The following is a 56,168-nucleotide window of genomic DNA, read 5'->3' on the forward strand; positions in this document are numbered from 1 at the left end:
GCCCGCAGGCACCGCCCCTCCTCGCCGTCGGGCGATCACTCGATCAGGAGACGCTCCGCGTCGCCTCGACCTGGACCGGGAGGCCGGCCGCGCGGTACGCGCGGACGCCGCCGATGAGGTCCGTGGCGCGGTGGAAGCCGAGGTCCCGCAGGTCCCTCGCGGCGAGCGAGGAGTAGAACCCCTCGGTGCAGACCACGACCACCAGATCGTCGTGCTCCGGGCCGTCGTCCATCCGCTCCGCGCTGCCCGGGTCCAGCCGCCATTCGAGCACGAGGCGCTCGATGACGGTGGCCCCGGGGAGATGCCCCTCGGCCTCGCGGAACGCGGCGGGGCGGATGTCCAGCACGTGCGCGCCCTGCTCCATCAGCGCAAGCAGCCGGTGCGGTGCGATGCGATCCACCCCGCGCCGTGAGGCCTCGAGGATCTCGTCGATGCTGTGGGCGCTCGCGGCGGCCGCGCGCCGCCTCCCGCCGCCGGGAACCTGCTCGGTCACCGGGAGTCGCCGGTGGAGGTCGAGTAGCGCGCGGGGGCGGACTCGCGGCGACCGCCGCCGGAGCGGCCCTGGCCACCCCGTCGGCCGCCGCCCGAGGGCTGGCCCTGGGCGCGGCCGCGACCGCCGCCCTGACCGCGGCCGCCGCCCTGACCGCGACCGCGGCCGCCGCCCTGGCCACGGCCCTGACCCTGCTGCTGCGGGGCCGGGGCGACCTCGCGCGGCTCGTGCATCTCGGTGCGCTCGCCCGGGGCGAGCTCCTGCAGCACGGCGCTCGTGGGGATCACACGTGCGTGGTACTCGGGGGTGATCCCCGCCTTGCGCATCAGGTCGCTGACGTCGCGCTTCTGCTCCGGCGTCTGCACGGTGATCACCGTCCCGGACTCGCCCGCACGGGCGGTGCGGCCCGAGCGGTGCAGGTAGGCCTTGTGCTCGACGGGCGGATCGGCGTGGACGACGAGCGCCACCTCGTCGACATGGATGCCGCGGGCGGCGATGTCGGTGCAGACCATCGTGGTCGCGCTCCCGGAGCCGAAGGCCTCGAGGTTCCGGGTGCGGGCGTTCTGCGAGAGGTTGCCGTGGAGGTCCACCGCGTCCACGCCGCGCGCGCTGAGCTTGCGGGCGAGGTTCTTCGCGCCGTACTTGGTGCGCGTGAACATGATCGTGCGTCCCGGAGCGGCCGCGAGATCGCGCAGCACGTCGAAGCGTGCGGCGGCGTCCACCTCGAGCACGTGGTGCTCCATGGTGCCCACGGGGCTCGTGGCCGGGTCCGCGGAGTGGGTGACGGGCTCGTGGAGGAACTGCTTGACGAGCTTGTTGACCCCGGAGTCGAGGGTGGCGGAGAAGAGCATCCGCTGGCCGCGCTTCGGGGTGGTCTCGAGGATGCGCTTGACCATCGGGAGGAAGCCCATGTCGGCCATGTGGTCCGCCTCGTCGATGACGGTGATCTCGACGGCGCCGAGGTCCGCGTGCCCCTGACCCATGAGGTCGAGCAGGCGGCCGGGGCAGGCGATCAGCACGTCGATGCCGCCGGCGAGGGCCTTGACCTGGGGGTTCTGGCCGACCCCGCCGAAGACGACGGCGCTGCGCAGGCCGGCGGCGGCCTCCAGCGGCTGCAGGGACTCCGCGATCTGCGCGGCGAGCTCGCGGGTCGGGGCGAGGATCAGGGAGCGCGGGCGGCGCGCGGCGCGCTTGCGGGGCTCGGCGATCAGCCGCGCCACCAGCGGCAGCAGGAAGGCGTAGGTCTTGCCCGAGCCCGTGCGGCCCCGGCCCAGGACATCGCGTCCGGACAGGGAGTCCGGCAGCGTCGCGGCCTGGATGGGGGTGGGCTGGGTGATGCCCCGGGGCGCGAGGGCGCCGACCAGGACAGGGGGCACGCCGAGGCGTGCGAAATCGGGGGAGGTCACGGGAATCCGTTCTGAAGATGCAGATCCCGCCCGTTGCGCGAGTGCCGGGCTGCCGTGGCAGCGGCGTCAGTGCTGCGCGGTCACCCCCGACGGGAGGACCTGTGCCGCGGCGGGATGACGGCACGCTGGACCCACGGTAGACCCGCCCGTGTCCAGGGGGAACGATCTTCCGTGCGGATGTGAGATACCCCTGTCCCACCTCCGGTCCGGGATACTGCCGGGAGGGCCGCAGCGGAGCACGGCATCACGAGGGATCGCGGAGGAGCACGAGATGGCACGCAGGGTGAGCATCAAGGACGTCGCACAGCACGCCGGGGTGTCGTGGAAGACCGTCTCGAACGTGGTCAACGAGCGCCCCGTGGTGCGCCCGGAGACGCGTGCGCGGGTGCTCGCGGCGATCGAGGAGCTCGGCTACGTGCCCAATCACGTGGGTCGGGAGCTGCGCGGCGGCCCCACCCGCTCGATCGCCCTCGTCGTCCCCGAGCTGCAGAACCCCTACTTCGCCCGGCTCGCCGAGCGGATGCAGGCCGCCGCCCGCGAGCGCGACTACACCGTGAGCGTCGAGGTCTCGCTGCACAGCATCGAGGTCGAGCGCGCCCACGTGCGCGGACGCACCGCCCGACCGGTCGACGCGGTGATCCTCTCGCCCTCCGCGCTGGACCCCGCGGACCTCTTCGAGCGCACCGCCGGACCGCCGGTGGTGCTGCTCGGGGAGCGGCTCCCCGGGGCCGCGAACGTCACGCACGTGGCGATCGACAACGTGGCCTCCGCGGCCGATGCCGTCAGCCATCTGGTCGCCGGTGGGCATCGCCGCCTGCTGTTCCTGGGCGCCGATCGCTCGGTACGCTCGACGGGCACCGATCGCCTGGCGGGCTTCCGCGCCGCGAGCCGCTACGCCGATCTCCCGCAGGATCCGGACCTGCTGCGCGAGGGGCTGGAGTGGACCCGGGAGGGCGGGTACCGGGAGACGCTCTCCGTGCTGGAGGCCGGGATCGAGGTCGACGGCGTGGTGGCCGCCAACGACCTCATGGCCCTCGGCGCGCTCCGCGCGCTGCGCGAGCGCGGGCTCGCGGTGCCCGAGGATGTCGCGGTGATCGGCTGGGACGACGTCCCCGAGGCCGCCTGGTCGACGCCGACCCTGACCAGCATCGCCCCGGACCTCGAGGCGCTCGTCGCCGCGGCGCTGGACGCCGCGCTCGCCGCGAGCGGTGAGGCCGAGGGGGAGGAGAGCGCGGTCCCCGCGGGGGCGGAGGAGACCGTCATCGCGCACCGCCTGGTGGAGCGCGGCTCCACCCGGCCCGTCCCCGGCGCGGACGAGGGAGCCTGAGGACCGCGGCGGACACCTGGGATTCTCACGTTGCAATTCTGGGTCGGGTGCGCTTGACTGGTTCATGACCGATCGCGCCCCTCAGCGACGAGCACCACGATCCCAGGAGTCCTCCGTGCCCTCTTCCGCCCCTGCTCTCCCGGAGCACCTGCGCTCCCTGTTCGCCCGCGCCGAGGAGCTCGCCGCGCTGCTGGACGCCGCGCCGTCCGCCGCGCAGGACGCGCCCCGTCCCGAGCATCCCCGCCCCCAGCTGCAGCGCGATGCCTGGCTGACCCTCAACGGGACCTGGGAGTTCGAGATCGACCAGGGCGACTCGGGCCGCGAGCGCGGCCTGCTCGAGCGTGAGCTCGCCACCACCATCACGGTGCCCTTCGCCCCGGAGACCGAGGCCTCGGGGATCGGCAACCGCGACTTCCTCGAGGCGGTCTGGTACCGCCGCCGCGTGAGCATCCCGGCGAGCTGGGAGGGACTGCGCCCGATCCTGCGCTTCGAGGCCGTCGACCACGACGCGACCGTCTGGGCGGACGGCGTCGAGGTCGCCCGTCACCGCGGCGGCTTCACCCCCTTCGCGGCGGACCTCTCCACCGTGCCCGGCGTCGTCGCCGGGTCCGAGGTGGAGATCGTGGTGCGCGCCCGTGACCCGCACGGCGCGCCGCAGGCCCGGGGCAAGCAGTCCCAGGTCTTCCGCCCCACCCACGCCGACTACCACCGCACCACCGGCATCTGGCAGAGCGTCTGGCTCGAGGGCGTCCCTGCCGACGAGATCCGCTCGCTGCGGGTGATCCCGTCCCTGGCCGGCGCCTCCTTCGCCGTGGACGTCCCGCTCGCGCGCAGCACCGCCGGCACCCGCCTCCAGGCCGTGCTCTCCGAGCCCGGCGGCGAGGAGGTGGCCCGCGCCGAGGTCCGCGCCGACCTCGACCTCGCCCCGCACCTCGCGCTCCAGGTCCCCGCGGACAAGGTCCGCGTGTGGGGCGCCGGCGCCCCCGAGCTGTACGCGCTGACGGTGCGCCTGCTGGACGCCGACGGCGCCGAGCTGGACGCGGTCCGCTCCTACACCGGCCTGCGCTCGACCTCGCTGAACGGACACGAGTACCGTCTCAACGGCGAGAAGGTCTTCCAGCGCCTGGTCCTCGACCAGGGCTACTGGGAGCAGTCCTTCATGACCGCCCCCGAGGACGCCGCGTTCACGACCGACATCCGCCTCGCGCTCGAGGCCGGCTTCAACGGCGCCCGGCTGCACCAGAAGGTCTTCGACCAGCGCATGCTGTTCTGGGCGGACCTTCACGGGTACCTCACCTGGGGCGAGTTCGGCGACTGGGGCGCGAACGGCTTCGGCCCCGAGGGGGACAACCAGCAGCCCACCGCGAGCTTCATCGGGCAGTGGATCGAGGCCGTCGGCCGCGACATCAACCACCCCAGCATCATCGGCTGGTGCCCGCTGAACGAGACCCACCAGGTGCTCCACGACCGGATCACGCAGCTGGACGACGTCACCCAGGCGATGTACGACGCGACCAAGCTCGCCGATCCCACCCGCCCCGTGCTCGACGCCTCGGGCTACTCGCATCGGGTGCGCGGGGCCGACGTCTACGACTCCCACTCCTACGAGCAGGATCCCGAGCGCTTCCGCGTCGAGCAGGCTCCTCTCGCCGAGGGCCGGCCCCACACCAACCGCCGCGAGCTCGGGATCGACGAGATGGCCTTCGCCGACGGCGCCTTCTCCCATGACTACGCCGGCCAGCCCTACTTCGTCTCCGAGTACGGCGGCATCTGGTGGAACGAGGAGGAGGCCCGGGCCGCGGAGGAGGCCTCCCGCGCCGGCAACAACGCCGCCGAGTCCTGGGGCTACGGCCAGCGGATCCGCAGCGAGGAGGAGCTCTACAAGCGCTTCGAGGGCCTGACCCGGGTGCTGCTCGAGGACCCGCTGATGTTCGGCTACTGCTACACGCAGATGACCGACGTCTTCCAGGAGAAGAACGGCATCGTCGACTTCGCCCGCGGCCGCAAGCTGGACCTGTCCCGCCTGCGCGCCGTCCAGCAGCGGCCCGCCGCCTTCGAGCAGGACTGACCCGGACCGGGCCCGGCGGCGCGGGGATATTCGCGTGACCTCCCCGCCCCGCCGGGCCCAGGATGGGGCCATGATCGATCAGACCCGCCTCTGGGACGAGCAGGCCGCCGCCGAGTACGACACCCCCGGCGAGGGCATGTTCGCCCCGGAGGTGCTGGGCCCCACCGTCGAGGTGCTCGCCGAGCTCGCCGCCGGGGGCCGGGCGCTCGAGCTCGCCGTCGGCACCGGGAGGGTGGCGATCGAGCTGACCGAGGCGGGCGTGGACGTCACGGGCATCGAGCTCTCGGGCGCGATGATCGCGCGCCTGCGCCAGAAGATCGGGCCGGAGGACCTGCCGGTGATCGAGGGCGACATGACCACCGCGAGCGCCGGGGAGGGGTTCTCCCTCGCCTACCTGGTGTTCAACACCATCTCGAACCTGCTCTCCCAGGAGCAGCAGGTCGAGTGCTTCCGCAATGCCGCCCGCCACCTCGCCCCCGGCGGGTGCTTCGTCATCGAGCTGTGGGTGCCCCAGCTGCGGGCGCTGGCCCCCGGGCACGGCGGAACCGTCGAGGTCTCCGAGCCCGGCTACCTGCTCGTCGACACGATCGACACCCTCGCCCAGCACCTCGTCTCGCACCACGTGCGCTTCGACCCGGCGGTGGACGGCGCGCGCGGCGCGCGCATCGGCCGCACCCCGCACCGCTACATCTGGCCCTCCGAGCTGGACCTCATGGCGCAGCTGGCGGGATTCACCCTCGAGAGCCGCTGGGCGGACTGGGACCGCTCGGAGTTCACCGCGGAGTCCCGCAGCCACGTGAGCGTGTACCGGCTGGCTCCGTAGACTTCTCCGGTGACCACGACCCATGCCCCGATCACCCGCTCCGCCCTCACCCTCGAGGACGTCCCGGCCCTCACCGCGCTGCTGAACCGGATCGACGTCGCCGACCAGCTCGGCGAGCCCGTGCAGGAGCCGAGCGTCCGCGAGTGGCTCACCAGTCCCGAGCTCGACCTGCCGCGGGACACCCGAGCCCTGCGCGCAGGGGAGGAGCTGATCGGCGTCGCGATCGTCGATGTCCACGCCGCCGTGGACCGGGACGGGCGTGTGCGCTGCCAGCTGATGGGCGGCGTGGACCCGGAGCACCGCCGGCAGGGCCGGGGCACCGAGCTGCTGGACTGGTCCGAGGCCCGCGCTCTCGAGCTCGCCCGTGCGCGCCACGGGAGTGCGGAGAACGCGGTCCTGCGCATCGGCGGGGGCCGCGACCCGCAGGAGGGATCCGGTCCCGGCGGCGCGGAGGTCCGTCCGCTGCTCGAGCGTCGCGGCTATCGTCGCGCCCGCAGCTGGTTGGTCATGTCCTGCGCCCTGCCCGCGTCCGCGCCGGCGGCGGTCGACGGCGCGGAGATCATCGCGCCGACGGACGCGCTGCGCGAGGCGACGCACGCGGCGCATCTGGCCGCCTTCGCCGACCACTGGGGATCGGCACCGATCTCCGCCGAGCGCTGGAACCGCTTCTGGTCCGCGCACACCGCGCGCCGCGAGCTGTCCTCGATCGCGCGCGACGATCGCGGCACCGTGCTCGCCTACGTCCTCACCGACGAGGACGTCCCGGGCGTGCTCCACATCGCCCTGGTGGGCACCCGCCCCGAGGCGCGCGGCCGGGGCCTCGCCCGCGCCGCCATCGCCCACAGCCTCGCCGCCGGCTCCGCGGCCGGGTTCGCGCGGGCCGAGCTCGAGGTCGACGCCGAGTCGCTCACCGGCGCGACCCGCCTCTACGACGCCCTCGGCTTCGTGCGCGAGAGCGTCGTCGCGACCTTCGAGAAGCCGGCGGCCGGGGACGATGCGCCGTGAGGGCGGTGCGCTACGACGGCTTCGGGGCGCAGCCCGCGCTGGCCGAGGTCCCCGACCCCGTGTGCCCGCCGCGCGGCGCCGTGATCGCCGTGCACGCCACCGGGGTGTGCCGCAGCGACTGGCACGCCTGGCAGGGCCATGACGACACCGTCCACCTGCCGCACATCCCCGGCCACGAGTTCGCCGGGGTGGTCCAGGAGGTGGGGGCCGGGGTCACGCGCGTCGCGCCCGGGGACCGGGTGACCGCGCCCTTCATCCTCTCCTGCGGGCGCTGCGCGCAGTGCCGGGCGGGGGCGACGCAGGTCTGCCCCGCCCAGCGCCAGCCCGGCTTCGACCTGCCCGGCTCCTGGGCGGAGCAGGTGGTGGTCATCGAGGCGGACCACAACCTCGTCCCCCTCCCGGACGGGATCGACATGACGCTCGCGGCGGGTCTGGGCTGCCGGGTGGGCACCGCGTATCACGCCGTGAGGGCGCAGGCGGCGGTGACGCCCGGCGAGTGCGTGGTCGTGTACGGCTGCGGAGGCCTCGGGCTCGCCGCGGTGCAGGTCGCCCGCGCCATCGGGGCCGAGGTGCTCGCCGTCGACGTCTCCGAGCGCGCCCTCGCGGCCGCCGCGGCGCTGGGCGCGACCCCGGTGCCCTTCGCCGCCGACGTCGCCGAGCAGGTCCGGGCGGCGACGGACGGCGGGGCCGACGTGAGCCTCGACGCGCTCGGCTCCGCCGCGACCGCCGGAGCGGCGCTGAGCTCCCTGCGCCCCCGCGGACGCCACGTCCAGGTGGGCCTGCTGCTCGGCGAGGACGCCGAGGCGCCCCTGCCGATGGGCCGGGTGATCGCCCAGGAGCTGCAGATCCTCGGCAGCCACGGCCTCGCCGCCGCCGAGTACCGGGACCTGCTGGAGGAGATCGCCGGCGGCCGCCTCGACCTCGGGGCGACCGTCGGCCGGCTCCTGGACCTCGAGGACCTCCCCGCGGCGATGCTCGCCATGGATCACCCGCCCACCAGCGCCGGGATGACGATCGCCCGCGTGGGCTGTGGAACGATGAGCGCATGAGCATCACCGCAGCTGCCGACGGCTCCGCCCTCGGCAACCCCGGGCCCGCCGGCTGGGCCTGGTACATCGACGAGACCACCTGGCGAGCGGGCGGCTGGCCCCACGGCACCAACAACATGGGCGAGCTGAAGGCCGTGCTGGACCTGCTCGAGGCCACCGCGGCGGACGCGGATCAGCACCTGCGGATCCTCTGCGACAGCCAGTACGTCATCAACTCGGTGACGAAGTGGATGCCGGGCTGGAAGCGCAAGGGCTGGCGCAAGAAGGACGGCAAGCCGGTGCTGAACGTCGAGCTGCTGAAGGACATCGACCGCGCCCTCGCCGGACGCAGCGTCGAGTTCGAGTGGGTCAAGGGGCATTCGGGCCATGCGCTGAACGAGGCCGCCGACCGGCGTGCGAACGCCGCCGCGACGGCCTTCTCGCGAGGACGCGATCCGGAGTGCGGGCCCGGGTACCGGGCCGCGGCCGCTGCGGTCCCGGCCGACGAGCCCGCCGACGACCTGTTCAGCCTCCTGGACCGGACCGCCCCCGAGCCCTCACGCTGCTCGAGCGCCGGCGAGGAGACCGTCCTGGTGGCCGACGCCCCCGGTGCGACGTCCTTCGAGCAGGTCACCTCGCGCGAGCTCGCCCTGCTCTCCGACGCCCTGCGCGCCGATCCGCCCAGCGCCGCCGAGCTGCTGCACCCGGAGTTCACCGAGATCGGTGCGAGCGGGCGGCGCTACGACCGCGAGGAGATCCTCGCCGCCCTCGCCCCGGTCCCCGGGCTGCGCGCCGAGGAGCTCGTCGCCGAGGAGATCGTGCCGGGCGCCGTGCTCCTGCAGTACACGACCGTCGGCCCGCACGGCACCGCGCACCGCAGCTCGCTCTGGGTGCGCACGCGCGACCGCTGGCTGCTGCGGCACCACCAGGGCACGCCGGTCGACCCCCGCTGATGTCCGCGCCGCTGCGCCCGGGGACCTCGCGCAGGTCCGGAGCGGTCGCGGCCCCGGTCTCCGTCCCGCTCGCCCGGCGCGCCGGGGGTCCCGACCTCGCGCGCGGCCTCGCCCTGCTGGGCATCGGCCTGGCCAACCTCGTGGGCTGGCTGCACGGCAGCGACTGGACCGTGCTGCTCAAGCAGAGCGGCGCGACCGCCCTGGATCGCTCGGTGGACGTGCTCGTCGCGCTGCTGGCGGACAATCGCGCCTTCCCGCTGTTCGCGCTGCTGTTCGGGTACGGCATCGGCGTCCTGCACCGCCGCGCCCGTGAGCGCGGGGAGACGGCGCGGATGTTCACCGGGCGGATGGCGCGCCGCCACCTGGTGCTGCTCGGGATCGGGCTCGCCCACGCGATCCTCCTGTTCAGCGGTGACATCCTCGTCGCCTACGCGGTGGTCGGCATGCTCTGCGTGCTGCTGGTGAGCCGGCACCGGGTGATGCTCCCGCTGGCCGCGGTGCTGGCCCTGCCCGCCCTCGGGGTCTGGGGCTGGGCGGACGGCACCATCGGCCTGCGGGGCGGGAGCGGATACGCCTCTGCCTCCGCCCCCGACTATCTCTCTGCCGTGCAGCTGCGCACCCTCCCCGCCCTGCGGGGCGTGCTCACGGCCCCGCTCTGGGACCTGGGCCTGCTCACGCCGATGGCGCTCGGGGCGATCGCCGCGCGCCTGCGGCTGCTCGAGGAGGTCTCCGCGAACCGGGATCTGCTGGTGCCGGTCACCCGCTGGGGCCTGGGGATCGGCCTGCTGGGCGCGGTGCCGCTGACCGTGGTGCTGCTGCGCGGCGGCGCGGGGACGCCGGGTCCCGACGAGATCGTGCTGGGCGTCCTCGGCGTGCTCCACCAGTACTCCGGCCTGGTCCTCGCCCTCGGCGTCGCGGCGGGCGCCGCCCTGCTCGCCCAGCGGGTGCTCGAGGGCGGTCCGCATCCTCGGCGCCGCGAGCGGTGGCTGGGCACGGGGGTGCGGGGCGTCGAGGCGCTCGGCGCGGTCTCCCTGAGCGTCTACATCGCGCAGTCCCTGCTCTTCGCCGCGCTGTTCCCGCCGTACACGCTGGACCTCGGCGCACGGCTGGGCACCGCCGGCGCCGCCGCGCTGGTGCTGGCGGCCTGGCTCGCCATGATCCCGCTCGCGGTCCTCCTGCGCGCGCACGACCGGCGCGGACCGCTCGAGAGCCTGCTGCGCCGTCTGGCGGGGAGCCGCGCATGACCGTCTACGCCGACACCCCGCGCTGGCCCCGCCACGGCACCCTCTGGGGCCACCTGATCTCCGACGCCTCGCTCGCGGAGCTCCACGAGCGCGCCGCCCGCGCCGGGCTGCCCCCGCGCGCCTTCGACCTCGACCACTACGACTGGCCGCTCGGGGCCCGGGAGCAGCTCGAGGCGGTGGGCGTCCGCTTCGTCGCCGACGGCGAGCTGACCCGGATCCTCATCGCCTCGGGTCTGCGGATCCGGCTGCGGGACCGCCCGGACGCCCGGGCCCGGCGCAGCGCCGAGCACGCCGCGGCCCTGGGCCTGGAGGTCGTGCCCCGCGACCTCATCCACGGGATGATCGGGCACGTCGACCCGCTGCCGGGCGCCGAGTCCGCGGCGCCGGGGGCGTTCCGTCTGACGCAGGACCGCCCCGGGGGCCCGCCCCGGGTCGAGTCCCACGACGAGCAGGGCCGGCGCGCCGCGCTCGCGCTGCTGCAGATGCTCGACTCCCTCGCCCGGGGTCGCGGCGAGGAGGGGTTCGTCGGGCAGGTGCTCGAGGACGGGACGTCGGCCTGAGGGGTGCTCAGCGCGAGGGCGAGGAGGGGCTCTCCGGAGTGTCGGCCGGGGGCTCGTCCGGGCTCCCGCCCGTCAGCGCGCGCAGCTGATCGGGGGTCGACTGCTGCTCGGGGGCGATCTCGGTGCCCTGCAGCTGGACCCAGAAGGTCGCGCCGCCGCCGGGGGTCTCGATCACCCCGATGCTGCCGCGATGCTGCTGCACGATCGTGGCCGCGATCGACAGACCCAGACCGGCCCCGCCGCCCTGCGTCGCCGCCCGGACCCGCGAGGAGTCGGTGCGGTAGAAGCGCTCGAAGACCTTCTCGCGCTGGTCGTCGTCGATCCCCTCGCCGTGGTCGCGGACCTCGATCCGCACCGTGTCCGGGGCGGTGTAGCCCACCGCGATCTCCACCGGCGACCCCTTGGGGGTGTGGCGGTTGGCGTTGCCCACCAGGTTGAGGATCACCTGCCGCAGGGACGCCTCGTCGCCCAGCACGCCGATCGACACGTGCGGCTGCACGGAGACCGGGGTGCCCGCGAGGGAGACCACCATGACCTGCCGGTCGGGATCCAGGGCGCGCAGGTCCTGCGCGGCGTCGAAGAGCGCGTCGGTGAGGTCCACCGGCTCCAGCGGGAGATCGGGGTTCTCGTCGAGGCGGGCCAGGCGCAGCAGGTTCTCCACCAGCGAGCCCATCCGTCGCGCCTCGTCCTCGATGCGCCGCATGGCCGAGGCGACGTCCTCGTCGGTGCCCAGCGCCCCCATCCGGTACAGCTCGCCGAAGCCGCGGATCGCGGCCAGCGGGGTGCGCAGCTCGTGCGAGGCGTCGCCGACGAAGCGCCGCATCCGCGCCTCGGAGCGGGTGGCGTGCTCCTCGGAGGCGGACTGGGCGGCGAAGGCCTGCTCGATCCGCACCAGCATCTCGTTGAGGGACAGTGCGAGGTCGTGCACCTCGAGGGAGGTGTCGGTGACGGGGACGCGGCGGGAGAGATCGCCGCCGGCGATCTGGGAGGCGGTGGACTCCACGTCGCGCAGCGGCTCGAGCGCCCGGTGCGTCACGTACCCGCCGGCGCCCATCCCCACCAGCACCACGAGCGTGCCCACCAGCACGATGACCAGGGCCATCTCGTGCATGGTGCGGTCCACGCCGGTCAGCGGCAGGGCCACGTACACGCTGCCGTGATCGGGGCCGGTGTTGACCATCGCGATGACGCGCCAGCGGTTCTCCTGGGAGTCCACCACCGTGAAGGGGCGCCCTCCGCGCTGCAGGATCTGCTCGTCGGTCAGCTCCGGGAAGGGGACCGTGGGATCGCCGTGCCCGTAGTGGACGACGTCGGTGAGGATGGGGTCGCCGTTCTCGTCGCGGATCTCGACCGCGTACTCCACCGGGGTGTACGTGCTGTCACGGGCGGCCTCGTCATCGCTGGCCAGGCGCTCCTGCGCGAGGGACAGCATCTCGCCCATGCCCGCCTGCAGGTTCGAGTCGACGGACTGGATCAGCGTGCGGTTGAGCAGGAACAGCGAGAGGCTCCCGGTGATGACCGTGCCGAGCACCAGCAGCAGGGAGATGAGCGCGACGATCCGCGTCCACAGGGACACGGGCCGCTCGGTGCGCAGGCTCGGCAGGGCCAAGCCTCAGGAGCCTTCGGGCGCGCGCAGGACGTAGCCGATGCCTCGCTTGGTGTGGATCATCGGATCGCCGATCACGTCGATCTTGCGGCGCAGGTAGGAGATGTAGGACTCCACGATGCCCACCTCCCCGGACCAGTCGTAGTCCCAGACGTGGTCGAGGATCTGGGTCTTGGAGACCACCCGGCCGGCGTTGAGCATGAGGTAGCGCAGCAGCTTGAACTCGGTGGGGGAGAGCTCGATGTTCACGTCCCCGCGGTACACCTCGTGGGAGTCCTCGTCCAGGCGCAGGTCGCCGACCACCAGGGAGCTGTCCACCGTGGTCTCGGAGCCGCCGTGGGTGCGCCGCAGCACGGCGCGGATGCGGGCCACGACCTCCTCGAGGCTGAAGGGCTTGGTGACGTAGTCGTCGCCGCCGACGGTGAGTCCGGCGACCTTGTCCTGGGTCTCGTCCTTCGCCGTGAGGAAGAGGATCGGGTACTTCTCGCCGCGGTCGCGCAGGCGCCGGGTGACGGTGAAGCCGTCCATGTCCGGCAGCATCACGTCGAGCACCACGAGATCGGGCTGGTTCTCAGTGGCCTCGCGGATCGCCTCGTTGCCGCTCGAGGCGGTGAACACCTCGAAGCCGGCGAAGCGGAGGGAGGTCGCGAGCAGGTCGCGGATGTTGGGCTCGTCGTCGACGACGAGGAGCCGTGCCTCGTAGTCATGATCGTCGGTGGCAGTCATGCCTCTACCGTCCTCCCGTTGCTTGGGAATCACCTGGATGCCCTCTGAGCGGCCTCAGCGGGTGCCGCGCGAGCCCTGCTCCTGGAGCTTGCGCAGCTTGCGGATGGTCCAGCTCATCTGGATCATCCGCACCGAACCGACCAGCGCCATGACCAGGGCCCCGGCGATCGCCGCGAACAGCATCGCCACGCCGAGGGGGAGCTCGAAGGTCGCGGCGAAGTACTCGAAGCTCGCGGTCTGGCCGTTCTGGATCACGAAGATCAACAGCAGCACCAGGACGATCGCGCCGAGGATCATCGAGATCCACAGCCCCGCGGTCTTCCCGCCGCGGGACGCGGACCCCTCGCCGGTCGAGGGCTCCCGCGGCGTCCGGGGCGTCGGCGGCTCGGCGGGGGCGGCCGGGCGCGGTGCGGGCCGGTCCTCGCCCGACGGGGCGTCGGCCGGGGTGCGACCCGCGGGACGGGTGGGATCCTCGGATGAGGTCATGTCGATCTCCTCGGGTGGGCCGGCGGAGCGGCGGGGAAGGGTGTGCTGCGTGCCACTCTAGCCAGCCGGGCGGTCGTCCAGGGAGGTCTCGAGGTCGTCGGCGTCCACGATCGTGTAGGCGTAGCCCTGCTCGGCGAGGAACCGCTGGCGATGGGCCGCGTAGTCCTGGTCCTGGGTGTCGCGCATGACGACCGTGTAGAAGTGCGCGGTGCGGCCGTCGGCCTTGGGGCGCAGCAGGCGGCCCAGTCGCTGGGCCTCCTCCTGGCGCGAGCCGAAGGCGCCGCTGACCTGCACGGCGACCGAGGCCTCGGGGAGGTCGACGGAGAAGTTCGCGACCTTCGAGACCACCAGGCGGGAGATCTCGCCGGCCCGGAAGGCCTCGAACAGCTCCTGGCGCCGCCGCACGGGGGTCTGCCCGGTGACGAGGTCGCAGCCGAGCTGCTCGGCGAGCTCCTCGAGCTGATCGAGGTACTGACCGATCACGAGCATCGGCTCCCCGGGATGCCGAGCCGCGATCCGCCGCACCACGTCCGTCTTCGCCGGATGCGCGGCCCCCAGGCGCGGGCGGTCCCCGGCCTCGGCCATGGCGTAGGCCATGCGGTCCTCGGCGGGCATCGCGACCCGCACCTCGGTGCAGTCGGCCGGGGCGATGTAGCCCTGGGCCTCGATGTCCTTCCACGGGGCGTCGTAGCGTTTGGGGCCGATGAGCGAGAACACCTCGCCCTCGCGCCCGTCCTCGCGCACCAGGGTCGCGGTCAGGCCCAGCCGTCGGCGGGCCTGCAGGTCCGCCGTCATGCGGAAGACCGGGGCGGGCAGCAGGTGCACCTCGTCGTAGAGGATGAGCCCCCAGTCGCGGGCGCTCATGAGCTCCAGGTGGGGCTGGACGCCCCGGCGCTTCATGGTGAGCACCTGATAGGTCGCGATCGTCACCGGGCGCACCTCCTTCGTCGCCCCGGAGTACTCGCCGATCTCGTCCTCGGTGAGGCTGGTGCGCCTCAGCAGCTCGGCGCGCCACTGCCGCGCGGAGACGGTCGAGGTGACCAGGATCAGGGTGGTGCGCTGCATCGCCGCCATCGCCCCGGCGCCCACCAGCGTCTTCCCGGCTCCGCAGGGGAGGACCACCACCCCGGAGCCGCCGTGGCGGAAGCCCTCGATCGCCTCCACCTGGTACGGCCGCAGCGACCAGCCGTCCTCGTCCAGCGCGATCGGGTGCGCCTCGCCGTCCACATAGCCGGCGAGGTCCTCCGCGGGCCAGCCCAGCGCCAGCAGCGCCTGCTTCAGGGCGCCGCGCTCGGAGGGGTGGACGACGACCGTCGCCTCGTCGACCCGGGCGCCGAGCATGCCCTGGATGCGTCGCGCCCGGGAGATCTCCTCGAGCACCGCGCGGTCCAGCGCCTGCAGCACCAGGCCGTGCACGGGGTCCGCCCGCAGCTGCAGGCGGCCGTAGCGGTCCATGGTGTCCGCGACGTCGACCAGCAGGGCGTGGGGGACCGGGTAGCGGGAATGGTCGACGAGGGCGGCGATGACGGTCTCCGCGTCGTACCCCGCGGCCCGTGCATTCCACAGCCCCAGGTCGGTGATGCGGTAGGTGTGGATGTGCTCGGGCGCGCGCTCGAGCTCAGCGAAGGCGGCGATCGCGGCGCGCGCCGCGGCGGAGCGGGGGTGGTCGACCTCGAGCAGGAGGGACTTGTCGCTCTGGACGATGAGGGGGCCGGCGGTCATCCGCTCAGGCTACGCCGCTCAGGCGGCGGCGGGCTCGGGCAGGTGCCGACCGTTCAGGCGCTCGTACATGCCGACCTCGAAGAGCACGATGAACGGGATGGCGACGACGAGGCCGACGACCACGGCGGAGGCGATCGAGGAGGCCACGCCGATCAGCAGCCAGGCGACGATCGTGGTGCCGAGGTTCGCCCGGGCCAGGGCGACGCTCTCGGCCAGCGCGGCCAGCGGGGAGGCTCCGCGGGCCGCGGCCGGGATCGCGTACATCAGCAGCACCCCGGCGACGAGCCCCGGCAGGTAGCACAGCAGCAGGCCGACTCCGACGATCACCAGCACCAGCAGGGCGGTCAGGAGCACCCGGCCCGGCCCGATCATCGCCTGGCCGATGCCGGGGCGCCGGCCCTCGAGGAGGGTCTCCGCGGCACGGGCGGATCCGGACTGCCACAGGATCGTGAACGGGACCGCCAGCAGGGCGATCGCGGCCGTCACGGCGTAGAACAGGAGCATCTCGGTCCACGGGACGGTCTCCGAGGCGTCCAGGGCGCCCGATTCCTGAAGCCGGGAGAACAGCACGACCATCGCCACGGCCACCCCGCCGCCGATGACGAGGAGCATCACGACGGAGTAGACGAGCCCGGCCACGAGGAAGGGGACGGGGCTGCGGAGCAGTCCCGTGCCCGCGAACCGCAGCGCCGCGCCCAGATCGCTCGAGAGGTCCGTGCCGGGCGGGATGCCCGAGGGGTCGGGGACGTTCGACGGCGGGGGAACGGTCATCAGGCTGCTCACTCTCGCGGAACGGGGCTCGACGGCTCCGGGCGGGGTCGGGACGGGGCCACGGTACGGGACCGTGACAAGGGGCGGCACGCCCGGCCGCGGGCGGGCGCGGGTCTCTAGGATGGGGGAGAATGGACCGGTGCGCCCGCTCCGGCGGCCTGTCGTCGGACGCGCGGTCCGGCCCGGTTCGATATTTTCCCGACCTGAGGAGATCCCATGGCAAGCTTTGCTCCGTCCCCCGCCGATGTCGCCGACATCGGTGTCACCGGAATGGCGGTGATGGGCTCCAACCTGGCCCGCAATCTCGCCCGCAACGGCTTCAAGGTCGCCATCCACAACCGCAGCGTCGCGAAGACCGAGAAGGTCATCGCCGACCACGGCGGCGACGGCGAGTTCTACCCGTCGGAGTCCACCGAGGAGTTCGTCGCCTCCCTGCAGAAGCCGCGCGTGGCCATCATCATGGTCAAGGCCGGCGGCCCCACCGACGCCGTCATCGACGAGCTCGCCTCCTTCATGGAGGAGGGCGACATCATCGTCGACGCCGGCAACGCGCTGTTCACCGACACCCGTCGCCGTGAGGCCGCGCTGCGCGAGAAGGGCCTGCACTTCGTGGGCACCGGCGTCTCCGGCGGCGAGGAGGGCGCGCTCAACGGCCCCTCGATCATGCCCGGCGGCACCAAGGAGTCCTACGACCGCCTCGGCCCGATGTTCGAGAAGATCTCCGCCAAGGCCGAGGACGGCGCCCCCTGCTGCACGCACGTCGGCGCGGACGGCGCGGGCCACTTCGTGAAGATGGTGCACAACGGCATCGAGTACGCCGACATGCAGGTCATCTCCGAGGCCTACGACCTCATGTCCAAGGCGCTGGGCATGGAGGCCTCCGCGATCGGCGACGTCTTCGACGAGTGGAACAAGGGCGACCTGGAGTCCTTCCTCATCGAGATCACCGCCGGGGTGCTGCACCACACCGACGTCACCTCCGGCAAGCCCTTCGTGGACGTCATCCTCGACCAGGCCGCCCAGAAGGGCACCGGCGCCTGGACCGTGAAGACCGCGCTGGACCTGGGCGTCCCGGTCACCGGCATCGCCGAGGCCACCTTCGCCCGCTCGATCTCCGGCGGCACGCCCCAGCGCGAGGCCGGCCGCGCCGTGCTGCCCGCCGAGGCGCAGAGCCTCGAGATCGCCGACCCGGCGCAGTTCATCGACGACCTGCAGAAGGCGCTCTACGCCGCGAAGCTGGTCTCCTACTCGCAGGGCTTCGACGAGATCGCCGCCGGCGCCGCGGAGTACGGCTGGGACATCGCCCTGGGCGACATGGCCCGGATCTGGCGCGAGGGCTGCATCATCCGCGCCCGCTTCCTCGACCGGATCACCGAGGCCTACCAGCGCGACGCGAAGCTCCCGCTGCTGCTGGCGGACGAGTACTTCACCGCCGAGATCGCCCAGTGCATCCCGGCCTGGCGCCGCATCGTGTCCTTCGCGGCCGCGAGCGGGTTCCCCGTGCCGGTGTTCGCCTCGACGCTGTCCTACTACGACTCGGTGCGCGCCGAGCGCCTGCCGGCCGCCCTGGTCCAGGCGCAGCGCGACTACTTCGGCGCCCACACCTACCGGCGCGTCGACGCCGAGGGCACCTTCCACGTGGAGTGGTCCGAGGACCGCCGGGAGACCAAGCAGGACTGGTGATCGGCTCCTAGCACGGCAGAAGGCCCGGACCTCGAGGTCCGGGCCTTCTTCGCGTCCTCCTCGCCGCCGTGCGGGCGGCGGCGGATCAGTAGGTGTCGACAGTTGCCGTGAACGCGCCGGTGAGCAGCAGGATGACCCACATGATGATCACCAGGACCCACACGATCGCGAAGACGATCCAGCCCCACTTGTAGTACTTGTTCGCGGCCTCGAGATCGGTGTCGGCCTTGACCAGGCCGAGGATCGCGAGGATCACGGTGATGATGTTGCCGCCGCACAGGAACGAGACGATCAGCTGGACGATCCACTTCGTCTTGCTGACGGGAGCCTGCGCGCCGGGGGCGGGGGCGGAGTAGTTCTGATTGGTCATGATGATGTGTCCCCTTCGTGGTGCGGGAAGGTATTCCCCGTTCGCGGTGACGGCGGCCGTCACTGTGAATTCGCCGACGTCGTGGGTGATCATAACCGCACGGCACCATGAAAGCACGATGGGGAGGACTCCCCATCGCCTCGTCGGAAACGGTCAGTCGAGCGCCACCCGGTGCACGAGCACCGTGAACTCCTCGTCGTGGCCGTGCTCGCGCGCCCGCAGCCGACCGCCCTCGAGGGAGAGGGGTCGGGCCCGCTTGACGACCACGCCGCCGCGACCGTCGACGATCCCCATCGGGATCTCCGTCTCCTGCGCGATCGCCTCGAGCAGGCGGTCGGTGACGGACAGCTCCGTCTGCCCGTCCTCGGCCGCGCGGATCCGCGCGACCGCCTCGGCGGCGGGCAGGGGCAGGGCCGGGCCCTCGATCGTGACCAGGTCGGGGTCGACCGGTCCGCCGCGCAGGGAGTGCGAGAGGTCGGCCGGCACCGGCCGCCCGTCGGCGCCGACGGCCTGCGGCGCGAGCCCCGCCTGCCGGGCCACCTGCAGCGCGTAGCCGGGATCGCCCAGGCTGATCGCGACGGTGGGGGCCAGGCGGTGCAGACCGAGGGAGGTGGCCTCCGGGGCCGCCTGCAGCAGGTCCAGCACCTCCGGCTCCGCGGTGAGGACCGTCTGGGCGCGGGAGATGCGCAGGCGGCCGTGACGGCGCTGCTCGTCCTGCAGCAGATAGCGCAGGGATTGCGGCACGGGGGAGCGGGAGGCGTCCTCGAGCAGCGCGAGCAGGGCTTGCGCGTCCCGGCCGTCCCCGAGGGCTCGGCGCACCGAGGCCGCGGTGAAGCGGAGCGTGAGGGCCCCGCCGCGGGAGATCGGCTCGGTCCAGTCCAGCAGCGGCAGCAGGCGCTCCGCGGGCCGTCCGGGGACCACGGCGGTCAGATCGGCGTCCAGCAGCACCTCGTCGACCGGCGGCGGCGCCGCCTCCGTCAGGGCGGCGGCGAGGCGGGCGTCGGCCGCGGTGACGTCCTCGTCGAGGGCGAGCACCAGCTCGTGGCCCAGCAGGGTGAGCGCCCCGCCGTCCAGCAGGCCCAGCGCCCGGCCCTCGACCAGCAGCGCCGCGACCTCCTCCCGGATCACCTCGGCGGGCACCAGCGGGAAGGACCAGGAGAGCGCGGCGGCGAGGGACTCCTCGGTGGCGTCCAGGCCCGGGGAGGTGCGCAGGATGCGCAGCAGCACGGTGCGCCGCGTGCGCACCCCGTCCCGGCGCGTGAGGTCCGACATCAGCGAGCGCCCGGTGCCCGAGGAGTCCGGGGTCCCCACCACGGCCGCCAGGTGGTGCCCGGCGGCCCAGGCCAGCACCAGCTCCGCCCAGCGCTGCTCGGCGCCCTGGAGCCGATGGGCGTCCCAGTCCGCCGTGGGACGCCATTCCTGGCCGTCGTGGCCCAGCAGTCCGGCCTCCCAGGCCGACTGCAGCACGGTCGCATAGGTGAGCAGCGGCGCCCCGGCGCGCTCCGCGAGCCGCCGCAGGTCCCGCTGCGGGATCCCGCCGCGGCGCAGCACCCCCGGCGGGTCCTCGTCGAAGCTCCGCACCGTGCCCAGCAGTCGCAGCGCCTCGACGGCCCGCTCGACGGCCTGGGCCGTGCGGGAGCCGGGGATGCGCTCGGTGAGCTCGGGGCCCTCCGGAGCGGGCCGCTGCGCGGCGTGGCTGCGGCGCACCCGACCGCCGCGCAGGGCCAGGTGGACGGGGCGGGGGATGCGGAGCGCATCGCCGTCGGCCACCACGATCCCGGCCTGCCGGAGGCGGCCGGCGAGCGTCCCCGTCCCCTGGACGGTGGGCGGGCCCCAGGCGAGCGCGTCGAGCACCTCGGGGGCGCGCCGGCGCACCGCCTCGACGCGTCGGAGGGCCTCCTCGGGCGAGGGATCCTCGGGATGCTCGGCGGCCAGGCCCGCGGGGGTGCGCAGCCCCTCCCGCAGCGGCCGCACCAGATGCAGCGCGTCCTCGCCCCACAGCACCGCGAGCGTGGTCAGCCGCTCCAGCTCCGGGGAGATCGACGCCGGGTCGGAGGAGACCGCCGCGGCCAGGCGGGCGGGGGAGACGCCGTCCTCGAGCACCGCGAGCGCCTCGACCAGGTGGAGCTCGGGGAGGGTGAGGGAGTCCAGCGCCCGGCGCGCGGAGGTGGCGCCGGCGGCGCGTGCCGCCAGCGGTCCGATGCCCCGCGGCACGGGCGAGGCGAGGTCCGGTCGGGCGACGAGCAGGGCCTCGAGGCGGTCGTCGCCGAACCGTCGCAGGGAGTCCGCGAGGGATCGGATGGGCGCGGTCATGATGCGCTCCAGCATAGGCTGGGTCCCCGCCCCCATAGCCCAATCGGCAGAGGCGGCCGCCTTAAAAGCGGCGCAGTACGGGTTCGAGTCCCGTTGGGGGCACGCGGGCGGATCCGCCACAATGGTGGCCATGGCCTCCTCCTCCGCTGAGCTCTCCGACCGTCTCGACGCCGTGCTCGCACGGATCGACGCCGCCGCGACGCGCGGGGGACGGGACGGGCGGGAGGTCACTCTGCTGCTGGCCACCAAGACCCGCACCCCGGCGGAGATCGCCGCCGCGGTGGAGGCGCTGCGGGAGCGGGGCCGCTCCTTCGCGGTGGGGGAGAACCGGGCGCAGGAGATCGCCAAGCATGACGACCCGCTGCTCGCGGGCAACGGCGTGCCCCGTCACTTCATCGGCCGCCTGCAGACCAACAAGGCCCGGGACGTGGTCGCCTTCGCGGAGCTGATCCACAGCGTGGACCGCGACGACATCGCCGACGCCCTCGAGCGCCGCGCCGCCCTCGCCGGCGTGGTCCGCGAGGTGCTGATCCAGGTCAACACCTCGGGGGAGGAGTCCAAGGGCGGCTACGCCCCGACCCTCGAGGCCCTCGCGCCGGTCGTGGAGCGGCTGCGCTCCAGCGCGACGCTGCGGCCCGTCGGCCTCATGACGATCGGGGCGAACACCTCCGAGCAGACGGCCGTGCGGGCCTCCCTGCACCGGCTGCGGGAGCTGCGGGACGCCCTCCGCGACGAGCTGGACGTCCCGGGGATCGACCAGCTCTCGATGGGGATGAGCGGGGACCTGGAGATCGCCGTCGAGGAGGGCGCGACGATCGTGCGCGTGGGCTCGGCGGTGTTCGGCCCGCGCCCCTGAGCGCTCCTCACTCCGGCGACGGGCCCACCAGCGCGGTGGGCAGGCCGTACTCGTGCTCGAGCACCTCGCAGGCCGCGCCGGCGGCGATGAGGTCGACCCCCCGGGTGGAGAGCATCACCTCGACGTGGACCCAGGACTCCCCGTGCAGGCCCTCCGCGAGCGCACGGCGGACGGCGTCCATCGACGCGGCGTGATGGGCGTACATCGAGCGCCCGCCCAGGACCACGCGATCCACGTCCAGCAGACGCACGAGGTTCAGCACCACCGCGGCCAGGACCTCCGCGGCGAGAGCATCGTCGCCGCGGTCCAGCGCCGCGCGGTACTCGGCCTGCGCGCAGCCGCGGCGTCCGCAGGGGCAGGGGACGCCGCCGAGCTGCACCACGGTGTGCCCCACCTCCCCGGCCTGGGAGTGAGCGCCGCGGACCATCGTCCCGTCCAGGCGCAGGCTCGCCCCGAGCCCGTCCTCGGCGAGCACCAGGGCCGCGTTCTCGAGCAGACCGGGCTGCGACCAGCTCTCGCCCACCAGGGCGGCCCGCGAGTCGTGGTCCAGCAGCACCGGCATCCGCAGCTCCTCGACGAGGAGGTCGCGCAGCGGCACGTCGTGCCAGGGGTCGGAGCGCGCGGCCCCGCGGGGTCGGCCCGCGCTCGAGTCGACGGGCCCCGGCATGCCCAGTCCCAGCCCGAGCAGCTCCCCGTCCCCCGCGCGGGCCAGCTCCCGGGCGGCGCCCGTCAGCAGGCCGAGCAGCTGCGCCGGCTCGTCGCCGGGGGTGATCGGGACCTCGTGCCGGGCGACGACCGCGCCGGTGAGGTCCGCCACCACGCCGTGCACGCGCGAGCGGCTCAGATGCAGGCCGATCGCCCGGCGGGAGGAGGGGACGATGCGGTAGAGGGTGGTGGGCTTCCCCGGCCCCCAGGAGACGGTGCCGGCCTCCTCCATCAGCCCGCGGTCGCTGAGCCGGGACAGGATCTTGGAGATCGCCTGCGGCGTGACCTGCAGGGCGTCGGCGAGGCCCGCACGGGCGACCGGTTCCCCGCGGCGCGCGACGGCGAGGACGGCGGCGTCGTGCGCGCCCGCCACGCGGTCCAGGGGTCCGGTCGGTCTCACGGCGCTCATCCTGCCACGCCCCCGGTGTGATCCCGCCGGGGCGCACATCGACCCCCCTTGACGTAACGCAACAGCGTTGGCTTATTCTGTCCGCTCGGTCGATGACGCCCTCGTGCCCGCCCGTCCTCCCCGTCCGAGGAGCCTCCATGACCGTCACTCCCTTCACGCCGCACGCGCCGCACGCGGCGCTCACGCCCCGCCGTCGCCGCCTCGCCCTGCTCGCCATCGCGCTGGGCGGCTTCGGCATCGGCGGCTCCGAGTTCGTCTCGATGGGCCTCCTGCCCAACATCGCCGACTCCCTGCTGCCCGAGACCCGGGCCGCCGACCCCGAGGCCGGCATCGCCCGCGCCGGGCTCGCCATCACCGCCTACGCCCTCGGCGTCGTCGTCGGCGCCCCCGCGCTCGCCCTGCTCTCCGTGCGCTGGAGCCGCTCGACGATGATCGTCGCGCTGGCCGTGGTGCTCGCCGTGGGGACCCTGCTCTCCGCCGTCATGCCCACCTTCGAGCTGACGGTGCTCGCCCGCTTCCTCGCCGGCGTCCCGCACGGCGCCTACTTCGGCGTCGCCTCCCTGCTCGCCGCCTCCCTCATGGGGCCCGGGAGCCAGGGGCGGGGCACCGCGCTCGCGCTGTCCGGGCTGACGGTCGCGAACCTGCTGGGGGTCCCCGTGCTCACGGCCGTCGGCCAGGTGGCGGGCTGGCGGGCGGTGTACCTGCTGCTGACCGGGGTCTTCCTGGTCACCGTCGTGGCCCTGCGCCTGACCGTCCCGCGCGAGCGGGCGGTGCCCGGCCGTCGCATGCTCGACGAGCTCGCGGCCCTGCGCCGTCTGCAGCTGTGGATCGTCATCGGCATCGCCGCGATCGGCTTCTCCGGCGGCTTCGCCGTGTTCAGCTACATCGCCGACATCACCACCGAGGTGGCCGGCGCCGGCATCGGCGCCGTCCCCTGGGTGCTGGCCGCCGCGGGCCTCGGGATGACGATCGGCAACGTGGCCGGCGGCGTGGCCACGGACCGCTCCCTGCGCGGCACCCTGCTGATCGGGTTCCCCCTCTACATCACCGCGCTGGTGGTGCTGTTCGCGGTGGCCCACACCTCCGTGCTCGCCCTGGCCGCCGGGTTCTTCGCGGTCAACCTCCTCAGCTCCTCGCTGAGCCCGGCGATGCAGACCTGGATGATCCGCATCGCCCATCGCTCGGAGCTGCTGGGCGCCTCCATGAACCAGGCGGCGTTCAACGTCGCCAACGCCCTGGGGGCGAGCCTGGGCGGCGCCGTGATCGCCGCGGGACTCGGCTTCCAGGCCCCGATGGTGGTGGCGATCGTGCTGGCGAGCACCGGCTTCGCGATGGTCGTGGCCACCCTCGTGGCGCTGCGGGTGCGCGCCCGCCGCACCCTCGAGCAGCTCAGCCGCCACGAGGACACCTTCACCGGCCCCGTGCCCGTGGTGTCGATGAGCTCCTGAGCGCCGTCACACTCCGTCATCGGGCCCCGGGCGGGCTCCGGTCGTCGCCCTACAGTGGTCCGGGCGCCGACCGTCGGCGCCCGGACCCGAGACCCGTGGAGGCCCCGTGCACATCCAGACCGCCGCCGTGCAGACCCTGAGGGACTTCGAGCACGGAGCCGTCGTCCCGTCGGTGCACATGGCCTCGACCTTCGAGCTCGATCCCGCCACCGACGACGGCGTCTACGCCTATCAGCGGGGATCGAACCCCACCCGCGCCCAGCTCGAGACGGTGCTGTCCGCGCTGGACGGGGCGCGGCACGGCTTCGCCTTCGCCTCCGGCATGGCGGCGACCGCCGCGGCGCTGTCGGTCCTCGAGGTGGGCGACGAGGTGATCCTGCCCGCCAGCGTCTACGGGGGCACCTACCGCTTCGTGGACCTGGTGCTCCCGAAGCGCGGCGCCACCGCCCGCTTCGTCGACGACCTCGGCGCCCTCACCGACGCGGACTTCACCCCCGCCACCCGCGCCGTGTTCATCGAGACCCCCGCCAATCCCACCCTGCGGATCACGGACCTGAGAGCCCTGGTCGAGCTCGCGCACCGGCACGGCGCCCTGGTCATCGTCGACAACACCTTCATGACCCCGGTGCTGCAGAAGCCGCTCGCGCTCGGCGCCGACATCGTCGTCCAGTCCGCCACCAAGTACCTCGCCGGGCACTCCGATCTGCTGGCCGGCGCGGTGACCGTCGACGACGACGGCCTCGCCGACGCGCTCCGCCTCGCGCAGAAGGCGGAGGGCGGGGTGCTCTCCCCGGCCGACTCCTTCCGCCTGATCCAGGCCGTCAAGACGCTCCCGCTGCGCCTCGAGCGCCAGCAGGCCAACGCCCTGGCGATCGTGGACTTCCTGCGCGGGTGCGAGGACGTCGCGCAGGTGCACTACCCCGGCTCGCACAGCGAGGAGGAGGCGCGCGTCCACGCCTCCCAGGCCTCGGGCACCGGGGCGGTGGTCTCCTTCGAGCTGGCCCCGGAGCTGGACCGCATCGCCTTCCTCCAGGCGCTGCGCTATCCGGCCTATGCCGTGAGCCTCGGCGGAGTGGAGTCGCTGATCTGCCGTCCGGCCACCATGACCCATGAGGCGATGACCCCGCAGGCGCGGGCGAACGCCGGGATCTCCGACGAGCTGCTGCGCCTGTCCCTCGGCATCGAGCACGCCGCCGACCTCGTCGCCGACCTCGAGCAGGCCCTGGCCGCGGCGCGCTGATCGCCCGAAGCGCAGGGAGCGTACAGCCAGATCACGGGGAACCTCGGTAGACTGGGGCGGTCGGTCCGACGGGCGCCTCCGCCTCTGCGCGTGACCGCCGTCCGTCCTCGACCTCCCCTGACCCCGTGAGGAGTCCCATGGCACGCCACAACATCGTGTTCGGCCGCGACCAGGCGGTCCAAGGGGGCACGCAGTACAGCGCGCCCCGCTTCGGGCAGCCCGCGCAGGCCGCTCCCGCCCAGAACACCCAATGGTCCTCGGGCTTCGAGCGTCAGGGCGCCGGCGCGCCCGTCGCCCCCGGCGCCGATCCGCTCGAGGCCGCCTACGCCCGTCCGGCGGCCACCGGCTTCGACACCGGCCGGATGACCCTGAAGGACGCCCTCAACGCGATCACCGCCACCCTCGGCACGATCATCGTCGTCGGCGCCGCGGTGGCGCTGCTGCCTCTGGTCCTGGGGATCGTCGGCGGGGAGGCCGGGGCTCAGCTGGGCCTGGTCCTCGCCGGCGGCGCGACCCTGATCGGCGTGGTGGGCGGTCTCGTCGCCGCTCTGGTCAACATCTTCAAGAAGCAGCCCTCGCCGCTGGCGGTGCTCGCCTACGCCGTCTTCGAGGGCCTCTTCCTCGGCGGCATCAGCGCCACGATGGAGTACCTCTACCCGGGCATCGCGCTCCAGGCCGTGGTGGGCACCCTCGCGGTCGCCGGCACCGTGCTGGTGATGTTCCGGATGGGCATCCTGCGCACCTCCCCGCGGCTGAACAAGATCTTCTTCGTCGCGATGGTCGCCTACGGGCTGTTCCTCGTGGTGAACCTCGTCCTCGCCCTCTTCACCGGCGGGGACCTCCGCTCGGGCCTGTTCGGTCTGGTCATCGGCGGTCTCGCCGTCGTGCTGGCCTCGTACTCGCTGGTGATGGACTTCGAGGACATCCAGCACGCCCTCGAGTCGGGGACGCCGCGCGTCTACGCCTGGCGCGTGGCCTTCGGCCTCGCCGTGACGCTGGTGTGGATGTACGTCGAGATCCTGCGGATCCTCGCCATCCTGCGCGGCGACTGACGTCCGAGCGGCCTCGCGGCCGCGACGACCGTATGCTGAAGCGGCGGGCTCCTCCGGGAGCCCGCCCCCGCCTTGACGGGGGGGGGGTGGGAGGTCATGGCCGAGCTGTGGCAGTGGGTGCTCGACCACTGGGTCGTGGTGTTCACCTACGCCTATCTCGTCCTGGACGTCGTGCTGCGGATCGTGAGCCTGATCGTGGTGCCCCGCGATCGGCGTCCCGGCTCGGCGATCGCCTGGCTGCTGGCGATCATGCTGCTGCCGATCATCGGCTTCCCGCTCTACCTCCTGCTCGGCAAGGCGCAGCTGCCCCGCCGGCGCCGGGAGAAGCAGCGGATCGTCACGTCGCTCATGCGGGAGCGGTCCCACGAGATCCCCGACAGCGCGTTGGACGAGGACGTGCCCAGCTGGCTCCAGTCCGCCGTGCGGCTGAACCGCGAGCTCGGGGCGTACCCGCTGACCGGCAACAACGCCGCGGACCTCGAGATCGACTACGCCGCCTCGATCGCGGGCATGGCCGCGGACATCCGCACCGCACGCCGCACGGTCCACGTGCTCTTCTACACCATGGTCCTCGACGAGGCCACCGAGGACGTCGTCGCCGCCCTCTGCGAGGTCGCCGATCGCGGGGTCGAGGTCCGGGTGCTCTACGACCACTGGGGCTCGCTCAGCCATCGGCCGCACTACGGCGCCCTGCGTCGACGGCTCGACGCCCACGGCATCGAGCACTATCCGATGATGCCCCTGAAACCGCTGCGCGACGGCGCCTTCCAGCGCCCGGACCTGCGCAATCACCGCAAGCTGCTGATCGTCGACGGCCAGGTGGGCTGGATGGGCAGCCAGAACATGATCGCCGCGCACTACGACAAGAGGGCGAACATCCGCCGCGGCCTGCACTGGCAGGAGACGATGATCCGTCTGCGCGGACCGATCGTCTCCGAGATGAACCTGCTGTTCGCCACGGACTGGTACTACGAGTCCGACGAGCAGCTGCCGCTGGAGACCGTGGTGACGGTCCCGGAGGACACCTCGGGCACCTACGAGTGCCAGCTGGTCCCCTCCGGCCCCGGCTTCGTGCTCGAGAACAACCTGCTGCTGTTCAACCAGCTGTTCTACTCCGCCTCGCACCGGATCACGGCGGTGAGCCCGTACTTCGTCCCCGAGGAGTCGATGCTCGCCGCCCTGGTGACGGCCGCCAAGCGGGGCGTCGCGGTGGAGCTGTTCGTCTCCGAGGTGGGCGACCAGTTCCTCGTCTCCCACGCCCAGCGGTCCTACTACGGGGCGCTGCTCGCGGCCGGCGTGAGGATCTGGCTGTACCGGGCGCCGACGATCCTGCACGCCAAGCACGTGACCATCGACGACTCCGTGACCGTGGTGGGCTCCTCGAACATGGACATCCGCTCGTTCCTGCTGGACATGGAGTGCTCCCTGATGGTCGGGGGCACCGATTTCATGGAGAAGATGCACGTGGTCGAGGACGTCTACCGCTCCCGCAGCCGCGAGCTCACGCTCGAGGAATGGAATCGCCGTCCGCGGCTGGCGAGTGTGGTCGACGACCTGTGCCGCCTGGCCTCCGCGGTGGTCTGAGATCCCTCGAGCCGGCGGGCGCGGCCGGCACCCTCAGGAGTAGCCGGTCAGCGACTCGTAGGCGGCCTGGGCGCCCTCCTCGTGCTCGGCGACGCCCGCGGCGGTCTCGGAGATGAAGGCGCTGGGGCCCTGCGGCGTGTCGAGCACCGTCACCGAGATCAGCGCGGCGTCGGTCCTCTCGAGGTCGGAGGACTCCCAGTTCACGGTGGCGGTGGTGCGGTAGCCGGGCATGCCGGAGATCGTCACCGGCTCGGTGACCTCGTCGTCGAGAGAGCGCCCGGAGGTGTCTCCCCAGATGCTCGCGCGGAAGATGCAGGTGGTGATCCGCTCGGAGGCGGCCTCGGCACCGGGGTACTCGACACCGGGCTGCCAGACCACCTCGCCGACGGTGAGGGTCGACTGCCAGTTCTCCTCGACGGTCGCATAGGCGGTCTGGGAGTCGTCGAGGAAGGAGAACCACCACGCGGTGGTGCGCCCGTCGAACTCCGCCGGCGGGATGAACTGCAGACCGCCGCCGCGGAGCTTGCCCGAGGGGTTGCTGGAGGTGCGGTTCGTCCCCTCGGGGGTCCAGCAGGTCTCCTCCTCGACGTCGGTCGGGGTGGCATCGGCGGAGGTGGTGGCCTGCGAGCTCTCGGGATCCGGGGCGGTGGACGACGAGGTCACCTGCGCACCGCCGCCTCCGGAGCCACCGGTGCGCAGCACCAGGTAGCCCACGGTCCCGCCCACGATCAGCAGGAAGACCACGGCGAAGGCCAGTCCTCCGATCAGCAGGGCGGCACCGCGCCCGCCGCCGGACCCCGGTCCCTGGGGCTGGGTCGAGGTGTACTGCGGTCCGGTGTGCACGGAGGCTCCTTCGGCGCGGGGAGGGGAGGGGTGAGGTCTCGGGTGGTCACTCGACGACGGCGAGCGAAGCGATGATGTCCTCGAGGTCCTGGACATGCTCGGGCTGATCGGCGGCGACGTCGCTGGCCAGCGCGCTGGGGCCGTTCGGGGTCTCCACCACGATCGAGGTCACGACCGAGGCGCTCGAGGTCTCCAGGACGTCAGGGTCCTCGAAATGGTAGGTGGCCTGGACGATCCATGCGGGCTCGCCGTCCACCGTCATCGCCTCGGAGCGGTAGTCGGTCACCTCGGGGTTCTCGCCGAAATGGGAGACCACCCCCGAGGTGGTCGCATAGCACTGGAAGATCGCGACCGCGGAGCTCTCGAGGCCGGGATAGCCGCCCTCCTCCTCCGGCCAGACGACGCGGCCGAGGTTGACCACGCTGTACCAGCTGCCCTCGACCTGGCGGGCCTCGGCGCCGATCTCGGTCATGTAGGGCAGGGAACCGGTGGCCCAGCCGTAATCCCATGCGGCGGGCGCGGTGTACTCGAGGCCGCCGCCGCGCACGGTGCCGGGCCCGGCCGCGGGCGCCGGGGCGGGGTCCGGGGGCACGGTGCACTCGGTGGTGGGGGCCTGCGTGAACAGCGGCGGCGGGGGAGCCAGCTCGGGGTCCTCCGGGTCCGGCACGTACTCGGACTGGCCCTCCGCGGTGCGCGGTTCGCTGCTGGGGCCGGCGGTGGGGCCCGGATCCTCGAGCACGGAGCGGAAGACGGTCTGGGAGAGCACCAGGGCGATGACGGCGAGCAGCACCACCGAGCCGCCGATCACCGACCACATCAGGGTCAGCGTCCGGCGCCGGGCGCCCTCGGAGGGCTCGCCGAGGGTCGCGGCCTCGGAACGGGCGGCGTGGTCGGGCAGGGACGCGGCCTCCGAGGTGCGGAAATCCGGCAGCTGCCGCCCGGCGTCCGACGGGCGCTCCCCGCCTCCGTGCAGATCCTGTGCCATCGTCACCTCCCCGGCGGGCCGGGAACTCCCCGTCCACCCTGCGCGGGCCCGTCGCCACGGGTGATTCTCGCACGCGCGGCCCCACGGCCCTTCCTCCAGGATAGAGAAGCCAGGGGCCCTTGGTAGTCTCCGCTCAGCGCGCCGCGCCCCCGGAGCTCCCGGCACCCCGAGAGATGGAGACTGCATGCGTCCGCCCCTCGTCCTGACCGTCGCCGACTCGGAATCCGACGGTGCCGCGGGCATCCAGGCCGATCTCAAGACCTTCACGGCGCTGGGCGTCTACGGCGCCAGCGCCGTCAGCATGATCACCGCGGTGAACACCCAGGGCGTGCGCGACATGCATCCGCTGCCGGGTGCGGTGGTGCGCGGGCAGATCGACGCGGTCGCGGAGGACCTGTGGATCGACGCCACCAAGATCGGGGCGCTGGGCAGCGCCGCGGGCGTCGAGGCGGTCGCCGGCGCCGTGCGTGCGCACCGCGAGCGGCTGGGCCGGATCGTCCTGGACCCGGTGATGGTCGCCGCCGACGGCTCCCCGCTGATCTCCGCGGAGGGGGCCGGCGCGCTGCGCTCGCAGCTCGTGCCGCTGGTCGACGTGCTCACGCCGAGCATGGCCGAGGCGGCGCAGCTGACCGGCGGGGCCCTCGCCACCTCGATCGACGAGATGCGCGAGCAGGCCCTCGCGCTGCAGGCCGCGGGGCCGGGCACCGTCCTCATCACCGGGGGCCGCCTGCCCGGCCAGGACGTGGTGGACGTCCTCGTCCACGCCGGCGGCACCGATCTGCTGCGGGCGCGGCGGGTCCCCTCCCGCAAGGTCCGCGGCGCCGGCACGACGCTCTCGGCCGCGATCGCGGCGCAACTGGCCCGGATCGCCGGCTTCGACCGGGCCGGGGAGCTGGGCGAGATCGGCGAGGCGGGCACCGAGGACGACCTCGCGACCATCGTCGCCTCCGCCCGGGAGTTCCTGGCCAGCGCCACCGACGACGCCCGGAGCTGGACCATCTCGCGGCACTCCGGCGGCTACGGGCCGGTCAACCACCTGATCACCCTCGACAAGCGGTAGGCCCTCACCCCTCGAGCAGCCCGGCGCTCTCCTTGAGCGCGAGCACGCGGGCGGCGGACTCGCGCACGCGCTGCTCCTGCGCGGGGCTCTGCGCGGCCCAGTCCTCGATGGCGTCGACCAGCTCGCCGGTCAGCGACGGATCGGCGGTGAGCACCATGTCCCCGCCCGCCTCGAGCAGCCGGGTGGCCCGCTCGGCGACCGGCACCGAGGCCACGGCGGCCGCGGCGCCGATGTCATCGGTGACCACGAGCCCCTCGAAGCCCAGGCGTCCGCGCAGGAGGTCCTGGATCGCGGCCGCGGAGAACATCGCGGGCACGTCCGGCTCCAGGGCGGGGTAGACGGCGGAGGACATCATCACCAACGCCGCCCCGGCCCCGATCCCGGCGCGGAAGGAGTCGAGGAAGGGATCGTCCCTCCCGGTGGTCGCGTCCTCGATGCCCTCGGCGGAGAAGTCCGTGTTCTCCTCCACCCTCCCCAGCCCCGGGAAGTGCTTGAGGGTCGCGGCGACACCCTGCTCCTGCAGCGCGGCGGTCGCCGCGGCCACGCACTCGCCCACCAGCTCCGGATCGGTGCCGAAGCCCCGGCCCAGCTGCCCCACCGGGGCGTTGCCGTCGCCGAGGGCGGGGTCGACGACGTCGGCCACCGGTGCCAGGTCGACCTGGATCCCGCGGGCGGCGAGGTCCTCGCCGATGCTCGTGTACGCCGCGGAGACGGCCTCGGGCCCCTCCGCACCCAGGGACTCGGCGGAGGCCGTCCGCCGGGCGGCGTCCCCGCGCAGCATCCGCACCTGACCGCCCTCCTGGTCGACCGCGATCAGCGGCGGCAGATCGGCGCGGGCGAGCTCGCGGGCCCGGGCCACGGCGGCATCGACCGCCTCGGCGCTCTCCCACACCTGGAGCAGGAAGATCCCGCTCGCATGATGGTCGGCGAGGACCTCGGCGGGGAGCTCGGCGCCGGCGGCGAGGCCGACCAGCACCAGCTGGCCGGCGATCTCGCGCGGGGAGAGGTCCGCGAGCAGCAGCTCGGCGCCCGAGGGCGGCTCCGTGGTCTCGGCGGGCTCCGTGGGATCCTCGGTCGGCTCCTCGGCGGCCGAGGAGCTCCGCTCGGGGTCCTCCGCGCCCCCGTCCGGCGCGGGCTCCGGGGCGGTGCAGGCCGCCAGCACGGCGGCGGGGGCGAGGGCCAGGAGAGGTCGGCGGCGCATCCGCCCAGTCTTCCACGGGCCGCCGGGTCGGCGACGGATCGGCGGAAGGGGGGATCGGCCCCGGCTCGTCGGCCGTAGGCTGATCCCATGAGCACCACGACGAGGCCGGAGGACCACCCCCGGGCCCGTGCCATCGGGACCGGGACGGGGACGGAGCTGGGCACCTGGGTGGAGCGGATCGACGAGGCGGGCGGGCGCGAGCTCGACCATGCCGCGATCGCCCGTCTGCTGCCCGAGCGCTGGGAGATCACCGAGTGGTGGGCGCAGGGCGTGACCGTCGCCTACGAGCAGATCATCGGACGCCGCGTGGTGGGGCAGAGCTGCGAGGGCGACTTCGCCGCCTCCGCCTCCCGCACCGTGGCCGGCACGCCCGAGGAGGTGCGCGGGCGCTGGGACGCGTTCATGACGCCGCAGCGGCGCGAGGAGCTGGGGCTGGGAGCGCCCAGCCTCACCGATACCGAGCGGTGGCGCTACTGGCGCGCCGCGGCGTCCGACGGCACCCGCCTCAGCGTGAACATCACCGCCAAGGACGAGGGGCGCAGCACGCTGGGCCTCGAGCACAAGGGCATCGAGACCTCCGCGGGCCGCGACGCCTGGAAAGCCGCCTGGAAGACCGTCCTGACCGCCTTCGCCGCCGATCACAAGGAGCATTCATGAGCGAGACCGCCCCGCAGCTGCCCGCCCCCGACGGCACGAGCGATCCGCACCGGTGGCTCGAGGAGGTCACGGGCGAGGCCGCCCTGGACTGGGTCCGGGAGCGCAACGCGGCCGCGGAGTCCGAGCTCGACGCATTCCGCGACCCGCTCTCCGTGGAGGACACCCCGCTGAGCGCGACCCTGCAGCGTGAGATCCGGGAGATCCTCGACGCCAAGGACCGCATCCCCGCCGTCACCAAGCGCGGCGACTTCCTCTACAACTTCTGGACCGACGCCGAGCACGAGCGCGGCCTGTGGCGCCGCACCACCCTGGCCAGCTATCGCACCGAGGAGCCGGTGTGGGAGACCCTGCTGGACGTCGACGCCCTCAACGAGGCCGAGGGCGAGGACTGGGTCTGGCACGGCGCCCGCCTGCTGCGCCCGGCGGGACTCGAGGACGGGGAGCCGTACCGGCACGCCCTGGTGGACCTCTCCCACGGCGGCTCCGACGCGGACGTCACCCGCGAGTTCGACCTCGAGACCCGGTCCTTCGTGCCCGCCTCCGAGGGCGGCTTCGAGCGCCCCGAGGCCAAGGGGTCGCTGAGCTGGATCGACCGGGACACCGTCTGGGCCAGCACCGCGTTCGGCGAGGGCACCACCACCAGCTCCGGCTACGCCCGCCAGGCCCGGATCTGGCGCCGCGGCACCCCGCTGGCCGAGGCGCAGCTGGTGCACGAGGTCCCCGAGAGCGACATGGCGGTCTTCGCCGGGCACGACGCCACACCCGGCTGGGAGCGCGACTGGGTGATCGAGGCGCACGCCTTCTACGACACCACCGTCCACGTGGTCGACCGCACGCAGGAGCCGCCCGCGCTCACGCAGGTCGAGGTCCCCTCCGATCTCGAGGTGGACGCGCACCGCGACCTGGGCTTCTTCAGCCCGCGCAGCGACTGGGAGGTCGACGGCGCCCTCTATCCCGCCGGATCGCTCGTGGTGGGCGACTTCGAGCGATTCCAGGCCGGTGAGAGCGAGCTGCACCTGCTGTTCGAGCCCACCGAGTCCACGTCCCTGGCCGGCGTGACCGTGACCCGCACCGCCGTGGTGCTCACGATCCTCGAGGACGTGCTGCACCGCCTCGAGGTCCACACCCGCGACGAGCACGGCGACTGGGAGCGGCGCGACCTCTTCCCCGAGCTGCGCGGATCGATCGACGTCGCCGCCGTCGACGCCGACGTCAGCGACGAGATCTGGGTGACCGTCACCGGCTTCATCGAGCCCACCGCCCTCCACCTCGCGGACCTCGCGGACGTGGCCGGCGGCGGCGAGGTGGGGGAGCTCGAGATCGTCAAGTCCGCCCCCGCGCGCTTCGACGCCGAGGGGCTGGACGTCAGCCAGCACTTCGCCATCAGCGACGACGGCACCCGGATCCCGTACTTCGAGATCAGCCGGCTGGACGCCGAGGATCTCTCCGGCTCCGCCGGCCCCCGTCCCACCCTGCTCTACGGGTACGGCGGCTTCGAGATCTCCCTGACCCCGTCCTATCTCGGCGCCATCGGCAAGGCCTGGCTGGAGCGCGGCGGCACCTACGTGCTCGCGAACATCCGCGGGGGCGGCGAGTACGGTCCGCACTGGCACCAGGCGGCGCTCAAGGAGAACCGCCACCGGGCCTACGAGGACTTCTCCTCGGTGGCCAAGGACCTGGTGGAGCGCGGGGTCACCGACCGTGAGCACCTCGCGGTGCGCGGAGGCTCCAACGGCGGGCTCCTCACCGGCAACATGGTCACCCAGTACCCGGAGCTGTTCGGCGCGGTCATCATCCAGGTGCCGCTGCTGGACATGAAGCGGTACAGCCACCTGCTCGCGGGCGCCTCCTGGATGGCCGAGTACGGTGACCCGGACACCGAGGACTGGGAGCATCTGCGCACGTTCAGCCCGTACCACCTGCTGCGCGAGGACCCGTCCGCCCCGTACCCGCCCACCTTCGTGCTCACCTCCACCCGGGACGACCGCGTCCACCCCGGCCACGCCCGGAAGTTCACCGCCGCGATGGAGTCCCTCGGCGCGGACGTGCGGTACTGGGAGAACATCGAGGGCGGCCACGGCGGAGCGGCCACGAACGAGCAGGCCGCACGGATGAACGCCCTGATGTACACCTTCCTCTGGGACACCCTCGGATCCTCCTCATGAGCGACCCGGCAGGGAGCGCGGAGGAATGAGGGTCGCGCGCGCGAGGAGAACCTCGGAGCTGTTCGACCGACCGGCGCAGGACGACCTGCTGCAGGTCCGCAACGACGTCATGACGGTGTACCGGGAGATCGCGCCCGGGGACCCGCGGCTGTTCCCGCTGCGCTACGCCCGGACCGTGCCCCGTCGGCCCCGCCCCGTGCGGCGCGCCCGCGGTCGCCGCACGGGACCGCGCCCCCCGGGCGCGCCGCCGTGCGTGCCGGCGCCGTCGGGCGTCGCCGCCCCCCAGGTGCCCGTGCTGCTGATCCCCGACGGGCCGGCGCGGGCCTCGGTGCTGCCCTATGACGTGCTGCGGCGCAGCATGGCCTCGCGCGGCCTGGACGTGCTGATGATGGAGCACCGCGGGGTGGGCCTGTCGCGGCTGGACGCCGAGGGGGAGGACCTGCCGCCGGAGGCGATGACGATGCGCGAGGTGGTGCCGGACCTGGTGGCGGTCCTGGACCACGCCCGCGTCGAGCGGGTCGCCCTGGTGGGCACCGGGTACGGCGCCTATATCGCCCAGGCGCTCGCCGCCCTCCACCCCGAGCGGGTGCACTCGCTGGTGCTGGACTCGCCGCTGACCTCCGCCCAGGACGAGGTGGCCTCCCAGCAGCAGGTGCGCGCGCTGTACTGGGAGGGGACCGAGCCGCGCACCTCGACCACCGCCTCGACCCTGCGGCGGCTCGCACGGCACGGTGTCATCGACGCCCGCCGCGCCGGTGCCGTGGTGCTCGCGGTGCACGAGCACGGCGGCCCCGACGCGGTGCGGGAGCTCGTGGACCTGCTGGCCGTGGGCCGGGGGAGCCTGACCTGGAACAGCGTGCGCCAGGTGCTGAACCAGGGCTGGCTGCAGTCCACCCCGTACGTCATCGAGCACGACCTCACCTCCCGGATCCTCCACACCGAGCTGGGACGCGGCCGGCATGCGGACGGCGGACCGCTGGATCCGCTGCTGCTGTCCGGGGACCAGGCGCGCGCCGTGCCCCCGTTCGCCGGGGAGCCGCTGGACCTCCACGCCCTCGCCCCCTCGATCACCGCGCCCACCCTGGTGCTCTCCGGCACCGGCGATCTCATCGCCCCGCCGCGGATCGCCCGGGAGCTCACCGCCCGCATCCCCGGCGCCCAGCTGCTGGAGATCCCCGGGGCGGGCCATTCCCTGCTCGACACCCGCAGCAAGATCGTGCAGGTCGCAGCCCGGTGGAGCGCCTGCGGCGCCCTCCGGCAGCTGCCCCGGCACGCGGCGGAGCTCGCCGAGCTGCCGGCGACGCCCACGGATCAGGCTCTCTCCCGGGGGCTGCAGCTGGCGCTGGCCGCCGAGCGCTACTCGCCGTGGCGGCTGCGCCTGGAATCGGCGCGGGTCGAGCGCGAGCAGGCGCTGCGGGAGCGGGCTCAGGCCGACGCCCGCCCGCACCGCGGCCGTCGCCCGGCGATCGAGCGCGAGGATCCGGCGTGAGATCGCGCTAGGGCCGGCACACCACGGTGAAGCCGCCGTCCTCGGTCACCGTCTCGTACGGGACGCCCCACCGATCCTGTGCCCAGGCGGCAGGGTCCTGCGGCGGGCTGCCGCCCCAGGAGAAGGCGTAGCGATCGGAGAGCATGCAGTCCGGGACGCGCTGATTGGGGCCGTGCAGCCACTGCACCTCGTGGTCCGGCACGGCCTGCGCCATCAGCGTGATGTCCACGGCGAGCACGGCGCCGTCGGGCACGGCCTCGAGGGCCTCGGCCGCCGGCTCGGCGCGCCAGCTGGGCTCCCAGAGCGCCGGGCGCATCACGTCCACGACCGGCATCAGCGGGCCCAGCGCCAGCGTCACCGCCGCGGAGACCGAGACGGCGGTGACGCGGACCGTCCGCGAGGGCAGCGGGGCGTCGCGGCGGAGCCAGGCCGTGGCCCGGCCCGTCCGCCGGTCCCCGAGGGCGTCGAGCATCGCCGCCGTCGCGATCGGCATCAGGACCGCGTTGTAGTGCCAGTACCAGTCCCAGTAGAACTCCACCGTGCCCGTGAAGCGCCAGGCCAGGGTGGGCAGCATGAGCAGGATCAGCGGCGAGCGGCCACCGATCAGCCCCGCGGCCAGCAGCAGCATCGCCACGGTCATCCACTTCACCGGCGGCCAGAGGACCTCCAGCGGGGAGCCGAGGTTCCCCGTGTAGTCGTACTGACCCGCCGTGTTCAGCAGCGGCAGGATGACGAAGGTCGCCAGCACGAACCAGCCGACGCCCCAGGCCGCGAGCGCGGCGCCCTCGACCCGTTGGGAGCGGTGGCGCAGCGCGATGAGCACCCCGAGCAGGGCGACGGTGAGCCCGAGGTCCTCCTTTACGAACACCAGCGGCGCCGCCCAGAGGATCGCCCCGTGGACCCGCCCGCGCAGCAGACGGGTCAGGGACATCGCCAGCAGCGGCACCGCGACGGCGATCTCGTGGAACTGGACGGAGACGGCCGACTGCAGACCGAAGGAGAAGACGTAGGCGGCGCCCGCGAGCGTGCCGAGCCCGCCGCCCAGGCGGTCGATCGCCAGGCGCGTGATCGGGATCGCGGAGAGGCCGAACAGCACCGCCTGGGTCCACAGCAGCGCCGCGGGGGAGGGCCACACCCACCACACCGGCGCCAGCAGCGCGAGGATCGGGTGGAAGTGATCGCCCAGCAGGTTCACCGCGTCGCCCTTGATGGGCACGATCGGGGCCCGCAGCTCGCCGTAGGCGCGCAGCAGCTGCGTGAAGATCCCCAGGTCCCAGGATCGGGCGGCGAGGACGCGCAGCTGCTGCGTGCCCATCAGCCCGTAGGCGAGGGCGGCCAGCACGGCCAGGGCGATCGGCACGGTGCGGCGGGCGCGCACCGGGGTCCGCGGAGGGCCCGGCGCCCGGTGAGCGGGCGCCGGCCTGTCGTCGGCGAGGATGTCCACCTCGCGAGGGTATCCGGCCGGAGGAGATCGGTCAGAGCGGTCCGGCGCCCTACACTTCCGCCATGACCTCGCCCGCCGCGCGCCGACTGCTCCACCTCACCGCCGCCGCGGGCGCCGTGGGGGCGCTGACCCTTATCGAGCCGCGCCGGCTGGGTCCGGGGCCGCGCGCGGCCTACCGCGTCGGCACCGCGGTGGTGAGCGGTGCGCTCGCGGCCGACACCGCGCAGGACGCCCCGCTGCTGGACCCCGTCCGCGACGGCGTGGTCGCCGGCGGCATCACCCTCGGCCTGATGGACGTGCTCGAGCGGATCGACGCGCGGACGGTCGACTCCCTCGCGGCGCTGGGCGTCCGCCGGCCCCGGGTGCTGCTGGCGGCGCTCGGCGCGGCGGGGACGGCGGCGGTCTGCGCCCTGCCCCGCCTCACCGGGCCCATCGAGCGCCGGGGCGGCACCGAGGAAGGGTTCGCCGAGGGGGAGACCGCCCCGCTGCCGTGCGAGGTCCGCGCGCTCCTGGCCGCGCTGCTCGCGCCGGGGCCCGCGGATCCTCCCGGCGCCGCGGCGCTGCGCGATCAGCTCGAGGCGGCCCGTGCGGTCGACCCCGGCTATCTCGACGGCGACGTGCAGATCCATGTCGAGGACCCCGAGCGCCTCGCCGTGCCGCGCACCCAGATCTGGCCCGTGGCCGGCGAGTTCTCCCACGCGGGCTTCCGCTACGAGCTGCAGCTCCAGGTCGAGGAGGGACGGCTCGGGATGCTCACGGTGATGGTCCGCGCCGACGAGGCGCGCCTCGCGCAGGCCCTCGAGCACCTCGCCTCCCCGGGCTTCGTCCTGCCCGATCCGTCGGCGCTCACCCTGCGGCGCGAGACGGAGGTCCCCTGAGCGCTACCGTGGGGACCATGACCACACAGGACGAGACCCCGCCGCTCGCGGCGCTCGACATCTTCCTGCCCTCCCCGCCGCCCGATCCGGCACGGCAGGAGGCCTTCCTCGACGAGGCCGCGGCGCTGGCCAAGGCCGGTCATCCGATCACCGTCTACCTCCAGGACGAGGACGCCTGGGCCTTCGAGGCGTGCGAACCGGTGCGGGCGCTGCTGGCGTCCGCGGGACCGGAGGCGCTGCCGGTGACCCTGCTGGGGGCGGACATCGTGGTCACGGCGGTCCACCCCACGGCCGAGCAGATGACCCGCTTCGCCCGCGCGGGCGGGGAGGCCCGCCAGCCGCGCTCGGCCGCGGCCTCGGCCTGCGGTCCCTCCGGCGCGCCGCTGCCCCGTGAGGCGAGCGGCGCCGCGGCGCTGCTGCTGGGAGCGCCGGCGTCCTCGGCCGCCTCGGCCCCCGAGATCGGTGCCCGGCGCAACCTCCTGGGCGGTGCGGGCGGCTGAGGCGCAGCTGCTCAGAGGGAGCAGGCCACCCCGTTGAAGCCGTGGTTGCAGTAGCCGCCGGGGTTCTTCGCGAGGTACTGCTGATGCGCGGGCTCCGCGGTGTAGTAGACGCCGTCGCCGGCCTCCGCGAGCGGTGTCAGCTCGGTGGTGATGGTGCCGCGGCCGGCGTCGTCGAGCGCCTGCTGGTAGCTCCGTGCGGAGGAGCGGACGATCTCCCCCTGGGACGGCGAGGTCCAGTACACGGCGCTGCGGTACTCGGTGCCCACATCGTTGCCCTGACGGTTCGCGGTGGTCGGGTCGTGCTGCTGCCAGAACTGGGTCAGCAGCGCCCGCAGGGTCGCCTCGCCGCCGCGGTAGATCACCCGGACCGCCTCGGCATGGCCGGTGCGCGCGGAGAAGACCTCCTCGTAGGTGGGATGCGGGGTGTAGCCGCCGGCATAGCCCGCCGAGGTGGTGTGCACGCCCTCGGTCTCCCAGGCGATCCGCTCTATCCCCCAGAAGCAGCCGCCGGCCAGGATGATCTCCTCGGTGCCGGCCGGCCAGGGCCGCGCCTCCTGCGGCGCGTCGGGACCCAGCATGTCCGTGCCCAGCACGGCGTGCTCGCGCGCCAGCGGATACGGGGTCGCCGCCCGGCCCGGCAGGGCGTCCTCGGGCGCCACCATGTCCTTCTTGTGCGCGTACAGGAGGTCCATCATCTGCCACATGAGCGCCACGGTAGTCCTGCGCCCTCCGCGGCGGGAGGGCGGGGAGACCCGCGCCACGCGGGCGTCGGCCTCCTCAGCGGGCCCGCGGCAGCACCGCGACGAACAGGCCGATCGCCGCGAGGATCCCGACCACCAGCGTCCACGGCCCCAGGCGGAGCCCCGAGACGGCGAGCACCACCACCGCGCCGAGCACGGCGAGCGCGAGGACCGGCAGCAGGCTGCGCAGCCCCAGCCGCCACACGGCGGGCTCGAGGACCCCGTGGGCCGGGGTCGTCGCCGCGAGGGCGAAGGCCGCGTGCGAGGCCAGCAGCGCCAGGCCCACGCCGCCCGCCCGCAGCGGCGAGAGGTCCTCCTGGCCGGCCAGGGCCAGCAGCACCAGCAGCGGTCCGCCGATGCCCAGATCGGTGTCGGGGAGGATCATCTGGATCAGCAGCAGCCCTCCCACCAGCAGGGTCACCAGGACGGTGAGGAAGTTCGCGAACAGGCCCATGGGCAGCGCCCCCATCAGCGCCAGCATCATGCCCGCCGCGCCGATCAGGCGCAGCGCCCACTGGGCGGGGCTCACCCGGCGCAGGCCCAGGAGCAGGTCCGCGAGCGGATCGAGCAGGGTCCGCAGAGGGAGCATCAGGACCTCCTCATCCGCGGGGCGGTCCGCGCGCGCGAGAGGGACAGCAGCACCGGGGCCAGGGAGGCGGGGCCCTCCCAGGCGGTCACCGGCACCCCCGCCTCGCGCAGCTCGCGCACGGTCCGCCGCCGGAGCAGGCGGCGGATCGCCCACGCCTCGGGCCAGAACCGGTCCGAGGAGCTCCCGTCCAGGCGCACCGGCCGCCCGGTCAGCACCGAGACGTCCCCGACGCTGGGCGGCAGGGTGTCCACGACGATGACGTCGGCCCCGTGGGAGACCAGCACGCCGATCTGCTCGATCACGTCCCTGCTCAGCAGGGGCGAGCAGACCACCACGAGGGTGCCCGGCCGCACGGTGCGCAGCTGCCGCGCCCGGCGCGGGGTGCCGTCGTCGCGCACCGCGCGGGCGAGGGTGTTCGTGAGCACCCGGAGCTGGCGGGGCCCGGTGCCGGAGCGCACCGGTCCGATGAGGTGGCCGATGTCGAACACCGCCACCCGGTCACCCGCCGTCAGGTAGTGGCGCGCCACCGCGGCGGTGGCCCGCACCGTCATGTCCAGGCTCGACGGCGCGCCGTCCGGGGCCCACGGCGCGGGGGCGATGTCCGCGATCGTGTCGGTGACCAGGAGGACCTCGGTGTCCTGCTCGGTGAAGGTGGCGTTGGTGTGCAGGCGCCCGGTGCGATTGGTGACCCGCCAGTTGATCCGGTGCAGGCGGTCGCCGGTGCGGAACTCCCGCACCTCCGACAGCGCGGTGCCGTCGCCGCGGCGCCGCGAGAGGTGCACGCCGCTGATGCCGATCGGGGTGGGCACCTCGACCGGGGCGTCGAGCACGGTGGAGGCCGGCACCGCCCGGATGTCGACCGGCGCCAGCTCCTGCTGGGCGCGGAAGGCCCCCAGACCGTCGGTGACGACCGTGTGGAACGGTCCCACCCGCAGCCGTCCCCAGCGTCGGGTGCTCACGCGCAGGCGCACCTCCTCCACGGCGGCGAGGGACCCGTACCGCGGGGCGAGGCGGGTCTGGGGCACCATCGGGACGGTGATCGCGGTGATCGCCGCCGGGGCGGAGCGCAGGGTGACCGCGGCCGATCCGCCCTCCTCGATGCTGCGGCGACCCGGCAGGACCTCGGGGGCCTCGAACCCGTCCTCGCGGCCTCGCACCGTCCGCTCCGCGAGCGCCACGAGGGCCCAGGCGAGCAGCGGCAGGCCCGCGAGGATCAGCACCGGCCGGCCCAGCAGCACGGCGAGCGTCACCGCGGCGCTGCCCACCACCGCCGCGCGGATCATCGCCGCGGTGGCCCTGGCGGGCAGGAGGGTCACGCGCCGGCGCCCACGGCCGGCGCCGCGGCGGGGACCTCGACCTGGCCCAGCACGGACTCGACCACGCCGGCGCCGGTCGCGTTCTGCAGCCACAGCTCGGGCTTGACGGTCACCCGATGGTCCAGGGCGGGGTGGGCGAGGGTCTTGACGTCCTCGGGCACCACATAGCTGCGGCCCCGGATCAGGGCGAGCGCGCGGGCGCAGGTGATGAGGGCGAGGGTGCCGCGCGGCGAGGCGCCGACCAGCGCGTGCTGGTGCTCCCGCGTCGCGGCCACGATCTCCACCGCGTAGTGCCCGATCGAGTCCTCGACGTGGACGGCCTCGACCGCCTGCTGGACGCCCAGCAGCCCGGGGGCGTCGAGCACCTCGCGGACGGTCTGCTCCTCGCGCCGGCGGTCCAGGCGGCGGGAGACGACCTCCCATTCCTGGGCGGCGGTGGGATAGCCGAAGGTCAGGCGCAGCAGGAAACGATCCAGCTGGGCCTCCGGCAGGGGATAGGTGCCCTCGTGCTCCACCGGGTTGGCGGTGGCCAGGACGTGGAAGGGCCGCGGCAGCGGCCGCGTCGTGCCCTCGACGGAGACCTGCCGCTCCTGCATCGCCTCGAGCAGCGCGGACTGCGTCTTCGGTGGGGTGCGGTTGATCTCGTCGGCCAGCAGCAGGCCCGTGAACACCGGTCCGGGGCGGAACTCGAAGTCGCCGGTGCGCTGGTCGAACACCTCGGCGCCCGTGAGATCCGCAGGCAGCAGGTCCGGGGTGAACTGCGCGCGGGTGAAGGGCAGGCCCAGCGCCTGGGCGAAGGAGCGCGCGGCGAGGGTCTTGCCGAGTCCGGGGAGGTCCTCGAGCAGGACATGGCCGCCGGCGAAGATGCCGGTGAGGACCAGCTCGAGGGACTCCCGCTTGCCGACCACGGCCGTCTCGACCGCGTCGAGCACCGCCCGGGCCGCGTCCGTCGCCTCGTCGGGGGTCATGGGCGTGGGCTGGGTCATCCTGCGACCCTACGTGAGACGCGGCCCACAGCGAGGGAGGTCCGGGAGACAGGACGGGCGGGGCAGATCACGGTTTGGTCAGGATCGCCGGGGTGCTCAGGGGTGGAGCCTCGCGGTGGGGGCGAGACGATATTCTGGCGCCCGGTCCGCATCCGTCGAGGGACGGCGTCACGTGCCCGTCGTCGTGCACGGCGGCGTCCGTGGCCGCGACCGCCGTACGCAGCGCCGCTCGTCATCCCCGACCGCCCAGAGGTAGGAACATGTCCGCACCGATCCTGACCGTCAGCGACCTCACCGTCACCTTCCCCTCCGAGGCGGGGACGGTGCAGGCCGTGCAGGACCTCAGCTACGAGGTGCGCAGCGGCGAGGCGCTCGCGATCGTCGGGGAGTCGGGATCCGGCAAGTCGGTCAGCTCGCTCGCGGTGATGGGGCTGCTGCCGAACACGGCCACCATCAGCGGGGGCATCGACTTCATGGGGCAGGACATGTTCTCCCTCAGCGACAAGGAGCTGTCGCACCTGCGCGGGGACCGGATCTCCATGATCTTCCAGGACCCGCTGTCCGCCCTGACGCCCGTGTACACGATCGGCGATCAGATCGCCGAGGCGATCCGGCTGCACGACGCGAAGGTGTCCAAGGCCGCCGCGGCGGATCGTGCGATCCAGCTGCTGGAGGCGGTCGGCATCCCCGAGGCACGGCGCCGCGCCCGCCAGTTCCCCCATGAGTTCTCCGGCGGCATGCGCCAGCGCGCCATGATCGCCATGGCGATCGCCAACGAGCCCGAGCTGATCATCGCCGACGAGCCCACCACCGCCCTGGACGTGACCATCCAGGCCCAGGTGATGGAGCTGCTCAAGACCGCCCAGGAGATGGTCGACGCGGCCACCATCCTCATCACCCACGACCTCGGCGTGGTCGCCGGCTTCGCGGACCGCGTGCTGGTGATGGAGAAGTCCCTGCTGGTCGAGCAGGGCGGGGTCGACGACATCTTCTACCACCCGCAGGAGGCCTACACCCGGAAGCTGCTCTCCGCGGTGCCGCGCGTGGACGGCCAGGCCACCGCCGCCGAGCGTGCGGCGATCGAGCGGGGCGAGATGACGGCCTCCGAGGTGGGCGAGGTGGGCGGCATCGCACCGGACGCCGCCGGGGAGCAGGCGGAGGACCACGGCGACGCGCCGAGGATCCTCGAGGTCGAGAAGCTCGAGCGGATCTACCCGATCACCAAGGGCGCGGTGTTCCGCCGCAAGGTCGGCGAGCAGCGTGCCGTGGACGGCATCTCCTTCGACATCCGCGAGGGCGAATGCTTCGCGCTGGTGGGCGAGTCCGGCTGCGGCAAGACGACCACCCTGATGGAGATCATGAAGCTCGAGCGGCTCCAGGGCGGCACCATCCGCTTCAACGGCACCGACACCTCGAAGCTCACCAAGGAGCAGCGCAGGAAGCTGCGCGCGGAGATCTCGATCGTCTTCCAGGACCCGATGGCCTCCCTGGACCCGCGCCTGCCGATCTCGGACACCCTGCGCGAGCCGATGCGCGTCCAGGGCTACGACACGAAGCGCATGGACGACCGGATCGCGTGGCTGCTGGACACCGTGGGACTCCTGCCCGAGCACGCCGACCGCTACCCCCATGAGTTCTCCGGCGGCCAGCGCCAGCGCATCGGCGTGGCTCGGGCGCTGGCCTGCGAGCCGAAGCTCATCGTGCTCGACGAGCCCACCTCCGCGCTCGACGTGACCATCCAGGCCGGTGTGCTGCAGCTGCTCGAGAAGCTCAAGCGCGAGCTGGGCGTCAGCTACCTCTTCGTCTCCCACGACCTCTCCGTGGTCCGCAACATCTCCGATCGCATCGCCGTGATGTACAAGGGCAGGATCGTCGAGACCGGCCGCACCGAGGACGTCTTCGACGATCCCCGGCACGAGTACACGCGGGCGCTGCTCTCGGCCGTCCCGATCCCGGATCCGGAGATCGAGCGCAGCCGCGAGCGGATCTTCCTGGACCGGGACGCGCTCGATGCGCGGATCGCCTCCGGCGAGGTCACCGAGGTCGCGAGCGCCTGAGGTGGCGCCCACGGACCCGGCCCCGCGGGGCCTGCAGCGGCTGGGGCTGCGCCGCCGGACGGACGGGTCCACGGTCGTCCGGCCCGGTGGCGCCCTGCTGCTGTGCGTGATCGTGTGGGCGTTCTGTGCGGCCACCGCCCTGCAGGCCTTCTGGCTGCTGGGGCTCGACGGCTGGAGCTTCGCCGTGCTGCCCGCGGTGGTCTGCGCCGTGCTGTGGGTGCTGCTGTGGGCGCCGCGCGTGGTGGTCCGAGAGGACCGCATCGAGGTGCGCAACGTCCTGGTCACCCACCACCTGCCGATGGCCGCGATCGAGCGCGCCCGCCTCGGGGCGATGCTCCGCTTCGAGGTCCGCTCCCAGCGCGCCGACGGGGCCGAGGAGGTCGTGACCGCGTGGAACGCTCCCGGCGTGGGCCGCGACCGACCCCGCGAGCGCCTCGCCCGGGCGGACCGCCGCGCCCCCGGGGCGAGCGCCCGGGCACAGGCCGACTGGGCGGAGCGCCTGCGCCGCGACCAGCTCGCGAGTCCCAGCCACGCAGCCGTCGAGGCCTGGGAGCGCTGGGAGGCCGGTCGTGCGGGTGTCGCGGGGCAGGAGCGACCGGCAGCGACGCGTCGGCTCAACGTCGGCGTCCTCGTCGTGCTGGCCGGGTGCGCCCTCGCCGTGACGGTGCGCGCACTCGTCTGACCCCGCCCACCCGGAGCACAGCAGGGCCCGGCCACCCTGAGGTGGCCGGGCCCCGCGGGGGTCGGATCAGGCTCAGGCGGCCTTGAAGCCCACCGTGGTCCAGTCGACGGTCTCGAACAGCGAGGCACCGAAGTTCACGACACCCTCGGCGACGCCGAAGACCACGGGCGTCGCGTAGAACGGGATCACGCTGAAGGACGCGGCCACGATCGAGGAGAACTCGTTCGAGGCGGCCATGCGGGCCTCCGGGTCCAGCTCGGTCTGCATGGTGTCCGCGAGGTCCGCCAGCTGATCGTCCAGGTCCAGGCCGGTGTAGTTCTGTCCGGAGTCCGCCGGGTAGAACAGGTTCGCCGAGGACTGCTGGGGGAACAGGGTGCCGATCCAGGAGAAGGTGACCATCTCGAAGTCGCCCGTGTCGATGTACTCGTCGAAGTAGGCGTCGGAGGGGACCGTCGTGAGCTCCACGGAGAAGCCCACCGCGTTGAGGTCGGTCTGGATCTGGCGGGCGCGGTCCGAGTTGGACTTCACGTCCGCGGGCACGGTGACGGAGAGCGTGAGCTGCTTGCCGTCCTTCTCGCGCACCTCGCCGTTGAGCGCCCAGCCGGCCTCGTCCAGCAGGGCGTTCGCCGCCTCGGGATCGTAGGTCAGCGGGGCGTCGGTCCCGGCCTCGAAGGAGTCCTCGTAGCCGTCCTGACCGGGCATGAAGATGTAGTTGTCGACCGGCACCACGGGCGCCTCGAGCGGGCCCACCACGGCCTGGCCCACGGCGTCGCGGTTGATGGCCCGGGCCAGGGCCTCGCGGACCGCGATGTCGGCCAGAGGGTTGTCCTCGCCGGTGACGTTGAGGGTCACGTGGGTCCAGGTGACGCCGTTGGTCTTCTGGAGCACGGCGTCGCTGCGGCCGGCGGCCTGCGAGTAGGTGTCGCCGTCGGCGATGTCGATGACGTCGATCTCGCTGTTGGCGAAGGTCGAGGGCATCTGCGCCTGGCTGACCACCGAGAAGATGATGGTCTCGAGCTTGGGGGCCTGTCCCCACCAGTTCTCGTTCCGCGTCATGGTGACGACCTCGCCGGTCTGGTCGACGTTGTCGACCTTGAACGGGCCGTAGGACGGGGTCGGCGTGGTCACGTAGCCCTCGTTGAAGGACTCGGCATCCGCGGTGACCTCCTGCGGGAGGCTCGGGTAGAGGTACTGGATCCAGTCCGGGAAGGTGGAGGTGTACTCGATCTCGCCGGTGAACTCGTCATCCGTCTCGCGGACGTCGGCGATGTCCGCCCAGCCGGTGGTGCTGCCCACCTCGTAGGCCTCGTCGCTGCCGCTGCAGGCCTTCCACTGGGAGATGAAGTCCTGGATCGTGATGGGCGTGCCGTCCTCCCACACACCCTCCGGGTTGTACTTCACCGTGACGATCTGAGGGTCCTCGCTGGTGATCTCCGCGGAGACGACCGTGTCCGGGTTCAGCTCCACCTCGCCGGTCTCGGAGGCCCGGAAGCTGCCCGGCCACATCGGGTCGAGGATGTCGGAGAGATCCGCCAGGGCGCCGTTGGTGTGGTAGTAGTTCCACGTGTTGGGCAGCTGGTTCACCGCCAGGCGAAGCGTGCCGCCGTCCTCGACCTGGTCGTACTCCGCGCGCTCCCAGCCGGTGTTGGGCAGCTCGGAGGCCTCCTCCATGGCCTGGTCGTTCTCCTCGGCGGCCTGATCGGCCTGCTCCTCGGAGGACTGCTGGCTGCACGCGGCGAGGGCGCCGAGGCCGCCCACGACGGCCGTGCCCTGGAAGAACCGGCGACGGGTGCTGGTGATGGTCATGGTGTTCTCCTTGTGAGGTGAGACGCCGCCAGGGGAGTGGACGGACGTGGGGTGCGCCGGCGGCGCCGACGGCGAACTGGGGGGCGGTCAGGTCAGGCGCGGTCGGTGCCGCTGGTGGGGTCGAGGGCGTCGCGCAGCGCGTCGCCCACGAGGGACACCGCGGTGAGCAGGGCGATGAGGAATCCGGCCGGGAAGATGAACAGCCACGGCCGGGAGACCGCCGCGGAGGTGCCGTCCTGCAGCAGGGTGCCCAGGGAGACGTCCGGCGGCTGGATGCCCAGGCCGAAGTAGGACAGCGAGGTCTCCGCGAGGATCGCGGAGCACACGCCGAGGGTCGCGTCGACGATGAGCAGCGAGGAGACGTTCGGGACGATGTGCCGGGTGAGGATCGAGAAGGTGCCCACCCCGGAGAAGCGCGCGGCCAGCACGAACTCGCGCTCGCGCAGCGACTTGGTCTGGTTCTTCACGATCTGGGACATGATCATCCAGCCGAACAGCGCGATGAAGAGCACCAGGATGATCCAGGACATGCTCGCCATCAGCGGCGAGATGATCATGAGGACGTAGAAGATCGGCAGGGTGAGCAGCAGGTTCACGAGCCAGCCGTGGAACATCTCCACGGGCCCGCCGAGGTACCCGGCCAGCGCGCCCACGAGGGCCGCGATGATCGTGGCGATCGGGGCGGCGATGAAGCCGATCAGCAGCGACTTGCGCAGCGCCGCCGTGATCGAGGCGTAGAGGTCCACGCCGATCGCGTCGGCCCCGAACCAGTGCTGGGCGCCGGGAGGGGCGTTGAACCCGTAGGGGTCCTGCTGGCCCACGTCATAGATGTTCGGGATGTTCCCGACCAGGGCGAACAGCACGATGGCGACGGTGATCCCGGTGCCGATCCAGAAGTTCGGCTTCCGCTTGAGGCGGCGCCAGACCAGCGTGCTGCGGGAGATGGGGCGCTGGCGCATGCCGGTGCCGTCGCCGTCCTGGAGGGCGGCGTCGAGCTCGAGGACGTCGTGCGCCTCGGGGGAGCCGGGGGGAGGAGTGGACAGGGTCGACATGGTTCAGATCCTCACCCTCGGGTCGAGTGCGGCGTAGAGGAACTCGGAGAGCGTGGAGGCGAACAGCACGAGCACCGCGGAGAACAGCACGGTCCCCGCGAGCGCGTTGACGTCCGACTGCTGCACGGCCTGGATGCCGTACTGGCCCATCCCCGCCCAGGAGAAGACGATCTCCAGGAAGGCGGAGCCCGAGACCAGGGTCCCGAAGTTGTACGCGAAGTAGGTGGACATGGGGATCAGGGCGACGCGCAGGCCGTGCTTGATGAGCGCGCGGGTGCGGGTCGCGCCCTTCGCCCGGGCGGTGCGGATGAAGTCCGAGCCCAGCACGTCGAGCATCACCGCGCGCTGGTAGCGCGAGTAGCCGGCGGCGCCGAAGAGCGTCAGCGCGATCGTGGGCAGGAGCAGGTGGGATATGTAGTCCCAGGTCGTGGGCCAGAACCCGGTGACGCCGGGCGTGTAGGCCCCGGTGAAGCGGATGACCTGCCCGCCCATCGCCTGGTTGAACTTGGTCGCCAGGATCATCAGCAGCACGCCGCCCACGAAGGTGGGGGTGGAGATGAGGATGAACGAGGCGTAGGAGATGACCTGGTCGGAGGCCTTGTACTGGCGCACCGCGCCCCAGACGCCGGCCGCGACGCCCACCAGGGCCGCGAGGATCGAGCCGATGATCAGCAGGCGCAGGCTCACGCCCGAGCGGCCCAGCCAGCCCTGCTCCCAGAACAGCAGCCACTGCGAGGGCTCGCCGAGCATCTGGGTGACGACCGAGCGGTCGTTGAGGTCGGTGCCCAGCTTCTCGGTGAAGGGGGCGGTGACGAAGTTCTCGATCCACCACCAGGTGCGCAGCAGCACGGGGTCCTTGTCGTTGACGCCGTGCGCGCTGAGGATCGCGTCGATCGAGGCCTCGTCGAGCGGGGGGTTCCGGCCCAGGTAGCGGTTGCGCGGCTGGAAGAACGAGCTCGCGGCGATATAGGCGAAGACGGTCGCGATGCCCGTGAGGATCGCGTAGTTCACGAACCGTCGCAGGATGTACTTCGTCACCGGGCGGCTCCTTCGGGCCTCGGGCCCCTCTCCAGTGCGCCTCCCGCGACGATCGCGCACCCGGCGGACGGGCTCGGGACGGGGGACCGCAGCACTGGTTTCCTCACTTCATCAGGGAACATCACCCCCTCGGGGGTGTGGTCACGACCACGATCTTCCGCGATCGGATCCCTGAACTGTAGAACAGCGCCACAACCGGACAGGCCGGCGTCGGGGAGTTATGGCCGAATCGTTATTCACACGGCGTCACAAGCTCCCGGAGCGCCCGGTGGAGGGTGCGGCGGTCGATCGAGCCGATCTTCCCCTCCTCGGCGTCCGGGCGCTGCGCGCGGTCCAGGAGGTCCTGCAGCTCGGGGCTCAGCGGCGGGGCCTGCGGGTCGCGGGCGCGCTCCTCGGCGATCTCCGCGAGGGTCCGGGCCAGGCCGCGGGCGGTCATGCGGCGACTCGGCTGGGCGCCGTGGATGAGGTCCTCGAGGCGGCGTACGCGCACGTCCTGCCCGTGGGGGAGCGCGTAGTCGACGTCCAGATCGAGCCGGGGCGCGTCCAGTCCATCGGCCCGGGAGGTCTCGATCCGCACCAGCCACACGGCGGCGCCGGCGGCGAGGCCACCGGCGATCATGAGCGGGAGGGACAGGCGCAGCTCGACCAGCGCGCACACGCCCACCAGGGCGACGGCCGCCACGGCCCCGCCCAGCAGGTGCCACAGCAGGAAACGGGCGGCGCGGCTCACGGGGTGCGCTCCCGCAGCTGGCGGGCGAGCAGGTCCAGCTGGGCGACGGCCTCCTCGCGGTCCTGCTCGCCCAGCGGGGCGTCGTCGAACAGAGCGCGCCGGTACAGGTGCGCCAGGCGGTCCAGCGCGGTGCGGTCGAGGGACACGGTGCCCAGCACGGCCACCACGAACTCGAGCGTGGTCTGGGACGGCGCGCGCGTGATGCCCGCCCGGGAGATGGCGGCCTCGAGGGCGAGCCAGGCCGCGACCACGGCGTCGTGCGGGTCGACGTCCAGAGCCAGCCGTTCGCGGGCCTCGGCGAGGGCCGCGCCGGCCTGCTCCTCGGAGAGCTCGTCCTCGGGCACCTCCTCGGCCTCCTGCGGCGAGGGCCGGACCAGGGCGCGCATGCGCAGCACCAGGGCGAGGAGCACCAGGGCCGCGACCACGGCGGCGAGGACGAGGAGGAGGGTGCCGACGGGGCGGGATCCTCCCTGCTCGGTCGGTGGACGGGTCGGCATCTCGTAGACGCTCCAGTCCGGTTCGGAGTACTCCTCGGACTCGGGCGGGGGCGGTGTGCGGACCGTCGGCCCCGACCCCTCGGAGAGGATCAGGTCGCCCCGGTCGGCCGAGGCGCCGAGGGTCGCGAGCGCGAGGGCGCCGAGCGCGGCGAGCAGCAGCATCGCGGCGAGGCCCCGGCGGGCGCGCTGCGCCCCGGCGCCGCTCGGCGACCGCTCGCCCGGACCGGCGCCCGATGTCACGGGAGGTCCTCGGCGGGCAGGTCGCGGTGCGGTGAGGCGACGATGACGCTCTGCTCGCCGTCGATCCGGGTGAGGATCAGGGTGGCGGAGCCGGTCCCGAAGCGGCGCGGTCGCAGCTTCCGCCGCAGCTCCTCGGGCTCCACCGCGGTGCCCCGCTTCTTGATCTCGAGCACCCCGAGGCGATGCTCCCGCAGGTACGTGATCAGGCGTTTGATGCCGAAGGGCATCACGTCCCGCACTGCGTAACCACGGGCGAAGGGGGTGTCGATCCGCCGGTCGGCGGTCAGGTACGCGATCGTGGGGTCGACGGTGCGGGCCCCGAGGTCCTCGGCGAGGCGGCCGATGAGACCGGCGCGGATGACCGCGCCGTCGGGCTCGTAGAGATGCTCCCCGAGCGCACCCGGCACCGGATCGTCGATCCCGGTCTCGTCGCGCTCGAGGCGGTGCGCGCCGCCGCGGTCGACCACGAGGGCGGAGGAGTGGACGCCCGCGCCGGCCAGGGGACCGCACCACAGGGTCGCCTCGAGCACCTGCCCGTGCCAGGACAGCCACTGCACCTCGGTCCCGGCCGGCAGCGCGGAGCGGTCGATGCCCGGGCCGAGCTTCGCGCCCAGCGGGCCGAGGTCGCCGTCGGCCCCGAGCCGCCGCGCGAGGTCGAGCACGAGGGAGAGGGGCGGGGAGTAGTCCTCCGGGTCGTGGAGCCGGCGTCCGGCGCCGCGGGAGGTGACGCGGCGGGCGGGGTCCATCCAGAGGCCCTCGCTCGCGGAGGGGTCGTGGTCCTCCGCGGTGCCCTGCCGGGCGGTGGCGGTGGGGAAGGAGCGCAGGTTCAGCAGCGCCACGGCCACGGCGACGGGATCGCGGTCCACGGCCTGCACCTCGAGGCCGAGGCCGGCCAGCGCCATGGCGTCCCCGCCGATGCCGCAGCCCAGATCCGTCACGGAGGCGACGCCCGCACGCTGGAACCTGCGCGCGTGCAGGGCGGCGACCGGCAGCCGCGTGGCCTGCTCGAGGCCGTCCGGGGTGAAGAGCATGGAGTCGGCGAACTCGCCGAACTTCTCGGCGGCGCGGGCGCGCAGACGTGACTGGGTGAGCACCGCGGAGACCAGCTCGGGGGAGTGCCCGGCCGCGCGCAGCGCGGCGCTGCGCCGCAGCACGTCCTGCTCGTCGTAGGGCGGCAGCGAGTCCAGCAGGGCCAGCCCGCCCGGATGCAGCACCGGCTCGATGGCTCGGGCGGCGTCGCTGTCAGCGGTCATCGGTGCGGGCATGGTGGCGAGACTACCCGCTGCACCCGCCCCGTTCAGGCCCTCACGTCGATGACCAGCTTGCCACGGGTGTGACCGTCCTCCAGCAGCCGGTGCGCCTCGTCGATCCGCTCCATCGGGAGCACCTGCGAGGCCTCGAGCGGATAGGCCCCGGAGCGCAGGCCCTGCACGAGATGGTCGAGGCGGTCCCGGCCGGTGACGATCTGCGGGATCTCGGCGCGGATCCCGCGCTCCCGGGCCGGGGAGAGATCGGCGAGGGTGGGCAGGGCGACGATCAGCCCGTCGGGACGCAGCACGTCCAGGCTGGGCAGGAAGGTCGAGAAGTAGTGGGTGTCCAGGACGACGTCGACGCCCTCGCCGTCGGTCGCCGCGAGGATCTCCCGCTGCCAGTCCGCCTCGTCGTAGGCGATCGGCTCGGCGCCCAGCTCGCGGATGCGCTCGGCGTTGCGGGCCCGGCCCGTGGCCCAGACCCGGGCGGCGCCGGCCTCGAGCACCATCGGGATCAGCAGCTGACCCACACCGCCGCTGCCGCCGTGGACCAGGACGCTCTGCCCCTCCTGGATCCGCGCCGTGTCCCGCACCGTCGCGATCGCGGTGAGACCGGCCAGGGCGAGCCCCGCCCAGCGCGGGAGCATCTCCGCCTCCACCGCGTCCGGGATCGGGGCGAGGTCGTCGGCGGCGATCGCGATCACCTCGGCGACCACGCCGCGGTCGTCGCCCGGGCCGCGCATCCCGAACACCCGCGTGCCGGGGGCGAGGCCGCGCGAGGCCAGCTCGGCCTCGTCGAGCTCCGCGCTGTCCGGGCCGGCACCGATCACGGTGCCGGCCATCTCGCGGCCGGTCCCCGCCGGGAGCGCGAGGCCCTCCGCCCGGGCGGAGGAGCCGTCGCGGATCTTGTAGTCCAGCGGGTTGAGGCCTGCGTAGGCGACCTCGACGAGCACCTCGCCCGGCCCGGCCGTGGGGCGGGGGGAGTCGGTGCGGAGGGTCAGGACGTCGGGGCCGCCGAAGCGGTCGAAGAGGATCTCGCGCATCCCCCCATGATGCACCCCGCGGGCGCCCGGCACAGGACCTCCGCCCGAGGAGCCGGGGAGGGGCGTGGGATGATCGGCACCACCCGGTCGCGGCGGAGGAGGACCATGGCAGCGAGCGAGACGGACCCCTGGCACTGGCGGCGGATGCTGCGGGAGGAGGCCGTCCTCGAGCCCTCGGCGGCCGAGGTGACCGTGCCGCGCGCCCGCGGCCGGATCCTCGCCGCCGCGTTCCACAGCCCCGAGGACGTGCCCGCACTCCCCGTCTCCGCCATGGACGGCTTCGCGGTGCGGCGCGCGGAGCTCGCCGCGCACGCAACCACCGTCCTGCCCGTGGCCGCGGATCTCCCGGCCCGTCCCGGGGCGGCGGGCGTCCTCGCCCCCGGCACCGCCGCCCGGATCATGACCGGGGCCCCGGTCCCTCGTGGGTGCGATCTGGTCGTCGAGGTCGAGGCCACCGAAGCCGACCCCCACGGACCGGCGCCCGCCCGCGTCGGGATCACCCTCGGGGAGCTGCCCGCCCCGGGCCGGCACATCCGCGGACGCGGGGAGGAGATTGCGCGCGGGGACCTGCTCGCCACGCCGGGGGAGAGGGTCACCGCGGGTCTGATCGGGCTGGCACGGATGCTCGGCGCGGCCACGCTGCCGGTGCTGGCGCCGGTGCGAGCGACGGTCGTGGTGACCGGCGACGAGCTCGCCGGGGCGGAGGCACAGGTCCTGCCGGGCGCCGTGCGCGAGTCCAACGGGACGATGCTGGCCGCCGCCCTCGAGGCCGACGGCTGCGCCGCCCGCATCCTGCGCAGCGGCGACGACCCCGCGCACCTCGCCGCCGTGCTCGAGGAGGCCGCGGACGGCGCGGACCTCGTGGTGACCACCGGCGGCATCGGGCACGGCGCGTACGACGTGGTCAAGGAGCTGCTGGGACCGCGCGGCCGGGGAAGCTCCCGCTTCGCGCACCTGGCGCTGCGGCCAGGCGGCCCGCAGGGGGCCGGGTCCCTGTCCGGCGGTGTGCCGGTGGTGCATCTTCCGGGCACGCCCGTCGGGGCGCTCGTGGGCCATCATCTGTTCATCCGGCCCCTGCTGCCGGGTGCGGAGGCCGCTCCCCGCACCGTCGTGCTCGAGGACGCGGAGGGGCGGATCCGCCGCGGTCGCCGGCGCGCGGGGCTGCAGATCGAGGCCGGGCGGCTCGCGGTCGGGGCCGACGGCACCACCGCGGTCAGCCCGCTGCCGGGGCGCCGGCTGGCCCCCTTCGGCCGCGCCGACGCGCTGATCCTCGGCGGCGCCGGCGCGGACACCGGGGACGAGGAGACGGCGAGCGTGCTGGTGCTGTGAGGGCCGACGGAGGACGAGGAGAGGAGCGAGGATGAGGGACCGGGACAGGGACGCGCCGGCGGCGATCTCGCGCTGCGCGGTGGCGGAGGACCGCCTGGCTCCGCCGGGCGCCTCCTCGCCGCGGTACCGGCGCCAGATGCGCCTGCCGCAGCTGGGGGAGCTCGGCCAGCGCCGCCTCGCGGCCGCGCGGGTCGCCGTGATCGGGGCCGGCGGACTCGGCGCCCCCGTGCTCTCCTATCTCGCCGCGGCGGGCGTCGGCCGGATCACGGTGATCGACCCCGACACCGTCGACGTCACCAATCTGCACCGCCAGATCCTCTTCGCCGACGGCGACGTGGGCCGGTCCAAGGCGGTGCTCGCCGCCGAGCGCCTGCGGGCGCAGAATCCCGGGATCGAGGTCCGCGCGGAGGTCGACGTCCTCGCCCCCGCCACCGCCCTCGAGCAGCTCGCCGGTCACGACCTGGTGCTCGACGGCACCGACAACTTCCCCACGCGGTATCTCGCCTCGGACGCCTGCGAGATCCTGAACCTGCCGCTGGTGTGGGGGTCGATCCTCGGCTTCTCCGGCCAGCTCAGCGTGTTCTGGGCCGCGGGAGGGGCCGGCGTCACCTACCGCGACGTGCACCCGGTGCCGCCCGGTCCGGGGGAGGTGCCCAGCTGCGCGGAGGCCGGGGTGCTGGGGATGCTGTGCGGCGTCATCGGGTCGGCCATGGCGATGGAGGCGGTGAAGGTCCTGGCGGGGATGGGGGACGTGCTCCACGGCCGCCTCGCGCTCCATGACGCGCTGCGCGGGCGCTGGGACGAGCTCCCGATCGCCCGCGATCCGCGCCGCCGGCCGGTCACCGCGATCGAGGATCTGACGCTGACCTGCGGACTGCCGGGGCCGACGGGACCCGCCGTCCAGGAGGTCGAGGTCGCCGCGCTGCCCGGCCTGCTGGCGGAGGGGACCCGGGTGATCGACATCCGCGAGGCCGCGGAGCTGGCCGCCGGCACCGTGCGGAGCGCGCAGCACGTGCCGCGGGACGTGCTGCTCGCCGCACCGGGCCCCGATCTCGAGGGCGCGGTGCTGCTGTGCGCGGGCGGCGTGCGCTCGGCCGCGGCCCAGCAGGCGCTCGCCCGGGAGGGGATCACCGTCCGCTCCCTGCGCGGCGGCTTCGCCGCGGTCCGCGAGGAGGCGCCGGAGCTGGTCGCCCGCTCCGGTCCCTGAGTGCGGCGCCCCGGAGGCGCGGATCAGCCCCCGGCGAAGGGCGGCAGCACGTCGAGGCGGTCGCCGTCGACGAGCTCCTGGTCGTGGTCGGTGCAGACCACGGCATTGAGCAGGAGGCTCGAGCGGTCGATGACGCGCCGAGCATCGGGCGGGGCGTCCCGCCGCAGGTCGGCGAGCGCCTCGCCGACGGTGGCCCCGTGCACGGTGGCGGCGTCGGCCCCGTACTCCGCGGCGGCGCCGGCGAACAGGCGCACGGCGATGGCCGGCGCGGCGTCGGTGGTGTCCATGGTCCGCTCCTCTCTCAGGCTCTGTCGTTCTGGCTGATCTCCTGCCGTTCGTTCCTCACAGCACGTCGATCAGCCGCCGATGGCGCTCATCGGTCGCTCGGGCGGGACGAAGTCCTCGCGGTCCATCCCGTGCCCGGCCTTCTTCCCCCACTGGGCGGCGCGCCAGATCTCCGCGATCTCCTCGTCCGCGGCCCCCTCGCGCAGCGCACCGCGCAGATCCGT

At 73.6% G+C, this 56,168-nt stretch carries 51 protein-coding genes and 1 tRNA gene (1 of these 52 running past the window's edge); 25 read left to right on the plus strand and 27 right to left on the minus strand.

The annotated features are described in order from the left end of the window. Positions 1-43: 43 nt before the first annotated feature. Positions 44-493, minus strand: coding sequence for a rhodanese-like domain-containing protein (locus tag CXH06_RS12190; RefSeq protein ID WP_232820336.1), 450 nt, complete (start codon positions 491-493; stop codon positions 44-46). Then, a complete protein-coding gene (locus CXH06_RS12195; RefSeq protein WP_114855473.1) occupies positions 490-1,896 on the minus strand; it encodes a DEAD/DEAH box helicase in 1,407 nt (468 codons plus the stop codon). The genes CXH06_RS12190 and CXH06_RS12195 overlap by 4 nt, the downstream gene beginning before the upstream one ends. 271 nt (positions 1,897-2,167) lie before the next feature. Here CXH06_RS12195 and CXH06_RS12200 point away from each other — a divergent pair, with 271 nt between their 5' ends. From CXH06_RS12200 to CXH06_RS12235, 8 genes are all read left to right on the plus strand, one after another. After that, positions 2,168-3,223, plus strand: a complete 1,056-nt coding sequence (locus tag CXH06_RS12200; RefSeq protein WP_114855474.1) for a LacI family DNA-binding transcriptional regulator — start codon at positions 2,168-2,170, stop codon at positions 3,221-3,223. Positions 3,224-3,338: 115 nt separating this feature from the next. Continuing rightward, positions 3,339-5,291, plus strand: a complete 1,953-nt coding sequence (locus CXH06_RS12205) for a glycoside hydrolase family 2 protein (RefSeq protein ID WP_369832990.1) — start codon at positions 3,339-3,341, stop codon at positions 5,289-5,291. Positions 5,292-5,361: 70 nt separating this feature from the next. After that, positions 5,362-6,114: a class I SAM-dependent methyltransferase gene (locus tag CXH06_RS12210; RefSeq protein WP_114855476.1), complete on the plus strand. Its 753-nt coding sequence runs from the start codon at positions 5,362-5,364 to the stop codon at positions 6,112-6,114. Positions 6,115-6,123: 9 nt separating this feature from the next. Beyond that, on the plus strand, positions 6,124-7,119 hold the full coding sequence (locus tag CXH06_RS12215) for a GNAT family N-acetyltransferase (protein ID WP_114855477.1): 996 nt from the start codon (positions 6,124-6,126) through the stop codon (positions 7,117-7,119). Further along, positions 7,116-8,168 (plus strand): alcohol dehydrogenase catalytic domain-containing protein, encoded by a 1,053-nt coding sequence (locus CXH06_RS12220; protein ID WP_114855478.1) that lies wholly within the window; start codon positions 7,116-7,118, stop codon positions 8,166-8,168. The genes CXH06_RS12215 and CXH06_RS12220 overlap by 4 nt, the downstream gene beginning before the upstream one ends. Next, on the plus strand, positions 8,165-9,100 hold the full coding sequence (locus CXH06_RS12225; RefSeq protein ID WP_114855479.1) for a ribonuclease HI family protein: 936 nt from the start codon (positions 8,165-8,167) through the stop codon (positions 9,098-9,100). Before CXH06_RS12220 ends, CXH06_RS12225 begins: the two co-directional genes overlap by 4 nt. Next, entirely contained in the window at positions 9,100-10,344 is a 1,245-nt protein-coding gene (locus tag CXH06_RS12230) for a DUF418 domain-containing protein (protein ID WP_114855480.1), read from the plus strand. The genes CXH06_RS12225 and CXH06_RS12230 overlap by 1 nt, the downstream gene beginning before the upstream one ends. After that, positions 10,341-10,904 (plus strand): DUF4031 domain-containing protein, encoded by a 564-nt coding sequence (locus CXH06_RS12235; protein WP_114855481.1) that lies wholly within the window; start codon positions 10,341-10,343, stop codon positions 10,902-10,904. The genes CXH06_RS12230 and CXH06_RS12235 overlap by 4 nt, the downstream gene beginning before the upstream one ends. Before the next feature lie 7 nt (positions 10,905-10,911). Here CXH06_RS12235 and CXH06_RS12240 read toward each other — a convergent pair whose 3' ends face one another. Genes CXH06_RS12240 through CXH06_RS12260 form a run of 5 tightly spaced genes read right to left on the minus strand, consistent with a single transcriptional unit; the run spans position 10,912 to position 16,215 of the window. Next, a complete protein-coding gene (locus tag CXH06_RS12240) occupies positions 10,912-12,513 on the minus strand; it encodes a HAMP domain-containing sensor histidine kinase (protein WP_114855482.1) in 1,602 nt (533 codons plus the stop codon). 3 nt (positions 12,514-12,516) lie between these two features. Next, positions 12,517-13,236, minus strand: a complete 720-nt coding sequence (locus CXH06_RS12245) for a response regulator transcription factor (RefSeq protein WP_114855483.1) — start codon at positions 13,234-13,236, stop codon at positions 12,517-12,519. Between the two features lie 54 nt (positions 13,237-13,290). Further along, positions 13,291-13,722 (minus strand): lipopolysaccharide assembly LapA domain-containing protein, encoded by a 432-nt coding sequence (locus CXH06_RS12250; RefSeq protein WP_114855484.1) that lies wholly within the window; start codon positions 13,720-13,722, stop codon positions 13,291-13,293. A gap of 57 nt (positions 13,723-13,779) precedes the next feature. Next, positions 13,780-15,444, minus strand: coding sequence for a DNA repair helicase XPB (locus CXH06_RS12255; protein ID WP_114855485.1), 1,665 nt, complete (start codon positions 15,442-15,444; stop codon positions 13,780-13,782). 18 nt (positions 15,445-15,462) lie between these two features. Continuing rightward, the gene (locus CXH06_RS12260; RefSeq protein ID WP_114855486.1) at positions 15,463-16,215 is read right to left on the minus strand and encodes a hypothetical protein; all 753 of its coding nucleotides are present in this window, start codon (positions 16,213-16,215) and stop codon (positions 15,463-15,465) included. Positions 16,216-16,431: 216 nt separating this feature from the next. Between CXH06_RS12260 and gndA the strand changes: the two genes are divergently transcribed. Further along, on the plus strand, positions 16,432-17,898 hold the full coding sequence (gene gndA, locus CXH06_RS12265) for an NADP-dependent phosphogluconate dehydrogenase (RefSeq protein WP_114855487.1): 1,467 nt from the start codon (positions 16,432-16,434) through the stop codon (positions 17,896-17,898). Between the two features lie 85 nt (positions 17,899-17,983). On the opposite strand, the gene CXH06_RS12270 is transcribed toward gndA, so the two are convergent. Further along, on the minus strand, positions 17,984-18,268 hold the full coding sequence (locus tag CXH06_RS12270) for a hypothetical protein (protein ID WP_232820337.1): 285 nt from the start codon (positions 18,266-18,268) through the stop codon (positions 17,984-17,986). Positions 18,269-18,421: 153 nt separating this feature from the next. Next, on the minus strand, positions 18,422-20,581 hold the full coding sequence (locus CXH06_RS12275) for a helicase-associated domain-containing protein (protein WP_114855547.1): 2,160 nt from the start codon (positions 20,579-20,581) through the stop codon (positions 18,422-18,424). Positions 20,582-20,609: 28 nt separating this feature from the next. Here CXH06_RS12275 and CXH06_RS12280 point away from each other — a divergent pair. Together CXH06_RS12280 and CXH06_RS12285 are read left to right on the plus strand one after the other, a co-directional pair. Further along, positions 20,610-20,683 (plus strand) — tRNA-Leu (locus CXH06_RS12280). Positions 20,684-20,711: 28 nt separating this feature from the next. Beyond that, a complete protein-coding gene (locus CXH06_RS12285; protein ID WP_114855548.1) occupies positions 20,712-21,437 on the plus strand; it encodes a YggS family pyridoxal phosphate-dependent enzyme in 726 nt (241 codons plus the stop codon). Between the two features lie 7 nt (positions 21,438-21,444). On the opposite strand, the gene CXH06_RS12290 is transcribed toward CXH06_RS12285, so the two are convergent. Continuing rightward, positions 21,445-22,551, minus strand: coding sequence for an ROK family protein (locus CXH06_RS12290; RefSeq protein WP_114855488.1), 1,107 nt, complete (start codon positions 22,549-22,551; stop codon positions 21,445-21,447). A gap of 137 nt (positions 22,552-22,688) precedes the next feature. Between CXH06_RS12290 and CXH06_RS12295 the strand changes: the two genes are divergently transcribed. The 4 genes from CXH06_RS12295 to cls all read left to right on the plus strand — a co-directional run bounded on the left by CXH06_RS12295 (position 22,689) and on the right by cls (position 27,875). Next, complete coding sequence (locus CXH06_RS12295) at positions 22,689-23,999, plus strand: MFS transporter (protein ID WP_114855489.1); 1,311 nt, start codon at positions 22,689-22,691, stop codon at positions 23,997-23,999. A 106-nt stretch (positions 24,000-24,105) separates the two neighbouring features. Further along, positions 24,106-25,239 (plus strand): PLP-dependent aspartate aminotransferase family protein, encoded by a 1,134-nt coding sequence (locus CXH06_RS12300; RefSeq protein ID WP_114855490.1) that lies wholly within the window; start codon positions 24,106-24,108, stop codon positions 25,237-25,239. A 137-nt stretch (positions 25,240-25,376) separates the two neighbouring features. Then, on the plus strand, positions 25,377-26,291 hold the full coding sequence (locus CXH06_RS12305; RefSeq protein WP_114855491.1) for a Bax inhibitor-1/YccA family protein: 915 nt from the start codon (positions 25,377-25,379) through the stop codon (positions 26,289-26,291). Between the two features lie 96 nt (positions 26,292-26,387). Next, complete coding sequence (gene cls, locus CXH06_RS12310) at positions 26,388-27,875, plus strand: cardiolipin synthase (protein WP_114855492.1); 1,488 nt, start codon at positions 26,388-26,390, stop codon at positions 27,873-27,875. Between the two features lie 33 nt (positions 27,876-27,908). On the opposite strand, the gene CXH06_RS12315 is transcribed toward cls, so the two are convergent. Both CXH06_RS12315 and CXH06_RS12320 read right to left on the minus strand, forming a co-directional pair. Then, the gene (locus CXH06_RS12315) at positions 27,909-28,718 is read right to left on the minus strand and encodes a hypothetical protein (RefSeq protein ID WP_114855493.1); all 810 of its coding nucleotides are present in this window, start codon (positions 28,716-28,718) and stop codon (positions 27,909-27,911) included. A gap of 46 nt (positions 28,719-28,764) precedes the next feature. Beyond that, positions 28,765-29,703: a hypothetical protein gene (locus CXH06_RS12320; RefSeq protein ID WP_114855494.1), complete on the minus strand. Its 939-nt coding sequence runs from the start codon at positions 29,701-29,703 to the stop codon at positions 28,765-28,767. Positions 29,704-29,887: 184 nt separating this feature from the next. On the opposite strand from CXH06_RS12320, the gene thiD reads away from it, so the two are divergent. Next, a complete protein-coding gene (gene thiD, locus CXH06_RS12325; protein WP_114855495.1) occupies positions 29,888-30,763 on the plus strand; it encodes a bifunctional hydroxymethylpyrimidine kinase/phosphomethylpyrimidine kinase in 876 nt (291 codons plus the stop codon). Between the two features lie 4 nt (positions 30,764-30,767). Here the strand turns inward: thiD and CXH06_RS12330 are convergent, their stop codons facing one another. Further along, positions 30,768-31,964, minus strand: a complete 1,197-nt coding sequence (locus CXH06_RS12330) for a glycoside hydrolase family 3 N-terminal domain-containing protein (RefSeq protein ID WP_114855496.1) — start codon at positions 31,962-31,964, stop codon at positions 30,768-30,770. An 87-nt stretch (positions 31,965-32,051) separates the two neighbouring features. On the opposite strand from CXH06_RS12330, the gene CXH06_RS12335 reads away from it, so the two are divergent. From CXH06_RS12335 to CXH06_RS12345, 3 genes are read left to right on the plus strand one after another with little or no spacing between them, the layout of a single operon-like run. Further along, positions 32,052-32,621, plus strand: coding sequence for a hypothetical protein (locus CXH06_RS12335; protein ID WP_114855497.1), 570 nt, complete (start codon positions 32,052-32,054; stop codon positions 32,619-32,621). Continuing rightward, a complete protein-coding gene (locus CXH06_RS12340; protein ID WP_114855498.1) occupies positions 32,618-34,786 on the plus strand; it encodes a prolyl oligopeptidase family protein in 2,169 nt (722 codons plus the stop codon). Before CXH06_RS12335 ends, CXH06_RS12340 begins: the two co-directional genes overlap by 4 nt. A gap of 25 nt (positions 34,787-34,811) precedes the next feature. Then, positions 34,812-36,275 carry an alpha/beta fold hydrolase gene (locus CXH06_RS12345; RefSeq protein ID WP_114855499.1) on the plus strand — a complete coding sequence of 488 codons (1,464 nt, stop codon included), beginning with the start codon at positions 34,812-34,814 and terminating at the stop codon, positions 36,273-36,275. Between the two features lie 7 nt (positions 36,276-36,282). On the opposite strand, the gene CXH06_RS12350 is transcribed toward CXH06_RS12345, so the two are convergent. Beyond that, positions 36,283-37,719 (minus strand): DUF2079 domain-containing protein, encoded by a 1,437-nt coding sequence (locus CXH06_RS12350; RefSeq protein WP_232820338.1) that lies wholly within the window; start codon positions 37,717-37,719, stop codon positions 36,283-36,285. A gap of 62 nt (positions 37,720-37,781) precedes the next feature. Between CXH06_RS12350 and CXH06_RS12355 the strand changes: the two genes are divergently transcribed. Together CXH06_RS12355 and CXH06_RS12360 are read left to right on the plus strand one after the other, a co-directional pair. Continuing rightward, positions 37,782-38,597 (plus strand): hypothetical protein, encoded by an 816-nt coding sequence (locus tag CXH06_RS12355; protein WP_114855500.1) that lies wholly within the window; start codon positions 37,782-37,784, stop codon positions 38,595-38,597. Between the two features lie 17 nt (positions 38,598-38,614). Then, positions 38,615-39,097: an arsenic metallochaperone ArsD family protein gene (locus CXH06_RS12360; RefSeq protein ID WP_114855550.1), complete on the plus strand. Its 483-nt coding sequence runs from the start codon at positions 38,615-38,617 to the stop codon at positions 39,095-39,097. Positions 39,098-39,108: 11 nt separating this feature from the next. Here the strand turns inward: CXH06_RS12360 and msrA are convergent, their stop codons facing one another. The 4 genes from msrA to CXH06_RS12380 all read right to left on the minus strand — a co-directional run bounded on the left by msrA (position 39,109) and on the right by CXH06_RS12380 (position 42,728). Next, positions 39,109-39,801: a peptide-methionine (S)-S-oxide reductase MsrA gene (gene msrA / locus CXH06_RS12365; RefSeq protein ID WP_114855551.1), complete on the minus strand. Its 693-nt coding sequence runs from the start codon at positions 39,799-39,801 to the stop codon at positions 39,109-39,111. Between the two features lie 73 nt (positions 39,802-39,874). After that, on the minus strand, positions 39,875-40,426 hold the full coding sequence (locus CXH06_RS12370) for a hypothetical protein (RefSeq protein WP_114855501.1): 552 nt from the start codon (positions 40,424-40,426) through the stop codon (positions 39,875-39,877). Further along, positions 40,426-41,742, minus strand: a complete 1,317-nt coding sequence (locus CXH06_RS12375) for a DUF58 domain-containing protein (RefSeq protein ID WP_232820339.1) — start codon at positions 41,740-41,742, stop codon at positions 40,426-40,428. Before CXH06_RS12375 ends, CXH06_RS12370 begins: the two co-directional genes overlap by 1 nt. Next, a complete protein-coding gene (locus tag CXH06_RS12380; protein WP_114855502.1) occupies positions 41,739-42,728 on the minus strand; it encodes a MoxR family ATPase in 990 nt (329 codons plus the stop codon). Before CXH06_RS12380 ends, CXH06_RS12375 begins: the two co-directional genes overlap by 4 nt. Positions 42,729-42,988: 260 nt before the next feature. On the opposite strand from CXH06_RS12380, the gene CXH06_RS12385 reads away from it, so the two are divergent. Both CXH06_RS12385 and CXH06_RS12390 read left to right on the plus strand, forming a co-directional pair. Next, complete coding sequence (locus tag CXH06_RS12385; RefSeq protein WP_114855503.1) at positions 42,989-44,785, plus strand: ABC transporter ATP-binding protein; 1,797 nt, start codon at positions 42,989-42,991, stop codon at positions 44,783-44,785. A 1-nt stretch (position 44,786) separates the two neighbouring features. Continuing rightward, complete coding sequence (locus tag CXH06_RS12390) at positions 44,787-45,467, plus strand: PH domain-containing protein (protein WP_157975723.1); 681 nt, start codon at positions 44,787-44,789, stop codon at positions 45,465-45,467. A 72-nt stretch (positions 45,468-45,539) separates the two neighbouring features. Here the strand turns inward: CXH06_RS12390 and CXH06_RS12395 are convergent, their stop codons facing one another. The 7 genes from CXH06_RS12395 to CXH06_RS12425 all read right to left on the minus strand — a co-directional run bounded on the left by CXH06_RS12395 (position 45,540) and on the right by CXH06_RS12425 (position 53,123). Further along, positions 45,540-47,273, minus strand: coding sequence for an ABC transporter family substrate-binding protein (locus CXH06_RS12395; protein WP_114855505.1), 1,734 nt, complete (start codon positions 47,271-47,273; stop codon positions 45,540-45,542). A 92-nt stretch (positions 47,274-47,365) separates the two neighbouring features. Further along, on the minus strand, positions 47,366-48,325 hold the full coding sequence (locus CXH06_RS12400; protein ID WP_114855506.1) for an ABC transporter permease: 960 nt from the start codon (positions 48,323-48,325) through the stop codon (positions 47,366-47,368). A gap of 3 nt (positions 48,326-48,328) precedes the next feature. Further along, positions 48,329-49,363: an ABC transporter permease gene (locus CXH06_RS12405; RefSeq protein WP_114855507.1), complete on the minus strand. Its 1,035-nt coding sequence runs from the start codon at positions 49,361-49,363 to the stop codon at positions 48,329-48,331. 232 nt (positions 49,364-49,595) lie between these two features. After that, positions 49,596-50,093 (minus strand): hypothetical protein, encoded by a 498-nt coding sequence (locus CXH06_RS12410; RefSeq protein ID WP_114855508.1) that lies wholly within the window; start codon positions 50,091-50,093, stop codon positions 49,596-49,598. Continuing rightward, positions 50,090-50,830, minus strand: a complete 741-nt coding sequence (locus CXH06_RS12415) for a DUF4129 domain-containing protein (protein WP_114855509.1) — start codon at positions 50,828-50,830, stop codon at positions 50,090-50,092. The genes CXH06_RS12410 and CXH06_RS12415 overlap by 4 nt, the downstream gene beginning before the upstream one ends. Next, the gene (locus CXH06_RS12420; RefSeq protein WP_114855510.1) at positions 50,827-52,095 is read right to left on the minus strand and encodes a 50S ribosomal protein L11 methyltransferase; all 1,269 of its coding nucleotides are present in this window, start codon (positions 52,093-52,095) and stop codon (positions 50,827-50,829) included. The genes CXH06_RS12415 and CXH06_RS12420 overlap by 4 nt, the downstream gene beginning before the upstream one ends. Positions 52,096-52,127: 32 nt before the next feature. Beyond that, complete coding sequence (locus CXH06_RS12425; RefSeq protein ID WP_114855553.1) at positions 52,128-53,123, minus strand: NADP-dependent oxidoreductase; 996 nt, start codon at positions 53,121-53,123, stop codon at positions 52,128-52,130. Between the two features lie 105 nt (positions 53,124-53,228). Between CXH06_RS12425 and CXH06_RS12430 the strand changes: the two genes are divergently transcribed. Continuing rightward, a complete protein-coding gene (locus CXH06_RS12430; protein ID WP_114855511.1) occupies positions 53,229-54,452 on the plus strand; it encodes a molybdopterin molybdotransferase MoeA in 1,224 nt (407 codons plus the stop codon). A 31-nt stretch (positions 54,453-54,483) separates the two neighbouring features. Continuing rightward, positions 54,484-55,659 (plus strand): ThiF family adenylyltransferase, encoded by a 1,176-nt coding sequence (locus tag CXH06_RS12435; RefSeq protein WP_232820340.1) that lies wholly within the window; start codon positions 54,484-54,486, stop codon positions 55,657-55,659. A 23-nt stretch (positions 55,660-55,682) separates the two neighbouring features. Here the strand turns inward: CXH06_RS12435 and CXH06_RS12440 are convergent, their stop codons facing one another. Beyond that, entirely contained in the window at positions 55,683-55,946 is a 264-nt protein-coding gene (locus CXH06_RS12440; RefSeq protein ID WP_114855512.1) for a MoaD/ThiS family protein, read from the minus strand. A gap of 69 nt (positions 55,947-56,015) precedes the next feature. After that, positions 56,016-56,168, minus strand: partial view of a GTP 3',8-cyclase MoaA gene (gene moaA, locus CXH06_RS12445; RefSeq protein ID WP_114855513.1) — the 3' portion only. Its footprint extends 945 nt past the window's final position; only the last 153 of its 1,098 coding nucleotides appear in the window; its start codon lies beyond the right edge, outside the window; the stop codon is at positions 56,016-56,018.

The organism is Brachybacterium sp. YJGR34 (genome assembly GCF_003347015.1).
Classification (GTDB): domain Bacteria; phylum Actinomycetota; class Actinomycetes; order Actinomycetales; family Dermabacteraceae; genus Brachybacterium.

What these genes read in the sequence shown, in the direction of transcription:
- CXH06_RS12355 (WP_114855500.1), top strand. Translation starts at nt 37,782, where the DNA reads ATGACCTCGCCCGCCGCGCGCCGACTGCTCCACCTCACCGCCGCCGCG.
- CXH06_RS12210 (WP_114855476.1), top strand. Translation starts at nt 5,362, where the DNA reads ATGATCGATCAGACCCGCCTCTGGGACGAGCAGGCCGCCGCCGAGTAC.
- msrA (WP_114855551.1), bottom strand. Translation starts at nt 39,801, where the DNA reads ATGTGGCAGATGATGGACCTCCTGTACGCGCACAAGAAGGACATGGTG.
- CXH06_RS12380 (WP_114855502.1), bottom strand. Translation starts at nt 42,728, where the DNA reads ATGACCCAGCCCACGCCCATGACCCCCGACGAGGCGACGGACGCGGCC.
- CXH06_RS12260 (WP_114855486.1), bottom strand. Translation starts at nt 16,215, where the DNA reads ATGACCGTTCCCCCGCCGTCGAACGTCCCCGACCCCTCGGGCATCCCG.
- CXH06_RS12290 (WP_114855488.1), bottom strand. Translation starts at nt 22,551, where the DNA reads ATGAGCGCCGTGAGACCGACCGGACCCCTGGACCGCGTGGCGGGCGCG.
- CXH06_RS12200 (WP_114855474.1), top strand. Translation starts at nt 2,168, where the DNA reads ATGGCACGCAGGGTGAGCATCAAGGACGTCGCACAGCACGCCGGGGTG.
- gndA (WP_114855487.1), top strand. Translation starts at nt 16,432, where the DNA reads ATGGCAAGCTTTGCTCCGTCCCCCGCCGATGTCGCCGACATCGGTGTC.
- cls (WP_114855492.1), top strand. Translation starts at nt 26,388, where the DNA reads ATGGCCGAGCTGTGGCAGTGGGTGCTCGACCACTGGGTCGTGGTGTTC.
- CXH06_RS12295 (WP_114855489.1), top strand. Translation starts at nt 22,689, where the DNA reads ATGACCGTCACTCCCTTCACGCCGCACGCGCCGCACGCGGCGCTCACG.
- CXH06_RS12360 (WP_114855550.1), top strand. Translation starts at nt 38,615, where the DNA reads ATGACCACACAGGACGAGACCCCGCCGCTCGCGGCGCTCGACATCTTC.
- CXH06_RS12225 (WP_114855479.1), top strand. Translation starts at nt 8,165, where the DNA reads ATGAGCATCACCGCAGCTGCCGACGGCTCCGCCCTCGGCAACCCCGGG.
- CXH06_RS12320 (WP_114855494.1), bottom strand. Translation starts at nt 29,703, where the DNA reads ATGGCACAGGATCTGCACGGAGGCGGGGAGCGCCCGTCGGACGCCGGG.
- CXH06_RS12400 (WP_114855506.1), bottom strand. Translation starts at nt 48,325, where the DNA reads ATGTCGACCCTGTCCACTCCTCCCCCCGGCTCCCCCGAGGCGCACGAC.
- CXH06_RS12255 (WP_114855485.1), bottom strand. Translation starts at nt 15,444, where the DNA reads ATGACCGCCGGCCCCCTCATCGTCCAGAGCGACAAGTCCCTCCTGCTC.
- CXH06_RS12370 (WP_114855501.1), bottom strand. Translation starts at nt 40,426, where the DNA reads ATGCTCCCTCTGCGGACCCTGCTCGATCCGCTCGCGGACCTGCTCCTG.
- CXH06_RS12425 (WP_114855553.1), bottom strand. Translation starts at nt 53,123, where the DNA reads ATGCGCGAGATCCTCTTCGACCGCTTCGGCGGCCCCGACGTCCTGACC.
- CXH06_RS12235 (WP_114855481.1), top strand. Translation starts at nt 10,341, where the DNA reads ATGACCGTCTACGCCGACACCCCGCGCTGGCCCCGCCACGGCACCCTC.
- CXH06_RS12245 (WP_114855483.1), bottom strand. Translation starts at nt 13,236, where the DNA reads ATGACTGCCACCGACGATCATGACTACGAGGCACGGCTCCTCGTCGTC.
- CXH06_RS12420 (WP_114855510.1), bottom strand. Translation starts at nt 52,095, where the DNA reads ATGCCCGCACCGATGACCGCTGACAGCGACGCCGCCCGAGCCATCGAG.
- CXH06_RS12430 (WP_114855511.1), top strand. Translation starts at nt 53,229, where the DNA reads ATGGCAGCGAGCGAGACGGACCCCTGGCACTGGCGGCGGATGCTGCGG.
- CXH06_RS12345 (WP_114855499.1), top strand. Translation starts at nt 34,812, where the DNA reads ATGAGGGTCGCGCGCGCGAGGAGAACCTCGGAGCTGTTCGACCGACCG.
- CXH06_RS12250 (WP_114855484.1), bottom strand. Translation starts at nt 13,722, where the DNA reads ATGACCTCATCCGAGGATCCCACCCGTCCCGCGGGTCGCACCCCGGCC.
- CXH06_RS12330 (WP_114855496.1), bottom strand. Translation starts at nt 31,964, where the DNA reads ATGCGCCGCCGACCTCTCCTGGCCCTCGCCCCCGCCGCCGTGCTGGCG.
- CXH06_RS12270 (WP_232820337.1), bottom strand. Translation starts at nt 18,268, where the DNA reads ATGACCAATCAGAACTACTCCGCCCCCGCCCCCGGCGCGCAGGCTCCC.
- CXH06_RS12395 (WP_114855505.1), bottom strand. Translation starts at nt 47,273, where the DNA reads ATGACCATCACCAGCACCCGTCGCCGGTTCTTCCAGGGCACGGCCGTC.
- CXH06_RS12305 (WP_114855491.1), top strand. Translation starts at nt 25,377, where the DNA reads ATGGCACGCCACAACATCGTGTTCGGCCGCGACCAGGCGGTCCAAGGG.
- CXH06_RS12285 (WP_114855548.1), top strand. Translation starts at nt 20,712, where the DNA reads ATGGCCTCCTCCTCCGCTGAGCTCTCCGACCGTCTCGACGCCGTGCTC.
- CXH06_RS12340 (WP_114855498.1), top strand. Translation starts at nt 32,618, where the DNA reads ATGAGCGAGACCGCCCCGCAGCTGCCCGCCCCCGACGGCACGAGCGAT.
- CXH06_RS12435 (WP_232820340.1), top strand. Translation starts at nt 54,484, where the DNA reads ATGAGGGACCGGGACAGGGACGCGCCGGCGGCGATCTCGCGCTGCGCG.
- thiD (WP_114855495.1), top strand. Translation starts at nt 29,888, where the DNA reads ATGCGTCCGCCCCTCGTCCTGACCGTCGCCGACTCGGAATCCGACGGT.
- CXH06_RS12440 (WP_114855512.1), bottom strand. Translation starts at nt 55,946, where the DNA reads ATGGACACCACCGACGCCGCGCCGGCCATCGCCGTGCGCCTGTTCGCC.
- CXH06_RS12275 (WP_114855547.1), bottom strand. Translation starts at nt 20,581, where the DNA reads ATGACCGCGCCCATCCGATCCCTCGCGGACTCCCTGCGACGGTTCGGC.
- CXH06_RS12385 (WP_114855503.1), top strand. Translation starts at nt 42,989, where the DNA reads ATGTCCGCACCGATCCTGACCGTCAGCGACCTCACCGTCACCTTCCCC.
- CXH06_RS12335 (WP_114855497.1), top strand. Translation starts at nt 32,052, where the DNA reads ATGAGCACCACGACGAGGCCGGAGGACCACCCCCGGGCCCGTGCCATC.
- CXH06_RS12230 (WP_114855480.1), top strand. Translation starts at nt 9,100, where the DNA reads ATGTCCGCGCCGCTGCGCCCGGGGACCTCGCGCAGGTCCGGAGCGGTC.